Annotated in this window: 38 protein-coding genes, 1 tRNA gene and 3 rRNA genes (2 of these 42 cut by a window edge); 10 read left to right on the top strand and 32 right to left on the bottom strand. The window is 72.2% G+C overall.

Annotated elements, in window-relative coordinates; genetic code table 11:
* On the top strand, nt 1–916 hold the 3' portion of the coding sequence (locus tag AC0VX0_RS07095) for a tyrosine-type recombinase/integrase (RefSeq protein WP_308302086.1). The gene continues 251 nt to the left of window position 1, outside the view; the window shows 916 of its 1,167 coding nt (coding positions 252–1,167); its start codon lies off the left edge, out of view; the stop codon is at nt 914–916.
* 209 nt (nt 917–1,125) lie between these two features.
* Here the strand turns inward: AC0VX0_RS07095 and AC0VX0_RS07100 are convergent.
* The 8 genes from AC0VX0_RS07100 to AC0VX0_RS07135 all read right to left on the bottom strand — a co-directional run bounded on the left by AC0VX0_RS07100 (nt 1,126) and on the right by AC0VX0_RS07135 (nt 9,373).
* Nucleotides 1,126–1,199: transfer RNA gene (locus tag AC0VX0_RS07100), tRNA-Pro, on the bottom strand.
* Nucleotides 1,200–1,668: 469 nt separating this feature from the next.
* Entirely contained in the window at nt 1,669–2,148 is a 480-nt protein-coding gene (locus AC0VX0_RS07105) for a hypothetical protein (protein ID WP_357012990.1), read from the bottom strand.
* A 104-nt stretch (nt 2,149–2,252) separates the two neighbouring features.
* Complete coding sequence (der, locus tag AC0VX0_RS07110) at nt 2,253–3,791, bottom strand: ribosome biogenesis GTPase Der (RefSeq protein ID WP_020628099.1); 1,539 nt, start codon at nt 3,789–3,791, stop codon at nt 2,253–2,255.
* Nucleotides 3,788–4,519, bottom strand: a complete 732-nt coding sequence (gene cmk, locus AC0VX0_RS07115) for a (d)CMP kinase (RefSeq protein WP_002857424.1) — start codon at nt 4,517–4,519, stop codon at nt 3,788–3,790. Before cmk ends, der begins: the two co-directional genes overlap by 4 nt.
* 1 nt (nt 4,520) lies before the next feature.
* Nucleotides 4,521–5,681 carry a prephenate dehydrogenase gene (locus AC0VX0_RS07120; protein WP_020628100.1) on the bottom strand — a complete coding sequence of 387 codons (1,161 nt, stop codon included), beginning with the start codon at nt 5,679–5,681 and terminating at the stop codon, nt 4,521–4,523.
* On the bottom strand, nt 5,678–6,634 hold the full coding sequence (locus AC0VX0_RS07125) for a pseudouridine synthase (RefSeq protein WP_036315713.1): 957 nt from the start codon (nt 6,632–6,634) through the stop codon (nt 5,678–5,680). Before AC0VX0_RS07125 ends, AC0VX0_RS07120 begins: the two co-directional genes overlap by 4 nt.
* 221 nt (nt 6,635–6,855) lie before the next feature.
* A complete protein-coding gene (locus tag AC0VX0_RS07130) occupies nt 6,856–7,716 on the bottom strand; it encodes a ParA family protein (RefSeq protein ID WP_036315755.1) in 861 nt (286 codons plus the stop codon).
* Nucleotides 7,717–7,957: 241 nt separating this feature from the next.
* Nucleotides 7,958–9,373, bottom strand: coding sequence for a cation:dicarboxylate symporter family transporter (locus AC0VX0_RS07135; RefSeq protein WP_073117433.1), 1,416 nt, complete (start codon nt 9,371–9,373; stop codon nt 7,958–7,960).
* A gap of 187 nt (nt 9,374–9,560) precedes the next feature.
* Here AC0VX0_RS07135 and AC0VX0_RS07140 point away from each other — a divergent pair, with 187 nt between their 5' ends.
* The gene (locus AC0VX0_RS07140) at nt 9,561–11,801 is read left to right on the top strand and encodes a response regulator (RefSeq protein ID WP_435818474.1); all 2,241 of its coding nucleotides are present in this window, start codon (nt 9,561–9,563) and stop codon (nt 11,799–11,801) included.
* A gap of 7 nt (nt 11,802–11,808) precedes the next feature.
* On the opposite strand, the gene AC0VX0_RS07145 is transcribed toward AC0VX0_RS07140, so the two are convergent.
* The gene (locus tag AC0VX0_RS07145; protein ID WP_073117430.1) at nt 11,809–13,764 is read right to left on the bottom strand and encodes an AMP-binding protein; all 1,956 of its coding nucleotides are present in this window, start codon (nt 13,762–13,764) and stop codon (nt 11,809–11,811) included.
* 216 nt (nt 13,765–13,980) lie between these two features.
* On the opposite strand from AC0VX0_RS07145, the gene AC0VX0_RS07150 reads away from it, so the two are divergent.
* Genes AC0VX0_RS07150 through AC0VX0_RS07165 form a run of 4 tightly spaced genes read left to right on the top strand, consistent with a single transcriptional unit; the run spans nt 13,981 to nt 18,333 of the window.
* Nucleotides 13,981–14,670: a GntR family transcriptional regulator gene (locus AC0VX0_RS07150; RefSeq protein ID WP_070708642.1), complete on the top strand. Its 690-nt coding sequence runs from the start codon at nt 13,981–13,983 to the stop codon at nt 14,668–14,670.
* Nucleotides 14,667–16,193: an MmgE/PrpD family protein gene (locus tag AC0VX0_RS07155; protein WP_070708643.1), complete on the top strand. Its 1,527-nt coding sequence runs from the start codon at nt 14,667–14,669 to the stop codon at nt 16,191–16,193. The genes AC0VX0_RS07150 and AC0VX0_RS07155 overlap by 4 nt, the downstream gene beginning before the upstream one ends.
* Nucleotides 16,193–17,131: a methylisocitrate lyase gene (gene prpB, locus AC0VX0_RS07160; RefSeq protein WP_063189203.1), complete on the top strand. Its 939-nt coding sequence runs from the start codon at nt 16,193–16,195 to the stop codon at nt 17,129–17,131. The genes AC0VX0_RS07155 and prpB overlap by 1 nt, the downstream gene beginning before the upstream one ends.
* A 56-nt stretch (nt 17,132–17,187) precedes the next feature.
* On the top strand, nt 17,188–18,333 hold the full coding sequence (locus AC0VX0_RS07165) for a bifunctional 2-methylcitrate synthase/citrate synthase (protein WP_063189202.1): 1,146 nt from the start codon (nt 17,188–17,190) through the stop codon (nt 18,331–18,333).
* A 245-nt stretch (nt 18,334–18,578) separates the two neighbouring features.
* Here the strand turns inward: AC0VX0_RS07165 and AC0VX0_RS07170 are convergent, their stop codons facing one another.
* The 15 genes from AC0VX0_RS07170 to AC0VX0_RS07240 form a co-directional block, all read right to left on the bottom strand.
* Nucleotides 18,579–20,288, bottom strand: a complete 1,710-nt coding sequence (locus tag AC0VX0_RS07170; RefSeq protein WP_113914473.1) for a CTP synthase — start codon at nt 20,286–20,288, stop codon at nt 18,579–18,581.
* A gap of 9 nt (nt 20,289–20,297) precedes the next feature.
* Complete coding sequence (gene xerD, locus AC0VX0_RS07175; RefSeq protein WP_063189197.1) at nt 20,298–21,263, bottom strand: site-specific tyrosine recombinase XerD; 966 nt, start codon at nt 21,261–21,263, stop codon at nt 20,298–20,300.
* Nucleotides 21,260–21,967, bottom strand: a complete 708-nt coding sequence (locus AC0VX0_RS07180) for an NUDIX hydrolase (protein ID WP_336638783.1) — start codon at nt 21,965–21,967, stop codon at nt 21,260–21,262. The genes xerD and AC0VX0_RS07180 overlap by 4 nt, the downstream gene beginning before the upstream one ends.
* A gap of 41 nt (nt 21,968–22,008) precedes the next feature.
* On the bottom strand, nt 22,009–23,751 hold the full coding sequence (gene recN, locus AC0VX0_RS07185) for a DNA repair protein RecN (RefSeq protein ID WP_036338142.1): 1,743 nt from the start codon (nt 23,749–23,751) through the stop codon (nt 22,009–22,011).
* Complete coding sequence (locus AC0VX0_RS07190) at nt 23,748–24,836, bottom strand: NAD kinase (RefSeq protein WP_078025590.1); 1,089 nt, start codon at nt 24,834–24,836, stop codon at nt 23,748–23,750. The genes recN and AC0VX0_RS07190 overlap by 4 nt, the downstream gene beginning before the upstream one ends.
* A 113-nt stretch (nt 24,837–24,949) precedes the next feature.
* Complete coding sequence (locus AC0VX0_RS07195; protein ID WP_475451455.1) at nt 24,950–25,792, bottom strand: TlyA family RNA methyltransferase; 843 nt, start codon at nt 25,790–25,792, stop codon at nt 24,950–24,952.
* A complete protein-coding gene (locus tag AC0VX0_RS07200; RefSeq protein WP_078025588.1) occupies nt 25,785–26,615 on the bottom strand; it encodes an HAD-IIA family hydrolase in 831 nt (276 codons plus the stop codon). Before AC0VX0_RS07200 ends, AC0VX0_RS07195 begins: the two co-directional genes overlap by 8 nt.
* Nucleotides 26,612–27,835 (bottom strand): hypothetical protein, encoded by a 1,224-nt coding sequence (locus AC0VX0_RS07205; RefSeq protein WP_136940160.1) that lies wholly within the window; start codon nt 27,833–27,835, stop codon nt 26,612–26,614. The genes AC0VX0_RS07200 and AC0VX0_RS07205 overlap by 4 nt, the downstream gene beginning before the upstream one ends.
* 196 nt (nt 27,836–28,031) lie before the next feature.
* A 5S ribosomal RNA gene (gene rrf, locus AC0VX0_RS07210) occupies nt 28,032–28,148 on the bottom strand.
* 191 nt (nt 28,149–28,339) lie between these two features.
* Nucleotides 28,340–31,431: ribosomal RNA gene (locus AC0VX0_RS07215) — 23S ribosomal RNA — on the bottom strand.
* 439 nt (nt 31,432–31,870) lie between these two features.
* Nucleotides 31,871–33,393: ribosomal RNA gene (locus tag AC0VX0_RS07220) — 16S ribosomal RNA — on the bottom strand.
* Together the 16S, 23S and 5S rRNA genes form the textbook arrangement of a ribosomal RNA operon.
* A gap of 782 nt (nt 33,394–34,175) precedes the next feature.
* Nucleotides 34,176–35,519: a tyrosine--tRNA ligase gene (gene tyrS / locus AC0VX0_RS07225; RefSeq protein WP_078025586.1), complete on the bottom strand. Its 1,344-nt coding sequence runs from the start codon at nt 35,517–35,519 to the stop codon at nt 34,176–34,178.
* 69 nt (nt 35,520–35,588) lie between these two features.
* Nucleotides 35,589–37,877, bottom strand: a complete 2,289-nt coding sequence (locus tag AC0VX0_RS07230) for a HelD family protein (protein WP_063190211.1) — start codon at nt 37,875–37,877, stop codon at nt 35,589–35,591.
* A gap of 168 nt (nt 37,878–38,045) precedes the next feature.
* On the bottom strand, nt 38,046–39,506 hold the full coding sequence (gene argH / locus AC0VX0_RS07235) for an argininosuccinate lyase (RefSeq protein WP_063190210.1): 1,461 nt from the start codon (nt 39,504–39,506) through the stop codon (nt 38,046–38,048).
* 85 nt (nt 39,507–39,591) lie between these two features.
* Nucleotides 39,592–40,833: an argininosuccinate synthase gene (locus tag AC0VX0_RS07240; protein WP_063190209.1), complete on the bottom strand. Its 1,242-nt coding sequence runs from the start codon at nt 40,831–40,833 to the stop codon at nt 39,592–39,594.
* Between the two features lie 623 nt (nt 40,834–41,456).
* On the opposite strand from AC0VX0_RS07240, the gene rpf reads away from it, so the two are divergent.
* Complete coding sequence (rpf, locus tag AC0VX0_RS07245; protein ID WP_078025584.1) at nt 41,457–42,416, top strand: resuscitation-promoting factor Rpf; 960 nt, start codon at nt 41,457–41,459, stop codon at nt 42,414–42,416.
* 114 nt (nt 42,417–42,530) lie between these two features.
* Here the strand turns inward: rpf and argR are convergent, their stop codons facing one another.
* From argR to argC, 6 genes are read right to left on the bottom strand one after another with little or no spacing between them, the layout of a single operon-like run.
* The gene (gene argR, locus AC0VX0_RS07250) at nt 42,531–43,019 is read right to left on the bottom strand and encodes an arginine repressor (protein WP_049147960.1); all 489 of its coding nucleotides are present in this window, start codon (nt 43,017–43,019) and stop codon (nt 42,531–42,533) included.
* A complete protein-coding gene (argF, locus tag AC0VX0_RS07255; RefSeq protein WP_049147959.1) occupies nt 43,019–43,978 on the bottom strand; it encodes an ornithine carbamoyltransferase in 960 nt (319 codons plus the stop codon). Before argF ends, argR begins: the two co-directional genes overlap by 1 nt.
* Entirely contained in the window at nt 43,975–45,261 is a 1,287-nt protein-coding gene (locus AC0VX0_RS07260; RefSeq protein ID WP_257746789.1) for an acetylornithine transaminase, read from the bottom strand. Before AC0VX0_RS07260 ends, argF begins: the two co-directional genes overlap by 4 nt.
* Nucleotides 45,258–46,244 carry an acetylglutamate kinase gene (argB, locus tag AC0VX0_RS07265; RefSeq protein ID WP_169577793.1) on the bottom strand — a complete coding sequence of 329 codons (987 nt, stop codon included), beginning with the start codon at nt 46,242–46,244 and terminating at the stop codon, nt 45,258–45,260. The genes AC0VX0_RS07260 and argB overlap by 4 nt, the downstream gene beginning before the upstream one ends.
* Before the next feature lie 11 nt (nt 46,245–46,255).
* A complete protein-coding gene (argJ, locus tag AC0VX0_RS07270) occupies nt 46,256–47,416 on the bottom strand; it encodes a bifunctional glutamate N-acetyltransferase/amino-acid acetyltransferase ArgJ (RefSeq protein WP_036337499.1) in 1,161 nt (386 codons plus the stop codon).
* Complete coding sequence (gene argC / locus AC0VX0_RS07275) at nt 47,413–48,453, bottom strand: N-acetyl-gamma-glutamyl-phosphate reductase (protein ID WP_036337497.1); 1,041 nt, start codon at nt 48,451–48,453, stop codon at nt 47,413–47,415. The genes argJ and argC overlap by 4 nt, the downstream gene beginning before the upstream one ends.
* A gap of 101 nt (nt 48,454–48,554) precedes the next feature.
* Here argC and AC0VX0_RS07280 point away from each other — a divergent pair, with 101 nt between their 5' ends.
* From AC0VX0_RS07280 to AC0VX0_RS07290, 3 genes are all read left to right on the top strand, one after another.
* Nucleotides 48,555–49,556 (top strand): quinone oxidoreductase family protein, encoded by a 1,002-nt coding sequence (locus tag AC0VX0_RS07280; RefSeq protein ID WP_036337495.1) that lies wholly within the window; start codon nt 48,555–48,557, stop codon nt 49,554–49,556.
* Between the two features lie 121 nt (nt 49,557–49,677).
* A complete protein-coding gene (locus tag AC0VX0_RS07285; protein ID WP_041104187.1) occupies nt 49,678–53,685 on the top strand; it encodes a Pls/PosA family non-ribosomal peptide synthetase in 4,008 nt (1,335 codons plus the stop codon).
* Nucleotides 53,682–55,022, top strand: coding sequence for a M1 family metallopeptidase (locus tag AC0VX0_RS07290; protein WP_036337490.1), 1,341 nt, complete (start codon nt 53,682–53,684; stop codon nt 55,020–55,022). Before AC0VX0_RS07285 ends, AC0VX0_RS07290 begins: the two co-directional genes overlap by 4 nt.
* A gap of 18 nt (nt 55,023–55,040) precedes the next feature.
* Here AC0VX0_RS07290 and AC0VX0_RS07295 read toward each other — a convergent pair whose 3' ends face one another.
* The gene (locus AC0VX0_RS07295; protein ID WP_036337488.1) at nt 55,041–55,661 is read right to left on the bottom strand and encodes a 4'-phosphopantetheinyl transferase family protein; all 621 of its coding nucleotides are present in this window, start codon (nt 55,659–55,661) and stop codon (nt 55,041–55,043) included.
* A 2-nt stretch (nt 55,662–55,663) separates the two neighbouring features.
* Nucleotides 55,664–57,671 carry the 3' portion of a phenylalanine--tRNA ligase subunit beta gene (gene pheT, locus AC0VX0_RS07300; protein ID WP_036315647.1) on the bottom strand. 572 nt of this gene lie beyond the right edge of the window, so 2,008 of the gene's 2,580 nt are visible here — the last part of the coding sequence; its start codon lies beyond the right edge, outside the window; its stop codon occupies nt 55,664–55,666.

The following is a 57,671-nucleotide window of genomic DNA, read 5'->3' on the forward strand; positions in this document are numbered from 1 at the left end:
GACCTACGGGTACGGTCTCAAGCTCCGGGTGCTACCTGCCCTCGGGCACCTGCCGGTCGCGCAGATCACCGCCGGGATCATCGACCGCACCATCGATGCCTGGGAGAAACGGCACGGGGCGTCAACGATCAAGAACTCCATCGCCCCGCTCGTGCGGGTCCTCGATGAAGCGGTGCGCGACGGGCTCATCCCGATCAACCCCGCGAAGAACCGTGCCAAGCGCAGCCTGAACCGCAATGCCTTCCGTCTCCAGCCTGCGGAGGATGCTTCCCCGCGCGCGCATGCGATCCCCGACATGGCAACGCTGACGACGCTCGCTGAAGCCTGCGGGAACATTCACCAGTCCTACTCCGACTTCGTCATGCTCGCCGCCCTCCTCGCAGCGCGCTCATCCGAGGTCTCGGGCCTTCAGGCCGGTGACGTCCGGTTCGACAAGAACATCGTGATGATCGCACGGCAGACCTACCCCGGCAAAGGCGGGCTCATCACGAAACAGACGAAAGGCCGGAGAGAACGCCGCGTCCCGATCCTCGACCCGCTCCGCCCGATCCTCGAGCGGCTCGCGGAAGGCAAGGAGCCCGAGGACCGGCTGCTGATCGGCCCGAAGGGCGGCGCTCTCACGACCGCGACCGTGCGGGACGCCACGAACTGGGACCAGATCGTCAGCGATCTCGGCCTGCCCGACCTCACCCGGCACGGCCTCCGGCACACCGGAGCCACCTGGATGGCAGACGCAGGCATCCCGCTGCACGTCCTCCAGGACATCCTCGGCCACGCCTCCGTCGAGACCACACGCGGATACCTGCACCCCGACGACCGCCACCTCGCATCCGCCGCAGAGCAGGCCAACGCCTTCCTCGCCCGATCCGCCAAGGCCAGCAGACCGAGCCGGCGTGAGGCCTCGAGGCCACTGTGACGGGGAGCCGGAAGCCACGACCGGGGGCTCTGGTCCCCTTTTGGTCCCCTTATCCACAGGCGGCGTTTTCCAGAGAGCCAGATATGCCCTCCGACGTCTGTGATGCGGCATCGATGCCTTGGCGAGGGGACCAGAGGGGGACCAACAAAAACCCGTCGTCAGACATGACGAAGCCCCGATGAAAATGGCTTCTCATCGGGGCTTTTCTGTCGGGATGACAGGATTTGAACCTGCGACCCCCTGACCCCCAGTCAGGTGCGCTACCAAGCTGCGCCACATCCCGTGGCATCGATTTTCAGTTGTTCGGGCCGATCAGAGCGGGGTAAACCCCTTGACCCCCAGTCAAGCGCGCTACCAAGCTGCGCCATAGCCCGTGGCGAATCGCGGTCATCCGCGCTTCGGCACCCGATGAGCATACCCCACCGGCACCGCCGGGCGCGAATCGGAAGCGGGCCTGCCAGGTCGTCGTTGTCAGGGGCAAACCGCGCGACACCCCCGAAACGTGAACAAGGGGCCCACGTCCTCTTCACAGACGTGAACCCCTCATCCCTTGACCGAGGGCCACCCGACCGAGAGTCCCCCAGCGACCGCGGCCCCGGCGTACCGGTGGGCCTGGCGGTCTGCACGAACCCTCTCATGACTGAGGGTGCAGTCGCGCACGTGAGAAGTGTAACACGCTGAGCCGCTCCGATCCGCCGTTCCGGGCGCGTCGCAGGGGCGTGTCGGGGGCCTCACGGAGCCCCGTCGCAGGCTCAGAACGTGAAGGTCCGGTCTCCCACGCGGAATTCGACGTCCTCCAGGTCCGGGATGGCGTCGCGCGCCCGGTCCGCCGCCTCCCGCATCGTGTCCTCGAGAACCTGGGGATCGGCCTCGAGCAGGGACCGGCCGTACTCGATGACCACCTTCCCGTCCTCCCGAAGGGCCTCGACGTCGACGATGTCCGAACCGGAGGGCAAGGATCGCGTCAGGCCCTCGACGACCTCGGCGGCGCGCTGGTCCGCCTCCTCGAGGGCGCCCTCGGCCTCCTGACGCAGCTGCCCCAGGTCCACACGGTCCGAGGCGTCCGCCTCCAGCTCGCTGATCCGGTCCTCGGCCTGGGCGAGCCGGTCCTCCGCGCTCTGCAGCGCGGCCCGGGTCTCGCCGTCGTCGACGGCGCAGCCCGATGCGGCCAGCGCGAGCGCGGCCAGGGTGGCCAGGGACAGGGCGGCGGGGCGACGTCGGATGAGGCTCATGCCCTCAGGCTACGAGACGAAGGTGGACGAACGGTGGGAGCCGGCCGGGACGACGACGTCCCCCGGCGCGGGTGGCCGAGGGACGTCGTCGGGGCAGAGCCGGATCAGCGGCGGCGACCGCGCTTCTCGCGCACGCGCATCCCGATCTCGAGCGGCGTGCCCTCGAACCCGAACGTCTCGCGCAGGCGGCGCACGATGAACCGGCGGTAACCGGGGTCCAGGAACCCGGTGGTGAACAGCACGAACTTGGGCGGCCGGCTCGAGACCTGGGTCGCGAACAGGATGCGGGGCTGCTTGCCGCCGCGCAGCGGGTGCGGGTGGGCCGCCACGAGCTCGCCGAGGAACGCGTTGAGCTTGCCCGTGGGGATACGGGTGTCCCACGAGTCCAGGGCGAGGTCCAGCGCGGGGACGAGACGGTCCTTGTGCCAGCCGGTCTTCGCGGAGATGTTCACGCGCGGCGCCCACGCGACGTGCGCCAGGTCCCGCTCGATCTCCTTGGCCAGCTGGAGCCGCCGATCCTCATCCACCTGGTCCCACTTGTTGAACGCGATCACGAGGGCGCGACCGGAGTCCAGCACCATCTGGAGGATGCGCACGTCCTGCTCCGAGATCACCTGCGGCGCCTCGAGCAGCACCACGGCCACCTCCGCGCGGTCCAGGGCGGAGGCCGTACGCAGCGACGCGTAGTAGTCGGCGCCGTGGGCCATGTGCTGCCGTCGACGGATGCCGGCGGTGTCCACGAAGCGCCACAGCCGTCCGCCGAGCTCCACGAGCTCGTCCACGGGGTCGCGCGTGGTGCCGGCCAGGTCGTCCACCACCACGCGGTCCGAGCCGGCCAGCTTGTTCAGCAGCGAGGACTTGCCCACGTTCGGCCGGCCCACGAGGGCGATCCGGCGCGGGCCGCCGCGCGGCACGAGACCGCCGTGGGCGGACTCCTCCGGCAGCGCCTCGAGCGCGGCGTCCAACAGGTCCGCGACGCCGCGGCCGTGCACCGCGGACACCGGGTACGGGTAGCCGAAGCCGAGCGACCACAGGGTGGCGGCGTCGGCCTCCTGGACCATGTCGTCCACCTTGTTGGCGGCCACGATCACCGGGCGGTCCTTGCGACGCAGCATCGAGACCACGGCCTCGTCCGTGGCCGTCATGCCGACGGTGGCGTCCACCACGAACACGACGGCGTCCGCCACGTCCACGGCCAGCTCGGCCTGCTCGGCCACGCGACGGTGGATGCCCTTGGCGTCGTGCTCCCAGCCGCCGGTGTCCACCACGGTGAACTCGCGGCCGTTCCACTCGGCGTCGTAGGAGACGCGGTCGCGCGTCACGCCGGGCACGTCCTCCACCACGGCCTCACGGCGGCCGATGATGCGGTTGACGAGCGTGGACTTGCCGACGTTCGGCCGGCCCACGATGGCCAGCACGGGCGGCACGGGCGCGTCGACGTCCTCGTCGGGCCCGAGCTGCCACGCGTCGAGGAGGGCGGCGTCGTCCTCCTCGAGCTCGTAGTCCTCGAGGCCGGCGCGCAGCGACGCGGCGCGCGCCTCGGCCTCCTCCTCGGTCATGGCGGCGAGCCGCTCGGCCACCTGATCGTCGCCGGCGGGGACGAACTCGTCCTCACCGGAGCGGTGCTGGGGGTTCTCGGTCATCGTCGGCCTCCCTTCACGGCCGGAATGCCGGCCTGGTCCTCGACGGCGGCCAGGACGGCCGCCACGGTCTGCTCGAAGTCGAGCTCGGTGGAGTCCACGAGCGCCACCCCGTCGGCGGGGCGGTCGAACGTGGACACGGTGGCGTCGCGGGCGTCGCGCCCGGCCACCTGACGGTGCAGCGTGCCGGCATCGACGCCGGTCTCCCCCGCCGCGGCCAGCTGGCCCGAGCGGCGGGCGGTGCGCACGGCCTCGGAGGCCGTGAGCAGCACGCGCGCGTGGGCGTCCGGGGCCACCACCGTGGTGATGTCACGGCCCTCGGCGACCATCCGGCCCGCGGCGGCGATCGCCGCCCGCTGGCGACGATGCAGCTCCTCGCGCACCGGGATGACCACGGCGACGGTGGAGACCGTGTCCGTGACCTCGGGGCCGCGGATCGCCTCGGTGACGTCCGTGCCGCCGACCCGCACGGCCTCGACGTCCGGGTCGGTGGACTGGTCCAGGTCCATGGCGACGGCGGCCGCCGCCACGGCCTCCGCATCGGCCAGGTCGACGCCCTCGTGCAGGCAGTGCCACGCCACGGCGCGGTACATGGCGCCGGTGTCCAGGTACGCGGCGCCGAGACGCCGGGCCACGGCCTTGGACACGGACGACTTGCCCGAGCCCGAGGGGCCGTCCACCGCCACCACGAGCGGCGCGGGTGCGACGTCGTCGCGGGTGTGCTCGGTCATCTCAGACCACCTTCCATCCGGCGGCGGTCAGCGCCGCCACGAGTTCGTCCCTGCGGCCGGGCAGCACGGAGATCTCCACCATGCCGACCCGGTGGCCCGAGGCGTGCTCGAGCCGCAGGTCCTCCACGTTCACGTCCGTGCGGCCGACCTCGTCGAGGAGGGCCGCGATCTGCCCGGGGGCGTCGTCCACGATCACCGTGACCACCGCGAACGCCTGCGGCGGCGCCCCGTGCTTGCCGGGCACCCGTGCCCGACCGGCGTTGCCCTCGGCGATCAGCTGCGCCATGTCCAGCCGCGCCCCGGGGGCGGAGGGGTCCTCCAGGGTGCGGATCAGCCGGTCCAGGTCCGCCCGCAGCCCGTGCAGCGCCGGCACGATCCGCCCGGCGTTGCCGGAGAGGATCTGCACCCACAGCTGCGGGTCCGACGCTGCGATCCGGGTGGTGTCCCGCAGCCCGTTGCCGGCCAGGGCGAGCGCCTGGTCCGGGGTGTCCTGCAGGCGGGAGGCCACGAGCGAGGCGGCGATCTGCGGCAGGTGCGAGATCAGCGCGACCGACTCGTCGTGGGCGCGGGCCGCCATCCGGTACGGGGTGGCCTGCAGCGTCCGCGCGAGCGCCCGACCGGCCGCGAGGGCGCCCGGGTGCGTCGTGTCCGTCGGGCACAGCACCCACGGCGCCTGCGTGAACAGGGTGCCGCGGGCCGCCACGGGACCGGACCGCTCGGAGCCGGCCATCGGGTGCGTCCCGAGGTACCGGTCGGCGTCCTGCGGGGCCAGGCGGCCGTCGTCGACGGCAGCGCGCACGCCCGCGGCGACCGCCTCCTTCACCGAGGCGATGTCCACCACCACGGCCGCGGGCCAGCGGCGCAGCGAGTCGACCACGACGTCGGCGGTCACGTCCGGCGGCGCGGCCACGACGACGAGTCCCGGGGCGACGTCGAGGTCGTCGCCCTCGGCGTCCAGGCGGGCGGGGCGTCCGGCGCGGATGTCCGCGGCCACGGCCAGGGCGGCGGGCGAGGGGTCGTGCAGGCGCACGTCCACACCGGCCGCGCTCAGCCCGATGCCGATCGAGGCGCCCAGCAGACCGGTCCCCCGGACGAGCACGGGCTGCGGGATCCCGGCCGGGCCGTCACCGAGCTTGGCGGCGGACTCGGCGGGCGCGCTCACAGGCCGACCAGGGCCTTGAGGTGGCCCAGCTCCTGCGCGTTGAGTGCGCGGACGGTGCCCTGCTTCTGGTCGCCCAGCAGGATGGGGCCCACCTTGACGCGGACGAGCCGCTCGACCGGGTGGCCGATCTCCTGGAACATGCGACGCACGATGCGGTTCTTGCCCGAGTGCAGCACGACCTCGACGAGCACGTGGCCCGGCGTCGAGTCGACGAGCTTGAACGAGTCGACCTGCGCCACGCCGTCCTCCAGTTCCACGCCCTCGCGCAGCCGGTTCGAGACGCCCTTGGCCAGCGGGCCGCGGGTCTGCACCACGTAGGTCTTGGGGACCTCGTAGCTGGGGTGGGTGAGGCGGTTGGCCAGCTCGCCGTCGTTGGTGAGGATGAGCAGGCCCTCGGTCTCGTTGTCCAGACGGCCCACGTGGAACAGGTGCTCCTGCCCGGGCTTGAGGTAGGTGGCGATCGAGGGCCGGCCCTCCGGGTCCACCATCGTGGAGATCACGCCGCGGGGCTTGTTGAAGACGAAGTACTGCTTGGTCACGTCCGTCTGCACGGAGATGCCGTCCACCCGGATCACGGCCGTGGCCGGGTCCACGCGCACGCCGGGCTCGGTGACGACGACGCCGTCCACCTCCACGCGGCCCTCGGCGATGAGGTCCTCGCTCACGCGCCGGGACGCCACACCCGCCGCGGCCAGCACCTTCTGCAGGCGCTCGCCCGACTCGTCGTGGATGCGGTCGAGGTGGGCGGCCTTGGCCCGGGCGGCGCCGGCGCCGCGGCCGCGGCGACCGCGGGTGCGCGGCACGGCGTCCTCGTCGAAGGGGGCCTCCTCACGGGGGGCGGCGGCGCCGCGGCGGGCACCGATCTGTCGCTGGAAGTCGCGCTCCTGGAACGGGCCGCCCCGTCGACCGACGGCGGGGGTGCGTCCGGAGCCTCGCGGCTTGCGGGAGTTCATGGGGAGGGCGTCCTTTCGGGTGCGCGTCAACGGCGCCGGTCGGGCCGGCGGCGGACGGGTCAGGGGGTGAGGGACGGCCCGGAGACGGACACGCCCGGCTCCATTCTCGCAGATCAGCGGCGTCGCGTCTCCCGGCCACCGCTCCCCCGCCGCGAGCGCGCAGCGAACCGGCCCGGTCCCGAGACGGGACCGGGCCGGCGTCGTCGGCGCTCAGCGGACGGTCACGGCGCGCCGCCGCGGCAGATCAGCTCGCGGGCGAGCTGCCGGTAGGCCTTGGCACCGTCGTGGTTCTCGGCGAACAGGGTGATGGGCGTGGCCGCCACCGTGGCGTCGGCGAACTTGATGGACCGCTTGATGACGGTCTCGAACACGCGGTCCCCGAAGCCGGCCACCAGCGAGCCCACGACCTCCTTGGAGTGCAGGGTCCGCTGGTCGAACATCGTGGCCAGCACGCCGTCGATCTCCAGGTCCGGGTTGAGCCGGTCCTGCACCTTCTCGATCGTCTCGACGAGCAGGGCGACCGCGCGCAGCGCGAAGAACTCGGCGGTCAGCGGGATGATCACGCCGTGCGAGGCGGTCAGCGCGTTGACGGTCAGCAGGCCCAGCGAGGGCTGGCAGTCGATGAGGACCACGTCGTAGTCGTCGCGGACCTGGCGCAGCGCGCGCTCGAGGACCTGCTCGCGGGCCACCTCGTTGACGAGCTGCACCTCGGCCGCGGACAGGTCGATGTTGGCCGGCAGCAGGTCCATGTTCTCGAAGTCCGTGGACAGGATCGCGTCCTTCGCGGTCACGGACCGCTCCATGAGCACGTTGTACACCGTGGTGTCGAGCTCGTGCGGGTTCGCGCCCAGGCCGGCCGAGAGGGCGCCCTGCGGGTCGAAGTCCACCATGAGCACCCTGCGGCCGTAGCCCGCGAGCGCGGCGCCCAGGTTGATGGTGGAGGTCGTCTTCCCGACGCCGCCCTTCTGGTTCACCATCGAGATGATCCGCGCCGGGCCGTGCGAGGTCAGGGGCGCGGGCTCGGGGAAGTCGTGCTTGGGCCGGCCGGTGGGCCCGAGCACGGGCTCGCCGTGGATGGTCATCACGGGGATCGGTTCTCTCGAGGTCACGGCGGCGCCGGCTCCTTCCACGGTGGTCTGCACGCCCGGCCGCGGGCCGCGGCGCGCCGCGGCCGCCGTCGTCGGCGTGTCCGGATCTTCCCCCACCCTAGTGCCTGGCGTTCCCGGGACGACGGCGACGCCGGGGACGGGCCGGTGTCCAGGCTCATCCCCGGCGTCGCCGGTGGTCGACGGTGCGGCGTGCCGCGCGGGCCCGCCGCCTCCGTCAGCGGGTGGGGTTCCGGTCGCCGTCGGCGGCCATGGTGAAGTTCAGGCTGGAGTCGGGGTGGCCCTCGTAGGCCTGCTCGGCGATCGTCGGGGACTGCTGCGGGTCGTGCGCGGCGCCGTCGTGGCCGGCCACGGTGGCCTCGTCGAACTTCAACTCGCCACTGAGGACGCGCCGGGCACGCTCGCCGTCGAGCTCGCCCACCCAGCGGCCGATGAGGAGCGTGGCCACGGCGTTGCCGGTGAAGTTGGTCAGGGCGCGGGCCTCGGACATGAACTTGTCGATGCCCACGATCACGCCCATGCCGCCGAGCAGCTCGGGTCGGTGCGCCTGCAGGCCGGCGGCGAGCGTGGCCATGCCCGCGCCGGTGACGCCGGCCGCGCCCTTCGAGGCGATGATCATGAATACCAGCAGGCCGATCTGCTCGCCGAGGTTCATCTCCGCGCCCATCGCGTTGGAGACGAAGAGCGCGGCCATGGTCAGGTAGATGGCGGTGCCGTCCAGGTTGAAGGAGTAGCCGGTGGGCACGGTCACGCCCACGACGGACTTGTCCACGCCGGCGTGCTCCATCTTGGCGATCAGGCGGGGCAGGGCGGTCTCGGAGGAGCTGGTGGCGAAGATGAGCAGGTACTCCCGGCCCAGGTACTTCATGAGGGACAGGATGCTCAGGCCGGTCACGACCTTCAGGACGGTGCCGAGCACCACCACGATGAAGGCGATGCAGGTCAGGTAGAAGGCGCCCATGAGCAGCGCCATGGCGCCGATCGCGGACCAGCCCGTGGAGCCGACGACGGCGGCGATCGCACCGAACGCGCCGATCGGGGCGACCCACATCACCATCATGAGGATGCGGAACACGACGCCCTGGATCAGGGTGAGACCCCGCAGCAGCGGGGCGCCGGCCGGGCCCATCTGCTGCAGGGCGAAGCCCACGAGCAGGGCGATGAACAGGGTGGGCAGCACCGGCAGGGAGCCGGGGATGATGTCCAGCAGGAACTGGACGGTGCCGTCCGCCGCGGCCTGGGGCTTGTTCGGGTCGTAGGGCGTCAGCTTGAGGCCCTCGCCGGGGTGGATGAGGTTGCCGACGACGAGGCCGACGGCCAGCGCGAACGTGGACATCGTCATGAAGTAGGCCAGGGCGATGCCGCCCACGCGGCCGACGGTCGCGGCCTTGGCGATCGAGCCGACGCCGAGGACGATCGTGCAGAAGATGACCGGGCCGATCATCATCTTGATGAGGGAGACGAAGCCGTCGCCCAGCGGCTTGAGGGACTTGCCGAACTCGGGGAAGAGCAGGCCGACGGCGGCGCCCAGCACCACCGAGGCGATCACGGCGATGTACAGCCAGTGGGTGCGGTCCTTCTTCGTCGCCGGGGCCGGCGGGGCCGAGGTCTCGGCCGGTGGGGTGTGCGCCATCGGGCGTTCCGTTCTGTGCGGTGGTGGGGCGCCGCCGAGCGGTCCGCAGCGGCGCGGGAGGGATGTGACCACTCTCGCGGCCCCGGGTGGTGTCGGTCACGATTGCGGTCATAGTGGTCACGGCGGCCGACGGACTGCAGGATCGTGGGGGTGGACCGGCGCGTCGCCGGCCCGAGGGAGGAGAGGCATGCGCCACCCGTGGTCGATCGCCCGGCGGATCGCCGTGGTCCACGTGGCGCTCGTGGCGGCCATCGCCCTGTTCAGCGTGTGGAGCGCCTACCTCCAGGCCCGCGAGGTGGCCCAGCGCGTCGAGGAGCGCCATGTGCAGGGCGTCACCACCCTCGTGGCGCGCGACCCCGCGCTCGTCTCGGCCCTGCGGGCCGGCGACGCCCCCGCCCTGCAGGCCGGGATCGACGGCTGGATCGCCGAGGCGCAGGTCTCGTGGTTGACCGTGATGGACCCGGACGGGATGCGGTTGGCGAGCTGGCGCCCCGAGCAGGTCGGCGTCCGCTACCCGAGGCCGGTGGACGCCGTCGTCGCCGGGGACACCGTCGTGGAGCTCTCGAGCACCGGTGCGGCGGGCCGTTCGGTGCGCGCGCTCGCGCCGGTCGTGGACCCGGAGGACGGCACCGTCCTGGGCGTGGTCACGACGGGCGTGCAGATCTCCGATGTCGCCATCATGGCCCAGGCCCAGATCCCCGGCATCCTGCTCGGCTCGGCCGCCGTGGCCGCCGTCGGCCTGCTCGTCGCCTGGCTCGTGGGCCGGTATCTGAACCGGGTGACGCTCGGACGCGGCCCCGAGCAGATCGCCGAGCAGTTCCTGCTGGCGGAGACGGCCATGGACTCGCTCGAGGCCGGCGTCGTGGTCCTCGCCCCGGACGGGCGGGTCCGCCTGCACAACGACGCCGCCGCGCGCCTGCTCGGCTGGGAGGGCGCGGGCGAGCCTCGACTGCCCACCGAGCTCTCGGCGGCCCTGCCGGGCGCGGTCGGCGGTGAGGCGAGCCTCGCCGTCGGCGGTCGGGTCCTCGTGGTGCAGGAGCGTGTCGTGCGGGCGCCCGGCCGCTCCGACCCCGGCGGGTCGGTCCCGCCGACGGCCCTCGCCGCGGCCGCCCGCGAGGGCGTGACCACCGCCCCGGCGGGATCGCGCGTGCTCGTCCTGCACGACCGCACCGACCTGCAGCGGCTCGGCGACGAGCTCACCGTGGCCCACACCCTGACCACGGCGCTGCGCGCCCAGACGCATGAGCACGCCAACCAGCTGCACACCGCCCTCGCCCTCGTCGAGTCGGGCCGGTTGGAGGCGGCCCGCGCCGTGCTGTCCCGACGCGCCGCGGACGAGGAGGCCTCCGACGACGTCCTCGCCGCCCTGCTGACCGCGCTGGGCAACCTGGTGGACAACGCCCTCGACGCGGCCGCCGCACCCGACCTGTCCGCGGCAGACCGGTGGGTCGACGTCGAGGTGGTCTCGGACGCCGCGGGCCTGCTCGTGCAAGGTGGCCGACGGCGGCCCCGGACCCTCCGACGCGGACCGCGGCCGACTCTTCGACCGGGGCTGGTCGACGAAGCCCGTCGGCGCCGCCGGACGCGGCATGGGGCTGTGGCTGACGCGGCGGATCGCGGAGGAGGCCGGCGGGGTCGCGGACGTCGCGACCGACTCGGGCACCGTGTTCACCGTCGAGGTGCCCCGCACCCCCCGACCCCAGGAGGAGATATGACCGCCCGCCCGTACCGGGTGCTCGTCGTCGAGGACGAGCAGCTGACGGCCGAGACCTACGTGGCGCACCTGGACCGGCTGCCGGGCTTCGAGGTGGCCGCGGTGGCCGGTTCCCTGCTGGCCGCGCGGCAGGTCGCCGCGGCGGGCCTGCACGCCAACGGGCGCTTCCCGTTCGACGTCGTCCTGCTGGACATGAACCTGCCGGACGGGCACGGCCTGGACTTCCTGCGCCAACTGCGCGCGGCCGGCTTCCACGGCGGGGTGCTGGCGCTCACCGCGGCCACCGACCTGCCGGTGGTGCGCCGGGCCGTCGCGTACGGGGTGACGCAGTACCTCGTGAAGCCGTTCGGGTTCGACGAGTTCGCGGACCGACTGGGCGGGTTCCGCGCCGCCTCGGCGATGCTGGCCGGCGACGGCGCCCTCGACGGCCAGGAGCAGGTGGACGCCGTCTTCCGCGTCTCCCGCGAGCGGCGCGCCGAGGCCCTGCCCAAGGGGCTGACCGAGGGCACCCTGCGCGAGGTGGTGGAGCTGCTGGGGGCGGACCCGGAGACCGCCCTGAGCGCGGCCGAGGTGGGCGAGCGCCTGGGCATCTCCCGCGTGACGGCCCGGCGCTACCTCGAGCACCTCGAGCGGATCCGCCGGGTGCGGCGCTCGGCCCGGCACGGCGGCCGCGGCCGGCCCGAGCAGGAGTACCGCTGGGCCGGCCGCACGTGAGCGGGGCTCAGCGGGCCGGGCGCAGCACCCCGGCCAGGGCCTCGAGCACGGCGGGGTCCTCGATGGTCGAGGGCACCGCGTACTCCTCGCCGTCGGCCATCTGCCGCATGGTCTTGCGCAGGATCTTGCCCGAGCGGGTCTTGGGCAGCGCGTCCACCACGACGACGTCGCGGAAGTCCGCCACCGGACCCACCTCGCGGCGCACCGCCTGACGCAGCTCGTCCATGAGCGCGGCCTCGGCCTCCGAGCCGGCCTCGGGCGTCTCGACGCCGGACTTGAGGACCACGTAGCCCGAGGGTCGCTGGCCCTTGAGCTGGTCTGCGACGCCGATCACGGCGCACTCGGCCACCGCCGGGTGCGCGGCCAGGGCGGCCTCGAGGACGCCCGTGGACAGCCGGTGCCCGGAGACGTTGATGACGTCGTCGGTGCGCCCGAGCACGAACACGTAGCCGTCCTCGTCCACGAGGCCGGAGTCACCGGTCGCGTAATGGCCGGGGAACGCGCTGAGGTAGGAGTCGATGTAGCGCTGGTCGTCGCGCCACAGGGTGGGCAGGGTGCCCGGGGGCAGCGGCAGCCGCAGGGCGATGTTGCCCTCGGTCCCGGCGGGCACGGGCTCGCCCAGGCCGTCCAGGACCACGAGGTCCACGCCCGGCGAGGGCACCGAGGACGACCCGATCTTCACCGGCAGCTGTTCCAGGCCCACCGGGTTCGCCGCGATGGCCCAGCCGGTCTCGGTCTGCCACCAGTGGTCGATCACCGGCATGCCCAGCAGGCCCTCGATCCACCGCTGCGTCTCCGGGTCCAGGCGCTCGCCCGCGGCGAAGAAGTGCCGCAGGGAGGACAGGTCGTGGGCCTGGAGCAGCTCGCCCTCGGGGTCGGCGCGGCGGATCGCGCGCAGCGCCGTGGGGGCCGTGAAGAAGGACCGGACCCCGTGGTCCTCGATGAGCCGCCAGAACGCGCCGGCGTCGGGCGTGCCCACGGGCTTGCCCTCGTACATCACCGTGGTGGCCCCGGCCAGCAGCGGTCCGTAGACGATGTAGGAGTGCCCCACGACCCAGCCCACGTCCGAGGCGGTGCACATCGCCTGCCCCGGGCCGACGTCGTAGATGTGCTCCATGGTCCAGCGCAGGGCGACGGCGTGGCCTCCGTTGTCCCGGACGACGCCCTTGGGCTTGCCCGTGGTGCCCGAGGTGTAGAGCACGTACAGCGGGTCGGTGGCCCGCACCGGGACGCAGTCGGCCGGCTCGGCGGCCGCGACGGCCTCGCCCCAGTCCTCCCAGCTCGCGCCCCCGCGCCCGTCGGCGTCCGCGAGCGCGGTCTCGAAGCCCTCGCGGTGGTGGACCAGCACCGTGCGCACGGGGTGCGCGGCGGTCTCGAGCGCCTCGGCCACGGCGGGCAGGTATTCGACCCGGCGCTTGGGCTCGATGCCGCCGGAGCAGGTGAGCACGACGTCGGGGGCGGCGTCGTCGATGCGGGAGGCGAGCTCGCGCGGGGCGAAGCCGCCGAAGACCACGGAGTGCACCGCGCCGAGCCGCGCGCACGCCAGCATCGCGATGTGGGCCTGCGGGATCATCGGCAGGTACACGAGGACGCGGTCGCCCTTGCCGACGCCGCGCGCGGCCAGGGCGCCGGCCAGGCGGGCCACCGCGTCCGTGAGCTCGGCGTACGTGTAGCGGGTGACCTCGCCGGTCATCGCGGAGTCGTGGATCAGCGCGACGGCGTCCCCGCGGCCCGCCTCGACGTGCCGGTCCAGGCAGTTGAAGGCGGTGTTCAGCTCGCCGTCCGGGAACCAGCGGTACAGGGGCGCGGCGGAGTCGTCGAGGGCGCGCGTGGGCGCGACGGTCCAGTCGATGGCGCGCGCCGCGTCGAGCCAGAACCCCTCGGGGTCGCGGAGGGACCGGGCGTGGGCGTCGGCGTACGCGCCGGAGGGGCGGTCTTCGGTGGGGGCATCGTGGGTCGCCATGCGCCCAGGGTAGTGCCGTGGATCACAGGGGGCAAGGAATCTGTATACATTTCTTGCCCCGTCAGTGAGGCGTGGCGGCACGCGCGAGTCCCGCGCCGGGGACGCACCACCCAGCCCCCGCACGCCGGACGGCACTCCCCGTGGGCGGCGTCGCCCGGCACGCGCATCGGACACACCCCCTGCCCTCGGCGGGACTGTTGTGTATACACTGGCGGCATGCGAGCGAGTGAGCGGGCGTACCAGGCCCTGAGGGCGGAGATCCTCGACTGGTCCCTCCCTCCGGGCGCGGGCCTGGGCGAGGTGGAGCAGGCCGAGCGCCTGGGCATCTCGCGCACCCCTCTGCGCGAGGCGCTCTCCCGCCTGGTGGCCGACGGCCTGGCCGAGCAGGCCCCGGGCCGGGGCATCGTCGTCGCCGACCTGTCCCTCGAACAGGCGGACCAGCTGTTCGACCTGCGCATCGCCCTCGAGTCCCTCCTGGCGCGCCGGGCCGCGCAGCGGGCCACCCCGGAGGCGGCCGAGCGGTTCACGGTCCTCGCGGGCCGTTTCCAGGAGGCCGAGGTGGCCCTGCGCGGCGGGACCGACCCGGCGGACTACTACGCGATGACGGCCGAGCTGGACAGCCGGCTGGACGAGGCCGCCGCGAACCCCTACCTCGTCTCCACCCTGCGCACCCTGCGCCTGCACCTGGCGCGCCTGCGCCGCCTGGCCGCGGACGACCCGGCCCGCCTCGCGGCCTCCGCCGCGGAGCACGCGGACATCGCCGACGCCGTCGGCTCGGGCGCCGCGGACCTCGCGGAGGCGACCACGCGGGTCCACCTGCACCACGCCTTCCACCATCTGACCCGGCGCGGCCGCGCCGAGGAGACCCCGACCCTGCTGACCCCCACCGAAGGAGACCGACCATGAAGAACCATCACGTGCGCGTCCACCGCTCCGAGGAGAACCTCGAGCGCAAGGACCAGCTGGCCTGGAAGCTGGCCGAGGTGGCCGTCGACGACGTCGAGGTGCTGCCCGAGGTCGAGGAGATGATCATCAACCGGATCATCGACAACGCCTCCGTCGCCGTCGCCTCGCTGAAGCGCGGCCCGATCGTCGCCGCCCGCGCCCAGGCCCTGTCCCACCCGGTCTCCACCGGCGGCGAGGGCGCCTCCGTGTTCGGTGTGGCGCAGAAGGTCTCCCCCGAGTGGGCCGCGTGGGCCAACGGCGTGGCCGTCCGCGAGCTGGACTACCACGACACGTTCCTGGCCGCCGAGTACTCCCACCCGGGCGACAACATCCCGCCGATCCTCGCCGTCGCCCAGCACGCCGGCCGCTCCGGCAAGGACCTGATCCGCGGCATCGCCACCGGCTACGAGATCCAGGTGGACCTCGTGAAGTCCATCAACCTGTACGGCCACAAGATCGACCACGTGGCCCACATCGGCCCCTCCGCCTCCGCCGGCATCGGCACCCTGCTCGGCCTGGACACCGAGACCATCTTCCAGGCCATCGGCCAGGGCCTGCACACCACCACCGCCACCCGCCAGTCCCGCAAGGGCGAGATCTCCACGTGGAAGGCCCACGCCCCGGCGTTCGCCGGCAAGATGGCCGTCGAGGCCGTGGACCGCGCCATGCGCGGCCAGACCTCCCCCGTCCCGATCTACGAGGGCGAGGACGGCGTGATCGCCTGGCTGCTGGACGGCCCGGACGCCTCCTACGAGGTGCCGCTGCCCGAGCAGGGCGAGCCCAAGCGCGGCATCCTGGACACCTACACCAAGGAGCACTCGGCCGAGTACCAGGCCCAGGCCTGGATCGACCTGGCCCGCAAGCTCCACAGGGAGCACCCGGAGGCCACCGACCCGGCGAACGTCGAGTCGGTGCTGATCAAGACCTCGCACCACACCCACTACGTGATCGGCTCGGGCGCCAACGACCCGCAGAAGTACGATCCGACGGCCTCGCGCGAGACCCTCGACCACTCCATCCCCTACATCTTCACCGTGGCCCTGCAGGACGGCTCCTGGCACCACGTGGACTCCTACGCCCCCGAGCGCGCCCAGCGCGAGGACACCGTGGCCCTGTGGCACAAGGTGACCACCGTGGAGGACCCGGAGTGGACCCGCCGGTACCACTCGCTGGACCTCGCGGAGAAGGCGTTCGGCGGCGCGGTGGAGATCACCCTCAAGGACGGCGCCGTCATCACCGACGAGATCGCCGTGGCCGACGCCCACCCGCTCGGCGCCCGGCCGTTCGCCCGCGAGCAGTACATCCAGAAGTTCCGCACCCTGGCCGAGGGCATCGTCTCGAAGGAGGAGCAGGACCGCTTCCTGGCCGCCGCCGAGCGCGTGGCCGAGCTGCAGCCCGGCGAGCTGGACCAGCTGAACATCCTGGCGGACCCGGCGTTCCTGTCCGAGGCCGACCTCGCCGCCGCCCCGAAGGGCCTGTTCTGATGCTGTACTCGACGAAGACGGCCGAACAGAAGCGGATCGACCTGCGGCAGACCCTGAAGCAGGGCGGCGCCCAGCAGTTCCCGGGCGCGTTCACGCCGCTGACCGCCAAGCTGATCCAGGAGAAGGGCTTCCCCGGGGTGTACATCTCCGGTGGCGTGCTCGCGAACGAGCTGGGCCTGCCCGACGTCGGGCTGACCACGCTCACCGAGGTGGCCGTGCGCGGCGGGCAGATCGCCCGCCTCACGGACCTGCCGTGCCTCATCGACGCGGACACGGGCTTCGGCGAGCCGATGAACGTGGCCCGCACGGTGCAGGAGTTCGAGAACGCCGGCCTGGCCGGCTGCCACATCGAGGACCAGTTCAACCCCAAGCGGTGCGGCCACCTCGACGGCAAGAACATGGTGGACCTCGACACCGCGGTCAAGCGCATCGCCGCCGCCGTCGACGCCCGCCGGGACCCGAACTTCCTCATCATGGCGCGCACCGACCTGCGGGCCGTGGAAGGCCTGGACGCCGCGATCGCCCGCATGAAGGCGCTCGTGGAGGCCGGTGCGGACGCGATCTTCCCGGAGGCCCTGAAGGACATCGGCGAGTTCGAGACCGTGTGTCGCGAGCTGGAGCCCCTCGGGGTCCCGGTCCTGGCGAACATGACCGAGTTCGGCAAGTCCGAGCTGTTCACCCGCCAGCAGCTGGCCGACGCCGGCGTCGCGATGGTGATCTACCCGGTCACCCTGCTGCGCTCCGCGATGGGCGCCGCCGAGCGCGTGCTCGACGCCATCAAGGAGGAGGGCACCCAGCAGTCGCAGGTGGAGCAGATGCTCACCCGCGCCCGCCTCTACGAGCTGGTGGACTACGAGGGCTACAACGCCTTCGACACGGGCATCTTCAACTTCGACGTGCCCACGCTCGACATCGGCGCCAACCACGCCGACCTCTGACCCGTCACCGGGCCCGCCCGTGCGCGGGCGGGCCCCACTCCCCGAGGAGGGACACCATGACCGAGACCGAGATCAAGAAGGGCCTGGCCGGCGTCGTCGTGGACACCACGGCGATCTCCAAGGTCAACCCGGAGACGAACTCCCTGCTGTATCGCGGCTACCCCGTGCAGGACCTGGCCGCGCAGCTTTCGTTCGAGGCCGTCGCGCTGCTGCTCTGGACGGGCGAGCTGCCCACGGACGAGGAGCTGGCCGCGTTCGAGCGCTTCGAGCGCGCCCACCGTGCCCTCGACCCGAAGGTGAAGCAGGCCATCGACCTGCTGCCCACCGACTGCCACCCCATGGACGTCGGCCGCACCGCCGTGTCCGTGCTCGGCGCGAACCACCCGAAGGCGGAGGACTCCTCCCCCGAGGCCGAGCTGGAGAAGGCCCAGGCCCTGTTCGCGGCGTTCCCGGCCGTCGTCGCCTACGACCAGCGCCGCCGCCGCGGCCAGGACGTGGTGGAGCCGCGCGAGGACCTGGACTACTCGCAGAACTTCCTCTGGATGACGTTCGGCGAGGAGGCCGCCCCGGAGGTCGTGGACGCGTTCCGCGTCTCGATGGTGCTGTACGCCGAGCACTCGTTCAACGCCTCGACCTTCACCGCGCGCGTGATCACCTCGACGCTCTCCGACCTGCACTCGGCCGTGACCGGTGCGATCGGCGCGCTCAAGGGCCCGCTGCACGGCGGCGCCAACGAGGCCGTGATGCACACCTTCGACGAGATCGGCATCCGGAAGGAGGAGTCCCGTGAGGACGCCGCCGCCCGAGCGAAGGCGTGGATGGAGGACGCCCTGGCCCAGAAGAAGAAGGTCATGGGCTTCGGCCACCGCGTCTACAAGAACGGGGACTCCCGCGTGCCCACCATGAAGGCCGCACTGGACCGGATGATCGAGCACTACGGCCGCGAGGAGATGCTCGGCCTGTACGACGGTCTGGAGCAGGCCATGGACGAGGCCAAGCAGATCAAGCCGAACCTCGACTACCCCGCCGGCCCGACGTATCACCTCATGGGCTTCGACACCGAGCTGTTCACGCCGATCTTCATCGCCTCGCGCATCACCGGCTGGACCGCCCACATCATGGAGCAGCGCGCCGCGAACGCGCTGATCCGCCCGCTCTCGGCCTACGACGGCCCCGAGCAGCGGGAGCTGCCGGCGGGCTGAGCCTCGTGAGGGGCGGTCGGGGCGACTTGTCGGAGGTGTAGACGCAGATCACCTCCGACACGTCGCCCCATTCGCTCGCGGCGCGGTGCCGCGTGCACGACGACGGCGGGTCGCCCCGGGTGGGGCGGCCCGCCGTCGTCGTGTCGTCATCGGTGCGACGCCCTCGCAGAGTGGTCACGACACGCCGCGTGCCGGGCGCGGCGACGGCGTGTCGTGACCACTGTGTCGGGCCGGTCGTCGGCCCCTCAGCGCCGGGCCGCCGCGTCGGCGCGGCGGGCCAGGCCGGCGGCGACGAGGCCGGCGAACAGCGGGTGCGGGCGGGTCGGCCGGGAGGAGAACTCCGGGTGGGCCTGCGTGGACACGTAGTACGGGTGCACGTCCCGGGGCAGCTCCACGAACTCCACGAGGGCGCCGTCCGGGGAGGTGCCGCAGATCGCGAGACCGGCCTCCTCGAGGCGGTCGCGGTAGGCGTTGTTCACCTCGTAGCGGTGGCGGTGGCGCTCGGTCACCTCGGTGGTGCCGTAGGCCTCGGCCACCACGGAGCCCGGGCGCAGGGTCGCGGGGAAGGCGCCCAGGCGCATGGTGCCGCCGAGGTCCCCCTCGCCGGCCACGATCTGCTCCTGCTCGGCCATGGTGGCGATCACGGGCGAGGCGGTCTCCGGGTCGAACTCGGTGGAGTCCGCGTCCTCCAGGCCGAGGACGTTGCGGGCGTACTCGATGACCATGGACTGCAGGCCCAGGCACAGACCCAGCGTCGGGATCCGCTGCTCGCGGGCGTGCCGCAGCGCGCCGAGCTTGCCCTCGAGCCCGCGCACGCCGAAGCCGCCGGGCACACACACGGCGTCGACGTCCGCGAGCGCCACCGCCGCGCCCTCGGGGGTGGCGCACTCGTCCGCGGCCACCCAGCGGATGCCCACCTTGGCCCGGTGGGCGAAGCCACCGGCGCGCAGCGCCTCGGTGACGGACAGGTAGGCGTCCGGCAGGTCCACGTACTTGCCCACGAGCGCCACCGTGAGCTCGTGCTCCGGGTGGTGCACGGCGTCCATGAGGGCATCCCACGCGGTCCAGTCCACGTCCTTGAACTTCAGGTCCAGGGACTGCACCACGTGGGCGTCGAGGCCCTGGTCGTGGATGACGCGGGGGATGTCGTAGATGGAGGGGGCGTCGGCGCAGTTGACGACGGCGTCCTGCGGGACGTCGCACATGCGGGCGATCTTGCCGCGGACATCGTCGGGGACGGCCCGGTCCGAGCGCAGCACGATCGCGTCCGGCTGGATGCCGATCGAGCGCAGGGCGGCCACGGAGTGCTGTGTGGGCTTGGTCTTGAGCTCCTGCGAGGGGCCGATGTACGGCACGAGGGAGACGTGCAGGAAGAAGACGTCGTCGCGGCCGACGTCCTGGCGGACCTGGCGGGCGGCCTCGAGGAAGGGCTGCGACTCGATGTCGCCGACGGTGCCGCCGATCTCCGTGATGATCACGTCCGGGGCGGGGCGGTCGCCGCGGGGCTCCGCGGGCAGGCGCATCCGGCGGCAGATCTCGTCGGTGATGTGCGGGATGACCTGGACGGTGTCCCCGAGGTACTCGCCGCGGCGCTCGCGGGCGATCACGGTGGAGTACACCTGGCCGGTGGTCACGTTGTCCAGGCCGTCGAGGTCCTCGTCGAGGAAGCGCTCGTAGTGGCCGATGTCCAGGTCCGTCTCGGCGCCGTCCTCGGTGACGAACACCTCGCCGTGCTGGAACGGGTTCATGGTGCCCGGGTCCACGTTGAGGTAGGGGTCGAGCTTCTGCATCACCACCCTGAGCCCGCGCGCCTTGAGCAGGTGGCCGAGCGAGGAGGCCGTGAGCCCCTTGCCGAGGGAGGAGGCGACACCGCCGGTCACGAACACGTGACGGGTGACGCGCGTGGACGTCTGAGTACGAGTAGTTCGTTTCACCACGGATTTTGAGCGTATCAGGTGCGGGGCTCAGCGCGCGCGCGGATGCGCGGCGGAGTAGACCTCGCGCAGGGAGTCCACGGTGACGAGGGTGTACACCTGCGTGGTGGTCACGGACGCGTGCCCGAGCAGCTCCTGGACCACGCGGACGTCCGCGCCGCCGGCCAGCAGGTGCGTGGCGAAGCAGTGGCGCAGGGTGTGGGGCGAGACGTCCGCCTCGAGGCCGGCGCGCTCGGCCGCCCGCTTCAGCACGGCCCACGCGGACTGCCGGGAGAGCCGGCCCCCGCGGGCGTTGACGAACAGGGCGGGCGTGGAGCGTGTGACTCCCGTCATGATCGTGGGCCGTCCCCGCACCAGCCATGCGTCGAGCGCGGCGGCCGCGTAGGAGCCGATCGGCACCACGCGCTCCTTGGACCCCTTGCCGAACAGGCGGACCACGGGCTGGCCGCCGTCGTCCCCGGTCTGCGCGAGCCCCACCACGTCGTCGACGTCGAGGCCGACCACCTCGGAGATGCGGGCGCCGGTGCCGTAGAGGAACTCGAGCAGCGCGCGGTCCCGCAGTCCGGCGGGGGTGTCGACGGGCACGGCCTCCAGCAGCGCCGTCACCTGCTCCACGGGGAGCGCCTTCGGCAGGCGGTCGCCCGGCTTCGGCGGGTGGACGTCGCGGGCGGGGTCGGCGGGCGTGAGTCCCTCGAGGGCCCAGAACCGGTGCAGCCCGCGCACCGCGGCGAGCACGCGGGCGGCCGAGCGGACGGCGAGCGGGCGGCCGCCGTCGTCGCCCGTGGCGAGGGCCTGCAGGAAGCCGGCCACGTGGCCGGGGTCGACGTCCCCGGGGGCGCGCACCCCGGCCGCCTCGAGCCAGCGACGGTAGCGGGCCAGGTCGCGCCGATAGGCGGCCAGGGTGTTCTCGGCCAGGCCCCGCTCGACGGCGAGATGGTCCAGGTGCCGGCGGAAGGGTGCCGCGAGCGCCGAGGTCTGCGGCGCGTGCGGGCTCACGCGGACCAGTCCGCCCCCGGGGCCTGCCGGTCGGGGACGAACGGCGCGTCCACGGGACGCAGGCGTCGCCAGCCCTGGGCCCGGTGGGCGCCCAGGGCCAGCACGGCGACGACGGTGGATGGGTTGTGCACCCGGCCGTCCAGGACGGCGTCGGTCACCTCGTCGACGCCGACCCACACGAGCGGCATGGCGGCCTCCTCGTCCTGCCGGGTGTGCCGCTCGCCGTCGGGGATCTCTTCGATCTGACGGGCCAGGAACACGCGGATCGCCTCGCTGGAGCCGCCCGGGGTCGTGTAGTAGTCGACGAGGGTGTGCCACTCGCGGGCGCGCAGGTCGGCCTCCTCGGCCAGCTCACGGACGGCGACCTGGTGGAGGTCCTCCCCGTCCACGTCCCGCAGGCCCGCCGGGATCTCCCACAGCTCCATGCCCACGGGGTGGCGGTACTGGCGGACGAGGGCCACCTGCTCGCGGGGGCCGGTGGTGGTGAGCTTGGTGCGGACCGCGAGGATCGCCACGGCGCCCGGATGCACCATCAGCTCTCGGGTCAGCGGTTCCCGGGACTTGTCCGCCGGGTCCAGGCGGAACGACTCGCGGGCGATGTCCCACACGCGGCCCTCGTACACGGTCTTCGACTTCTTCACCGGGCGGGGGACGTGCAGGTCGCGCAGGGGCGAGCGTCCCGCGGACGCGGAAATCTCAGGCATGGGGCGATCCTCTCATGTCGGGGCGGCGTCCGCGGACCGGGTCAGCCGCGTTCGCGGGCGGAGGACTCGAGCAGTTCCCGGGCGTGCTCGCGGGCCGCCGCGGAGTCCCCGTGGCCGGCGAGCATGCGGGCGAGCTCCTCGACCCGCTCGTCGGCCGTCAGCGTCACGACGTCGGAGGTGGTCACACCCGCGGCCGGGTCCGAGTTCTTCTCCACCCGCACGTGCCGGTCCGCGTAGGCGGCGACCTGGGGCAGGTGGGTCACGGCGATGACCTGCACGTGGCGGGCGAGCCGGGCCAGGCGGGCCCCGATCCGCACGGCGGCCTCACCGCCCACGCCGGCGTCGACCTCGTCGAACACGAAGGTGGGCACCGGGTCCGTGGCGGCCAGGACCACCTCGAGGGCGAGCATCACGCGGGAGAGCTCGCCGCCGGAGGCGCCGCGGCCCAGGGGCCGGGGCTCGACGCCCGCGTGGGGGCGCAGGGCGAGCGTGACGTCCTCAGCGCCGTACGGGCCGAGACCGTCCCCGGCGACCGGCGTCAGTCCCACGTGGAACGAGGCGTCCGGCATGAACAGGGCGTGCAGTTCCTCGGTCACCGCGGTCTCGAGCCGCTCGGCGGCCGCGGTGCGCAGGGCGGTGAGGGTCGCGGCCCGCTCGCGCAGCGCGGCGTCCAGCCGGTCGACCTCCGCCTCGAGCTCCTCGAGGCGGCCGGAGTCGCCCTGCAGCTCGTCCAGGCGCGGACGTTGGGTCCGGGCCCAGTCGATCACGTCGGCGAGCTCCGGCCCGTAGAGCCGCTGCAGTCGCGTGAGCTCGGCCAGCCGCGACTGGGCCGCGTCGAGGTCGGAGGCCGCGTCGGCGTCCAGGTCGGCGGTGTAGCGGGCCAGGTCGCCGGCGATGTCCGTGAGCACGACGGCGGCCTCGGCCAGGCGTGCGGCCGCGGCGGCGAGGTCGGGGTCGTCGCCGGGGGCGGCGAGCACGGCCTGCCGCGCCGCCTCCACAAGGCTGACGGCGCCGGGGGTCTCGTCCATCGCGTCCACGTCGGGGCCGGCCAGTCGGGCGTGCGCCTCCCCCGAGGCGGCGCGCAGCTCCTCGACGTCCTCGAGCCGACGGATGAGAGCCCGCAGCTCCTCGTCCTCCCCCTCCTGCGGCTCGGCGAGGTCGATCTCCTCGAGCGAGCGCTGCAGTGCCTCGGCCTCGCGGGCCCGCTCCTGGCGGTGGGCGGTGAGCTCCTCGCGCTCCCGACGCGCGGCGGTCCAGGCGGCGTGGTCCGCGCGGTAGGCGCGCAGGGCCGCGGCGAGCTCGGCGCCGCCGAACGCATCGAGGGCGTGCCGCTGGGCGTCGGCGCCCTGGAGGCGGACCTGGTCGTTCTGCCCGTGCACGGCCACGAGCGTGGCCCCGATCTCGGAGAGCAGGCCCACGGGCACGGAACGGCCGCCGGCCGTGGCACGGGAGCGTGTGCCGTCCCCCGACGCCGTGACGCTGCGGCTGAGGACCAGGTCGTGGGTGCCGTTGTCGCCCTCGTCCACGACCGCGCCGGCCTCCTGAGCCAGGCGGAGCGCCGCGTGGTCCGCGGTCACGCGCACGCCGGCGTCCACGACGGCTCGGGACGAGCCCCGGCGGACCGCGCCCGCGTCGGCGCGAGCACCGAGCAGCAGGCCCAGGGCGGTGACCACCATGGTCTTGCCGGCGCCGGTCTCACCGGTGACGACGGTGAAGCCGGGGTCCAGGTCCACGGTGGCCTCGCCGATCACGCCGAGCCCCGAGATCCTCAGATGGTCGATCATGCGTCCTCCCCGGGGTGACGCGCCCCGCGGTCGCGGTGGCGTTGGATGTCCGCGGGCGAGGGCACCGACAGCGGCATGGTGGCCGGTTCGACGACGTCGGGACGCGGCCCCGCGTGCCGCGGCTCGACGGTCTCCACCTCGTGGAGCACGCCCGCCCGCTCTTGGGCGGTGACGGGGCCGCGCCAGCCGTCCGTGGGCAGCCGGAACTTGCGCACCAGCCGTTCCGCGAAGGGAGTCGGGTTAAGACGGGCCAGGCGCACCGGCTCTGCCGACCGGGACACCTCGACCCGGGCCTGCGGTGGCAGTTCGACGGTGCGCCGGCCGTCACACCACAGCACACCGGTCTCGCGGGTGCGGGTGAGCACGTCCACACCGATCGTGGAGCGCGGACCCACCACGAGGGGGCGGGTGAACAGTGCGTGGGCGCTGATGGGCACGCACAGCAGGGCCTCCACGGAGGGCCACACCACGGGGCCCCCGGCGGAGAAGGCGTAGGCCGTGGAGCCGGTGGGGGTGGCCAGCACGACGCCGTCGCAGCCGAAGGACGTCAGCGGCGAGTTGTCCACGGAGACGACCACCTCGAGCATCCGCTCCCGGTGGGACTTCTCCACGGAGGCCTCGTTGAGGGCCCACGTGCGGGCCACCTCGCGGCCCTCCACGTGCACGACGACGTCCAGGGCCATGCGCTCGATCACCACGTAGGACTCCGAGGCGATCGCCTGGACGGTGCGGTGCAGGTCGGTGCGCTCGGACTCGGCGAGGAAGCCGACGTGGCCCAGGTTCACCGCCAGCAGCGGCACGTTGTAGCCGCGGACGAAGTCGGCCGCCCGCAGCACCGAGCCGTCGCCGCCGAGGACGAGGCCGAGGGTGATGTCCTCGAGCTCGCAGTCGACCCCGAGGGTCTCCGGCGCGAACTCCGGGGGGTCCCCCGCGGCCGCGCGGATGGCGGCCACGTCCTGTTCGAGCATGACGGTGACCAGGCCCTCCTCCGCGAACATGCGGGTGGCCTGCAGCGCCGCGCTGATGGCGTCCTCGCGGCCCGTGTGGGTCAGGACGAGGATGCGACGTCCGGGGGTGTAGGGCATGGTTCCTTCCGCGAGCCGGGGTGCCGGGCACTGCGCTCCAGGATAGCCACGAGACCGGACACGCGAACCGGTGGCCCCGCGCCCGTGGACGGGCGGTGTCCCCCGGTCGGGGGTCAGGACCAGTCGATGTGGGCGCCCCGGACCCACCCGGCGGCGCGCTCGCCGGCGGGCGGGGCCGGGCTCGTCCCGCCTGCCGGGTTGTCGGCCGCGGTGGCGTCGGGACGGCGGAGCCGCAGGAAGAACTCGGCGTTCCCGTCCTGTCCGGCCAGGCCGGATCGGGCGAGGCCGCGCGGTGCGAGGCCGGCGCCCAGCGCGGCCGCGGTCACACCCACGACGGCGTGGCGGCGGGCGTCGGGATCGGTCACGACACCGGAGCGCGGCAGGGCGCGCCGCCCGACCTCGAACTGGGGCTTGACCATGAGCAGTAGCTCGGCGCCGGGTCGGCACACGCTCGCGAGCGGGGCGAGGACGAGGCGCAGCGAGATGAAGGACAGGTCGGAGACCACCAGGTCCACCGGACCGTCGATGTCCTCGGCCGTGAGGTCGCGGATGTTGAGCCCCTCGCGCACGAGGACGCGGGGGTTGGCCCGGACGGGCGGGGCCAGCTGGTTGTGGCCCACGTCGACGGCGGCCACCCGTTCGGCGCCCCGCTCGAGGAGGACCTGGGTGAATCCGCCGGTGGAGGCCCCGGCGTCGAGCGCTCGGCGGCCGGCCACGCCCACGTCCGGGAATGCCTCGAGTGCGCTGACGAGCTTGTGGGCCGCACGGGAGACGTACCGCGGGCCCGGGTCGCGCAGGCGCAGGGTGGCGTCGGCGGCCACGCGGTCGGCGGGCCGGCGCACCGGGCGGCCGTCGAGGAGCACCTGTCCCGCGCGGATGAGCGCCGCGCCCTCCGTGCGGGAGCGTGCCAGGCCCCGAGCGGCCAGGGCGACGTCGGCGCGTGCGGTCTCAGCCACGCCGTGGGTCCGCGGAGGCCTCGGCCCCGCCGGCGAGCAGAGCGGGCAGGTGCGCACGGACCCACGTCGGCCGGTCTGGCCCGGGGGCGGCGGCCGCGGTCTCGCGCGTGTCGATGCCGGTCAGGACGAGCACCGTGTCGAACCCCGCCGCGTTGCCGCCGCGGATGTCCGTGTCCAGGCGGTCGCCGACCACGAGGGGACGGGCCAGGCCGAGGGCGTCGGCCGCCGTCCGGAACAGTCGTGGCTCGGGCTTGCCCGCCGCGACGGGCGCGGTGCCGGTGGCCCGGCCCACCGCCTCGACGAGGGCCCCGTTGCCGGGGGCGATCCCCTCCGCGCGCGGGATCGAGGTGTCCAGGTTGGTGGCGACCCAGGTGGCCCCGGCGCGCACGGCGTACGCGGCCTCCGCCAGATCGGCCCAGCCGAGACCGGGGTCGAAGCCCTGGATCACCGCGTCGGGACACTGCGCCGCGGACGCGACCACCTCGTAGCCCCGCTCCTCGACCACGGCGCGCAGGTACGCCGAGCCGACCACGAGCACCCGGCCGGTCCGGCGGCCGAGCGTCTCCTCGAGCAGGTCGACGCCCGCCGGTGCGGAGCCGAAGACCTGCCCCGCCTCCGCGGGCACCCCGAGCGTGCGGAGATGCTCGGCCACGGACTCCGGCGCGCGAGAGGCGTTGTTCGTCACGAACCCGACCGGCACGCCGCGTTCCTGCAGCGTCGACAGCGTCTCGACCGCCCCGGCGATCGCACCGTCTCCGGCGTACACGACGCCGTCCAGGTCGCACAGCAGCCCGTCGTGACCGTCGAAGAACGTGGTGCTCACCGCTCGTCTGCCTCCGGGGCCTCGAGGTCGTCGAACAGCGACAGCTGGTTCGGGTCGACCTCGTCCGGCGTGTCGACGGCGGCCGGCGGCTCCGCGACGGCCTCTTGTCGGGGCACCAAGGTCGGCTCCGCGGCGGCCTCCGGCTCCTCGGCCGGGGATCCGTCCGCCGTCGGCTCCGCACCGGCCTCGGCCGCATACCGCTCGTGGCGCCGTTCGCGGGGGGACGGGCGGCGGTTCCGGGGGTCCTCGACCGGCTCGGTGTCCACGTCGATGATCTCTGGGTCCGCGAACCCGCCCACGCCGAGGGCCTTCTCCGCGACGCGCACGGCACGCGCCCACAGCCGAGCCTCGTCGCGGCGCCCCAGGGCGAGCAGCACGTCGGCCTGGCGCTGGAACAGCCGGGGAGAGAAGGGGTAGCCGCGCCGACGGTCCAGTTCCGGGATCTGCAGGGCCTCATGGGCACCCTGGAGGTCGCCGGCGTCCTCGCGGATGCCGGAGACGACCATGGCCAGCTCGGCCCGCGCCGCGCGGTCCAGACGCGAGGCATCCACCTCGGCGGCCAGCTGCAGGGCCTTCTCCGTGCGGCCGAGGGCACGCTCGCTGTCCACCTGCGCGGCGATGTGGGTGTCGTCGCCCGTCATGCGCCGGTAGGTGCGGAACTCGCGCAACGCGTCGGCGTACTCCCCCGCCGCGTAGGCGGTGAGCGCGACGGCCTCGCGCACGCGTGACAGGCGGCCGCCCTTGCGGGACGCGGCGAGGGCGTGCTGGAACGCCAGCGTCGGGTCGACGTCCAGGTAGCGACCGGCCATCACCAGGTGCTTGGCGACCCAGCTGGCAGCACGCTCGTCAAGGCCGTTGATCTCCTTGAGCGTGCCGCGGTCGAGCTCCTTGCCCGTCACGTCCGGGTCGATGTCCGGGGAGCGCTCCTGGTCCGCACGATTCGCCGCTCGGAGGTCACCGGGATTGTGCGCGGGTCGTTCGGCGCGGTCCTCGCGACGAGGGCCCGTCGGCGCACCGCGGCGCTCGGGCCGCCCGCCATCCTGGCCCGGGCCGCGCCGCCGGTCCTCGTGAGGCCCGCCGGAGCGGCGCCGGTCACCGGCACCGCTGCGAGGACGTCCGTCGCGGTCACCGCCACGACGCCGGCCATCACCGCCACCACGGGGCCCGCGGCCCTCGGATCCGCGGTCCTCGCGGCGCTCTCGGGGGGTGTCCTCAGCCATGGTGTCCTTCCTGGGCGTCACGCCGCGATGATCCGCGGGAACGCAGTCTCTGTTCCTCATGCGCCGGCCTCACGGCCGGGTCCTCAGGAGACCAGGCTAGTGCCCGGAGCCTGTGGCGGACCGTCCTCTCGGAGAAACAGTCCAGAAATGCGGGAAGGGCCTCGCACCAACAGTGCGAGGCCCTCCCTCAAAAAATGTCCGGCGGCGACCTACTCTCCCACAACCTCCCGGTTGCAGTACCATCGGCGCTGTGGGCCTTAGCTTCCGGGTTCGGAATGGAACCGGGCGTTTCCCCCACGCTATGACCGCCGTAACCCTAACCCCACACCACCACCCTCAACACGGGCAACAGCAGGGAAACCTACGGGTCACACAACAGTGACACTATTCAACTGAAACACCCCAACCATCCACCAACACATGGACAGCCGGTTGCAATCAGACAACCGCACAGTGGACGCGAACACCAACCCATCACCTTGAAGCAAGCAATGGAATAAGAGTGTGTGTAAGTCATCGGCCTATTAGTACTGGTCAGCTTCACGAGTCTTCAGTCCTCGCTTCCACATCCAGCCTATCAACCCAGTGTTCTAGCTGGGGGCCTCACACCCTCAAAGGGGCAAGGAAATCTCATCTCGAAGCCGGCTTCCCGCTTAGATGCTTTCAGCGGTTATCCATCCCGAACGTAGCTAATCAGCCATGCACCTGGCGGTACAACTGACATACCAGAGGTTCGTCCGTCCCGGTCCTCTCGTACTAAGGACAGACCTTCTCAAATTTCCAACGCGCGCAGAGGATAGGGACCGAACTGTCTCACGACGTTCTGAACCCAGCTCGCGTACCGCTTTAATGGGCGAACAGCCCAACCCTTGGGACCTACTCCAGCCCCAGGATGCGACGAGCCGACATCGAGGTGCCAAACCATGCCGTCGATATGGACTCTTGGGCAAGATCAGCCTGTTATCCCCGAGGTACCTTTTATCCGTTGAGCGACGGCCGTTCCACAACGAGCCGCCGGATCACTAGTCCCGACTTTCGTCCCTGCTCGAGCTGCCACTCTCACAGTCAAGCTCCCTTGTGCACTTGCACTCGACACCTGATTGCCAACCAGGCTGAGGGAACCTTTGGGCGCCTCCGTTACATTTTAGGAGGCAACCGCCCCAGTTAAACTACCCATCAGGCACTGTCCCTGACCCGGATCACGGGCCGAAGTTAGATATCCAGAGTGACCAGAGTGGTATTTCAACGGCGACTCCACGAACACTGGCGTGCCCGCTTCACAGTCTCCCACCTATCCTACACAAGTCACACCGAATACCAATACCAAACTATAGTAAAGGTCACGGGGTCTTTCCGTCCTTCTGCGCGTAACGAGCATCTTTACTCGTAATGCAATTTCGCCGAGTTCATGGTTGAGACAGCGGGGAAGTCGTTACTCCATTCGTGCAGGTCGGAACTTACCCGACAAGGAATTTCGCTACCTTAGGATGGTTATAGTTACCACCGCCGTTTACTGGGGCTTAAGTTCTCCGCTTCGCCGAAGCTAACGGGTCCCCTTAACCTTCCAGCACCGGGCAGGAGTCAGTCCATATACATCGTCTTACGACTTCGCATGGACCTGTGTTTTTGATAAACAGTCGCTTCCCCCTGGTCTCTGCGGCCCCGATCCCCTCACACCAGCACGTGGTGCTCAAGGTTGGGGCCCCCCTTCTCCCGAAGTTACGGGGGCATTTTGCCGAGTTCCTTAACCATGATTCTCTCGATCGCCTTAGTATTCTCTACCTGACCACCTGTGTCGGTTTAGGGTACGGGCAGTTTGAACCTCGCGCCGATGCTTTTCTAGGCAGCATAGGATCACCGGATCACCCACCATGTGGGCGCCCATCAGGTCTCAGGCATACAGCCGGCGGATTTACCTACCGGCAGCCCTACACCCTTAGACCAGGTCATTTCCATTGCCCGGCCCGGCTACCTTCCTGCGTCACACCTGTTAATGCGCTTGCCTCCCCGGTTCAGGTCCCGCGCTCCCCATCACCGACCCCGTCAAAGACGGGGTTCGGGATGGTTCGGGCGGTTAGTATCACCGGCTCAACATGGACGGTTCTTCACTGGTACGGGAATATCAACCCGTTGTCCATCGACTACGCCTGTCGGCCTCGCCTTAGGTCCCGACTTACCCAGGGCAGATTAGCTTGACCCTGGAACCCTTAGTCATCCGGCGGACGGGTTTCTCACCCGTCTTTCGCTACTCATGCCTGCATTCTCACTCGTCCACAATCCACCAGAAGTTACCCGCTGGCTTCACCTCGTGAACGACGCTCCCCTACCCATCCAGCAAAACTGAATGCCACGGTTTCGGCGGTGTACTTGAGCCCCGCTACATTGTCGGCGCGGAATCACTTGACCAGTGAGCTATTACGCACTCTTTCAAGGGTGGCTGCTTCTAAGCCAACCTCCTGGTTGTCTCAGCAACTCCACATCCTTTCCCACTTAGCACACGCTTAGGGGCCTTAACCGGTGGTCTGGGCTGTTTCCCTCTCGACTATGAAGCTTATCCCCCACAGTCTCACTGCCACGCTCTCACTTCCCGGCATTCGGAGTTTGGCTGAAGTCAGTAACCTTGTAGGGCCCATCGTCCATCCAGTAGCTCTACCTCCGGGAAGAAACACGTGACGCTGCACCTAAATGCATTTCGGGGAGAACCAGCTATCACGGAGTTTGATTGGCCTTTCACCCCTACCCACAGCTCATCCCCTCCATTTTCAACTGAAGTGGGTTCGGTCCTCCACGCGCTCTTACACGCGCTTCAACCTGGCCATGGGTAGATCACTCCGCTTCGGGTCTAGGACACGCGACTCAATCGCCCTATTCAGACTCGCTTTCGCTACGGCTTCCCCACACGGGTTAACCTCGCCACGTATCACTAACTCGCAGGCTCATTCTTCAAAAGGCACGCTGTCACCCCACAAGAAGGCTCCAACGGTTTGTAGGCACATGGTTTCAGGTACTATTTCACTCCCCTCCCGGGGTACTTTTCACCATTCCCTCACGGTACTGATCCGCTATCGGTCAACAGGTAGTATTCAGGCTTACCAGGTGGTCCTGGCAGATTCACACGGGATTCCTCGGGCCCCGTGCTACTCGGGCAACCCTCCAACAGCGGCGGAACACATTTCGACTACGGGACTCTCACCCTCTACGGTCCAGCATCCACACTGGTTCGTCTATATGCCCGCACCTCACTGCGCCATGCCGGCAGACATGACAAGGAGGGGCCCACAACACCGCACATGCAACCCCTGCCGGGTATCACACACATACGGTTTAGCCCCATCCGCGTTCGCTCGCCACTACTAACGGAATCACTTTTGTTTTCTCTTCCTGTGGGTACTGAGATGTTTCACTTCCCCACGTTCCCTCCACCCGGTCTATGTGTTCAACCGGGGGTCACACGACACGTCGTGCGGGGTTTCCCCATTCGGAAATCCTGGTCTCAACGTCCGGTTATCGACTCCACCAGGCTTATCGCAGATTCCCACGTCCTTCTTCGGCTCCTGTTGCCAAGGCATCCACCATGCGCCCTTGGAAACTTTCACACACAATGAAAGTCCTCAAATGAGCAATATCTAACTAAGATGTCATTCTCGGCATCACCACACCTCTCACACCACCCCAGGGGGAACAGTGCGATCAACGATGCAGCAACAAAAAAAATAAGATGCTCGCGTCCACTATGCAGTTCTCAAACAACAACCCACACCCCATCCACCAACCCACAAGGCCAGCTTCACAAGATACGGAGACCAGAAACAACAACCCCAACCCTCACAGATCAGGGTGCCTGCTGTTCCAGGACCCAACAGTGTGCCAACACCAGCTCGCAGCCACCAACACCACCCATTCCAACCACACCCGCAAAGGCATGACGTACTCGAGCACTGCCGGCACCACCACTGGCACCATTCATTGATGTTCCACCCATGAGCAACCCGCCATCACACACGCGGTGATGCAACGGGCACTAATGCTCCTTAGAAAGGAGGTGATCCAGCCGCACCTTCCGGTACGGCTACCTTGTTACGACTTAGTCCCAATCGCTGGTCCCACCTTCGACGGCTCCCCCCACAAGGGTTAGGCCACCGGCTTCGGGTGTTACCAACTTTCGTGACTTGACGGGCGGTGTGTACAAGGCCCGGGAACGTATTCACCGCAGCGTTGCTGATCTGCGATTACTAGCGACTCCGACTTCATGGGGTCGAGTTGCAGACCCCAATCCGAACTGAGACCGGCTTTTTGGGATTAGCTCCACCTCACAGTATCGCAACCCATTGTACCGGCCATTGTAGCATGCGTGAAGCCCAAGACATAAGGGGCATGATGATTTGACGTCGTCCTCACCTTCCTCCGAGTTGACCCCGGCAGTCTCCCATGAGTCCCCACCATTACGTGCTGGCAACATGGAACGAGGGTTGCGCTCGTTGCGGGACTTAACCCAACATCTCACGACACGAGCTGACGACAACCATGCACCACCTGTGAACCCGCCCCAAAGGGGAAACCGTATCTCTACGGCGATCGAGAACATGTCAAGCCTTGGTAAGGTTCTTCGCGTTGCATCGAATTAATCCGCATGCTCCGCCGCTTGTGCGGGCCCCCGTCAATTCCTTTGAGTTTTAGCCTTGCGGCCGTACTCCCCAGGCGGGGCACTTAATGCGTTAGCTGCGGCGCGGAAACCGTGGAATGGTCCCCACACCTAGTGCCCAACGTTTACGGCATGGACTACCAGGGTATCTAATCCTGTTCGCTCCCCATGCTTTCGCTCCTCAGCGTCAGTTACAGCCCAGAGACCTGCCTTCGCCATCGGTGTTCCTCCTGATATCTGCGCATTCCACCGCTACACCAGGAATTCCAGTCTCCCCTACTGCACTCTAGTCTGCCCGTACCCACCGCAGATCCGGGGTTAAGCCCCGGACTTTCACGACAGACGCGACAAACCGCCTACGAGCTCTTTACGCCCAATAATTCCGGATAACGCTCGCACCCTACGTATTACCGCGGCTGCTGGCACGTAGTTAGCCGGTGCTTCTTCTGCAGGTACCGTCACTTTCGCTTCTTCCCTACTGAAAGAGGTTTACAACCCGAAGGCCGTCATCCCTCACGCGGCGTCGCTGCATCAGGCTTTCGCCCATTGTGCAATATTCCCCACTGCTGCCTCCCGTAGGAGTCTGGGCCGTGTCTCAGTCCCAGTGTGGCCGGTCACCCTCTCAGGCCGGCTACCCGTCGTCGCCTTGGTGAGCCATTACCTCACCAACAAGCTGATAGGCCGCGAGTCCATCCAAAACCGATAAATCTTTCCAACACCCACCATGCGGTAGGCGCTCCTATCCGGTATTAGACCTAGTTTCCCAGGCTTATCCCAGAGTTAAGGGCAGGTTACTCACGTGTTACTCACCCGTTCGCCACTAATCCACCCAGCAAGCTGAGCTTCATCGTTCGACTTGCATGTGTTAAGCACGCCGCCAGCGTTCATCCTGAGCCAGGATCAAACTCTCCGTAAAAAAATTACAGAACAACACCGTGGCAGCCGGAAATAACCACCACGACATCCATTCAATACCTAGCAGACCATCACCACACCACGGGGGTGGCAGGCGATGATCAACCAATATGTGTTAAAACAATTGGCATCAACAAACTTGGCACACTATTGAGTTCTCAAACAACAGGCGCTTCCAGCTTCAGCGACCCGCTCCGCGGGCCGTTTCGCTCTGGAGCAACTTCTCCATCCTAGACCATCCGTTTCGACCGTGTCAACTCCGTGTCCGAAGCATTCACCGTCCGTTCACATGGTCGGGCTAGAAAACCTTACCACATGATCCGACCATGTCAACTCCGCTCAACGCGGTGTCAGACACTCACCGGACCATCCACGTGGAAGGCCTTGAAAAGCTTACCACATGATTCCCGGCTGTCAAACCAGATCATCTTCTTCAGGAATCCCGACCCGCATCACTGCCGGCCGCGCACCCGGTGAGCACCACCCGCCCTGGACCTGCCATTCTCAGCATGAATCCGCGGATTCTGTGTTCTTCACCCCGCCTCCCGGTCACCCGGTCGGCGTCTTGAGCACGAGATGGAACTCTACACACGAATCCCACCGAACACAAAATCAGGGGTGACACCCGGCGTCCGGGCACGAAGGAGGGCCCCGTTCTCCGCAGAATCCTGCGGAGAACGGGGCCCGGTGCTCCTCCCGTGGGCGGTTCCTCCGCCGTCGCCGCCCGTCGTGTCCTCGGTCACTTCTGGCGACCCGGTGGACACCGGTGGTCTGCGGCCGTGGTCAGGCCTCCCCCAGGTCCGCACCCGCCATGTTCTTCTTGCCCCGGCGCACCAGCAGGTGCCGGCCGGCGAGGGCGTCGTCTCGGGTGAACACCTGGTCGGCATCCGTCACCCGCACGTTGTTCACCGACGCGCCGCCGTCGCGCACCGTCCGACGCGCCTCGGAGCGCGAGGCGACCAGCCCGGTGGAGACCAGCAGCTCGACCGCGGTCACGGTGCCCGGCTCCCCCTCCCACTGGGTCCGGTCGGCCTGCGGCAGCTCGGCCAGCACGGCGGTCAGCGTGTCCGGGTCCACCGTGGTGAGGTCGCCGCCTCCGAACACCGCCTGGGAGGCCTCGATGACCTTCGTCGTCGTCTCCTCTCCGTGGGCCAGCGCCGTGACCTCCCACGCCAGGCGCCTCTGGGCTTCCCGGCGGAACGGCTCGTCGGCCACCTTCTGCGCGTACTCCTCGATCTCCGCGCGGGTCAGGAACGTGAAGACCTTGAGCCGGTCGACGACGTCCGCGTCCGCCGTGTTGAGCCAGAACTGGTAGAAGGCGTACGGGGAGCACATCTCCGCGTCGAGCCAGACGGCGTTGCCCTCGGACTTGCCGAACTTGGTGCCGTCCGCGTTCGTGATCAGCGGCGTGCCCAGCGCATGGGCGTGGGTCCCCTCCACCTTGCGGATCAGCTCGGTGCCGGCGGTGAGGTTGCCCCACTGGTCGGAGCCGCCGGTCTGGAGGGTCACGCCGTGCCGGCGGTGCAGCTCGAGGAAGTCGTTGCCCTGCAGCACCTGGTAGGAGAACTCCGTGTAGGAGATGCCCTCATCAGAGTTCAGGCGCTTGGCCACGATCTCCTTCTTCACCATCGTGCCGACGCGGAAGTTCTTGCCGACGTCCCGCAGGAAGTCCAGCGCGCTCATGCCCGCGGTCCAGTCCAGGTTGTTGACCATGGTCGCCGCGTTCTCCCCCTCGAAGGAGAGGTACGGCTCGATCTGCGCGCGCAGCGACTCCACCCACGCCGCCACGGTCTCCTGCGAGTTCAGGACGCGCTCCGAGGTCTGCCGCGGGTCGCCGATGAGGCCGGTGGCGCCGCCCACGAGGGCATACGGGCGGTGGCCGGCGAGCTGCAGGCGGCGCAGTGTGAGCAGCTGGACCAGGTGTCCCAGGTGGAGAGACGGAGCGGTCGGGTCGAAGCCGCAGTAATACGAGACGGGCTCCCCGGCCAGCGCCTGTTCCAGCGCGGCCTCGTCCGTCGAGACGTGCACGAGCCCGCGCCAGCGCAGCTCCTGCCAGACGTTCTCGAAGCTCGGGTCGTTCGCCTGTGCGCGCAGTCGGGCCGCGCGCTCCTCGTTCTGGGGTGCCATAGCCCCCAGCCTAGCGACGCGCCCGCGCGCCTCCGCGACGCCGTGCACGTGCGACGTCGCCCGCGGGGCTCACTCCGGGACGTCCGCCAGCCCGGCCGGCAGCGCGGCCGCGTCCGTCCCGGCGACGACGGACAGCGACTGGGTGGCGCGGGTCATCGCCACGTACAGATCGCCCACCACGCCGCGCGCGTCGGCCACGATCCGCTCGGGCGAGACGAGCACGACGGTGTCGAACTCCAGCCCCTTGGTCTCCCACGGGGTGGCGACGACGATCTCGACGCCGGGCAGCGGCGCGGTGTCCACGGCCGCCTCCCCCCACCGCTCCCGGAGGGCCGTGAGCAGCTCCCCCGTCCGCTCGGCGGGGGCGATCACGGCGGTCAGGGCCTCGGGCACGCGGTCCCGCTCGACCTCGACCGCGTCGAGGGCCAGGGCCGCGACGTCCCCGCCCGGCTCCGTCACCAGGCGCGGGCGGTGGTCGCCCTCGCGCACGGCGCGCGGATGGGAGACCTCGAGCCCGGCCGCCCGTGCGACCTGCGCGGCCCAGCGCATCACGCGCGCGGGCGAGCGGTAGTTCACGGTCAGCTCTTCCAGGCGCCAGCGGTCCCCGAACTCCGGGGCGAGGACGGACGCCCACGAGCCGGCCGCGTCACGACGGGAGGACTGCGCGATGTCCCCCACGATGGTGAACGACTTCATCGGGCAGCGGCGCGCCAGCAGGCGCCACTGCATCGGAGAGAGCTCCTGAGCCTCGTCCACCACCACGTGCCCGTACGTCCAGGTGCGGTCGTGGGCGGCGGTCTCAGCGGTGGTCCGTCGCACCCCGCGTGCCTCATTGGCCGCGGCCAGCTGCTCGGCGTCCACGACGCCGTCGACGCCCAGGTCCGCGAGCGTCTGGTGCATGTTCTCCAGGGACGCCCTGGCGTTCTCGAGGTTGCGCTCGTGCTGGGCCGCGAACTCACCGCCCCGGCCCGGGGTCTCGAGGCGTCCGAGCAGCTCGGCCGCCTCGTCCAGCAGGGGCACGTCGGCCTCGGTCCAGGGGGCGTCGGCCGGCCGCAGGAGCGTGCCGACCTCGGCGTCGGAGAGCCACGGGGCCGCCGCCCGGAGCAGGTCCTCCCGGGTGAGGAGGTCGCCGATGAGCTTCTCCGGCGTCAGCGGCATCCAGCAGAGGTTGAGCGCGATGCGCACGTCGCGCGAGGTGCGCACGTCCTCCAGCAGGAGGTCACGCTGCACCGGGGCGCCCGAGGACTTCTCCAGCTTCTTGCGCAGCTTCTCCGCGAGCTCGCGGACGAGGATCTTCACGAACGTCACCCGGGCCTCGTTGTGGGGCTTGCGGGTGGCCCGTGCCTTGTCCCGGGCGCGCCGGACCATGGCCGGCTTGAGCTTGACGGCCGTGCCGTCGATCATCAGGCGCCGCGGCTCGACGAGCAGGCGCTGGCGCTGCGCGACCGCGTGGGCGACGGCGTCCACCATGTCCAGCCGGCCCTTCACCGCCGCCGCGTCGAGGTCCCGCTCCGGGACGGCCCGCACGCCCGGCATCAGCGTCCCCAGCGAGGACATCACGACACCCGTCTCGCCCAGCGAGGGCAGCACCCGCTCGATGTACCGCATGAACGCGGTCGAGGGGCCGACGATCAGCACGCCCGAGCGGGCGAGGCGCTCCCGGTGGGTGTACAGCAGGTAGGCGGCGCGGTGCAGGGCGACGGCGGTCTTCCCCGTGCCGGGCCCGCCCTGCACCACGACCGCCCCGGGCAGGGGCGCGCGGATCACCTCGTCCTGCTCCGCCTGGATCGTGGCGACGATGTCCCCCATCCGTCCCGTGCGTCGGGCGGTGACGGCGGCCAGCAGCGCACCCTGGGCATCGGCGCGCACGCCGTCCTCGCCCAGCAGCGTCGGGTCCAGGATGTCGTCCTCGAGGTCGCGCACCTCGCGCCCCCGCAGCATCAGGTGACGACGACGGCGCACGCGGCCCCGGTGGGCCGCCGTCGCCTGGTAGAAGGCGCCGGCCTCGGCCGCGCGCCAGTCGACGAGGAGGCGCTCGTGGTCCTCGGTGGTGAGGCCGATGCGCCCGATGTACCGCTGCTCGTCGGCCCCACCCTCCCGCTCGGCGTCGAGGTCGAGCCGGCCGAAGACGAGGCGGTCGTCCACGGCGTAGAGCTGGGCGAGTCGGTCCTCGTAGAGGCTGGCGAAGGCGTCGCGCTCGGAGTGGTTCTGCAGCGACCCCTGCGGGCCGGTCCGGCGCACGGCCGCGAGCTGGCGCTCCTTCTCCTCACGCAGGGCGTCGAGGCGGGCGTACCGCTCGGCGACCCGACCCCGCTCGAGGTCGAGCTCGGACTGGCGGACGGACACGGTATCGGTCATCGGGGGCCCTCGCGGTGCGGTGAGAGGCGGACCACGCTGCGGCCCGCCCGGCGGAAAAGTGACCACCCATGCTACGCCGACCGCGGTGAACGGCGGGTGACGCGGCGGTGCCCTGCCGGGCACCGCCGCGTCCGGCCCGGCCGACGCCGACTCGACCGGGCGACCGCGTCAGCGGGCGTCGACGACGGAGCCCGGCGTGTCGGCCCAGCGGCGCAGCGGTTCCAGGGCGTCCTCGAGCGCCCCGATCTGCGCCGCGACGGCCGTCGGCGCGGTCCCGCCCTGGGCGTCGCGAGAGGCGAGCGAGCCCTCCGTGCTGAGCACCTCGCGGACCTGCGGGGTCAGCGCCGGCGAGATGGCCGCGTACTCATCGTCCGTGAGGTCCCACAGCTCCACGCCCCGGGCCTCGGCCGCCTTCACGGCCTCGCCGGACAGCTCGTGGGCCTCGCGGAACGGGACCCCCTGGCGGACGAGCCACTCGGCGACGTCGGTGGCCAGCGCGAAGCCCTGCGGGGCCAGCTCCGCCATGCGCTCCGTCTGGAACTCGAGGGTGGCGATCATCCCGGAGACGGCGGGCAGCAGCAGCTCGAGGGTGTCCGCGGCGTCGAAGACGGGCTCCTTGTCCTCCTGCAGGTCGCGGTTGTAGGCCAGCGGCATGCCCTTGAGCGTGGCCAGCAGCCCCGTGAGGTCGCCGATGAGGCGGCCGGACTTGCCGCGGGCCAGCTCGGCGACGTCCGGGTTCTTCTTCTGCGGCATGATCGAGGACCCTGTGGAGTACGCGTCGTGCAGCGTCACGAAGCCCGCCTCCTTGGTGGCCCAGAAGATGACCTCCTCCGAGATGCGGGACAGGTCGACGCCGACCATCGCGGCGACCCACGCGAACTCCGCGTACACGTCGCGGGCGGCGGTGCCGTCGATCGAGTTCCACACGGCCGACTCGAAGCCGAGCTCGGTGGCCACGGCGTTCGGGTCCAGACCCAGGGAGGAGCCTGCCAGGGCCCCGGAGCCGTACGGCGAGACGGCCGCGCGCGCGTCCCAGTCCACGAGCCGCTGCAGGTCCCGCGCGAACGCCCAGGCGTGCGCGAGCAGGTGGTGCGAGAGCAGGACGGGCTGCGCGTGCTGCAGGTGGGTGCGGCCCGGCATCGGCGCGTGCGGGTGCGCCCGCGCCTGATCGAGCAGCGCGTCCACCGTGGCGATCACGCCCCGCGCGATGATGCGGGCGTGGTCGCGCAGGAACATCCGGCCGAGGGTGGCGACCTGGTCGTTGCGGGATCGGCCGGCCCGCAGGCGGCCGCCGAGCTCGGGACCGGCCCGCTCGATGAGGCCGCGCTCGAGCGAGCCGTGCACGTCCTCATCGGACGCCGCCGGGGTGTAGGCACCGGAACGCACGTCCGCCTCGAGACGGTCGAGGGCCGCGATCATCCCGTCCAGGTCGTCCGCACTGAGCAGACCGGCGGTGTGCAGCACCCGGGCGTGGGCACGGGAACCCGCGATGTCATAGGGCGCCAGGCGCCAGTCGAAGTGCGTTGACTTGCTGAGCGCGGCGAGCGCCTCGGAAGGGCCGCCGGCGAAGCGGCCGCCCCACAGGGCGCCCTCGTTGGTCCCGTGGCGGGCATCGGTGTTCTCGGTCATCGAAGGTCTCCTCGAGGTCGGTGACAGGCCGACGGCGGCCGGCCCGGTCGCGGGCGGGCCGCCGTCGTGCACGGGGCGTGCGGGGTCAGTCGTTGGACAGGCGGGCGACGTCCTGGAGGTCGTCGCTGCCGCGCAGGCGCTGCTCGCGCTCGGAGGCCGTCTTCGCGGACAGGCCGAAGATGTCGATGAACCCGCGGGCCGAGGACTGGTCGAACGAGTCGCCCTCGTCGTACGTGGCGAGGTTGAAGTCGTACAGGCCGGTCTCGGACCGGCGACCCTGCACCGTGGCGCGGCCGCCGTGGAGCTCCAGGCGGATCTCACCGTTGACGTGCTCCTGGGTCGCGTCGATGAACGTGTCCAGGTTCCGCTTCAGCGGGGAGTACCACTGGCCGTCGTAGACCAGCTCGGTCCACCGCTGGTCCACATGCTTCTTGAAGCGCGCCTGTTCACGCTCCAGGGTGACGTTCTCGAGCTCACGGTGGGCCGCGATCAGCGCCATGGCCCCCGGTGCCTCGTAGATCTCGCGGGACTTGATGCCCACGAGGCGGTCCTCGACGATGTCGATCCGGCCCACGCCCTGGGCACCGGCCCGGCGGTTGAGCTCCTCGATGATCTCCAGCGGGCTCAGCGCGCGGCCGTCGAGGGCCGTGGGGACGCCGCGCTCGAAGGCGATCGTGACCACGTCCGGCGCCGGCGGGAAGGCGGGGTCGTCCGTGTAGTCGTAGACGTCCTTCGTGGGGCCGTTCCAGATGTCCTCGAGGAAGCCGGTCTCGACGGCGCGGCCCCACACGTTCTGGTCGATCGAGAACGGGTTCTTCTTGGTGGTGACGATCGGCAGGTCGTTGCGCTGGGCGTACTCGATGGCCTTCTCACGGGTCAGGGCGAGGTCGCGCACCGGGGCGATGCACTTCAGGTCGGGCCCGAGGGTCTGAATGGAGACCTCGAAGCGGACCTGGTCGTTGCCCTTGCCGGTGCAGCCGTGCGCCACCGTCGAGGCGCCGAACTGGCGGGCCGCCGCGACCAGGTGGCGGGAGATCACCGGGCGCGAGATCGCGGAGACCAGCGGGTAGGCGTCCATGTAGAGGGCGTTGGCCTTGAGCGTGGGCATGCAGTACTGCTCGGCGAACTCGTCACGCGCGTCGGCGACGTAGGCCTCGACGGCGCCGCAGTCCAGGGCGCGCTGGCGGATCGTCTCGAGGGACTCGCCCCCCTGGCCCACGTCGACCGCGACGGCGACGACCTCGGCGCCCGTGGCCTCGGCGATCCAGCCGATGGCCACCGAGGTGTCCAGGCCGCCCGAGTAGGCAAGGATGATGCGTTCCTTCACGTTTTCTCCTCTTTATATAGGGGGGGTCTCCCAGCGCGGCACGTGGCCGTCGGAGGCGTGCTCGGTGGCGATCCTACCCGGATCTTGAATAAATATGCAACTGACGGAATATCAGCTCCCGATGGCCCCTGTGCAGCCCCTCTGCGCCGACAGCGACGGCCACGGGCGACCATCGCTCCGCCCTCGAATCCCGGGTCGAACGCGACTCAGGTCACGGCCTCGGCCGTCGATCGTGACCTTCGCCCATGCCCCTGTGACGGAGGTTGTCCACACCGGCGGATCAGACACCATGACAGCAAATCCGACCAGTAGCGTGCATTTCATCCACGCGCCCACGACTCTAGGGATCGATTCGTCACCCGTTCTCAAATTTCAGACAGACGGGCAAGAATCCGTCGACCCATGATTTGACGCGAGGGGGGCTCCCGTCGTTGACTCTTCCGTAGCCGATTCGTGATCGAACCGTGATCTGACCGAGAGGTCGGGGACGGGGAGGCCACGACATCGAACCCCCTCCGACGGTCGCCCGCTGCTGGGTCGTCTCGAACCGACGGAGGGCATGACCCGACCAAGGAGAAGGACGACCCCGGTGCGCCTCGGCCGCCGATCAGCGAGGACTCGCCATGGACACCATGACTCTCTTCACCACTTCCGCCACCCGCTCCCGCCGTGCCACCGCCTCGATCGTCGCGGGCATGACCCTCGCCGGCGCCGCCGCCGTGGGCTTCTCCGCCCCGGCCCAGGCCGCCACCGTGGACACCTGGGACCGCCTCGCCGAGTGCGAGTCCAGCGGCACCTGGGACATCAACACCGGCAACGGCTTCTACGGCGGCGTGCAGTTCACCCTGTCCTCCTGGCAGGCCGTCGGCGGCGAGGGCTACCCGCATCAGGCCTCGAAGGCCGAGCAGATCAAGCGCGCCGAGATCCTCCAGGACCTGCAGGGCTGGGGCGCCTGGCCGCTGTGCTCGCAGAAGCTGGGCCTGACCCAGGCTGACGCGGACGCCGGCGACGTGGACGCCGCCCCGGTCGCCGTGGAGCGCACCGCCACCGTGCAGCGCCAGTCCGCCGCGGACGAGACTGCTGCCGACCAGGCTGCGGCTGAGCAGGCTGCTGCCGACCAGGCCGCGGCTGAGCAGGCTGCTGCCGACCAGGCCGCGGCCGAGCGCTGGGCCGCCAAGCAGGCTGCTGCCGACCAGGCCGCCGCCGAGCGCTGGGCCGCCAAGCAGGCTGCTGCCGAGCAGGCCGCCGCCGACAAGGCTGCCGCCCAGCGTGCCGCCGCCGCGGAGAAGGCTGCCGCTCAGAAGGCCGCTGCCGCTGAGAAGGCCGCCGCTCAGAAGGCTGCCGCCGCGGAGAAGGCCGCCGCTCAGAAGGCTGCCGCCGCGGAGCAGGCCGCTGCCGCGGAGCAGGCCGTCGTCGCCGAGGCCGAGACCATCGTCGTCAAGTCCGGTGACTCCCTCTGGAAGCTCGCCAACGAGTACGAGGTGGAGGGTGGCTGGACCGCCCTCTACGAGGCCAACAAGGGCGCCGTCTCCGACGCCGCCGTGATCTACGTCGGCCAGGAGCTCGTCCTGCCGCAGGCCTGAGACGCCTGACCGGTCCCCCGGACCGGTACCACACGAGGAAGGCCCCCGCCGTCGGCGGGGGCCTTCCTCGTGCCTGGTGCCCGTCACCCGCGCGGGCGGGGCCGGACGGGTCGGTTAGCCCGCCAGACCCAGCAGGTGGGCCGCGACGGCCGGGGCGGACGTGGTCCCCGTGGTGATGAGGAGGATGGTGTCGTCGCCGGCGATCGTGCCCATCACGTGCTCCACGCGCGCCTGGTCGATCACGCTGGCCAGGAACTGCGCCGCACCCGGGGGCGTGCGCAGGACCACGAGGTTCGCCGTGGGCTCGGCGGAGACGAGCAGCTCGCGGGCCATGCTCGCCAGCCGGTTCAGCTGCGCGTCCGAACCGCGGCCCGGCACGGCGCCGTCGTCGCCCTCCGCCGGCAGGGCGTAGACCATGCCGGCCGGCCCGCGCGTCCGCACCGCGCCGAGGTCCACCAGGTCCCGCGAGAGCGTGCCCTGGGTGACGGACAGCCCGCGATCGCCCAGGGCGTCCGAGAGTTCGGCCTGGGAGCGGATGCCCCGGGTGGCCAGGATTTCCCGGATCGCGGCCTGACGGGCGATCTTCGTCGTGGGGGCGGCCATCAGCGCGGCTCCTCGGCCAGGCCGGAGCGGTACAGCAGCCAGGCGATGAGCGCCTTCTGCGCGTGCAGGCGGTTCTCGGCCTCGTCGAACACCACGGACCGCGGCCCGTCGATCACCTCGGCCGTGACTTCGTAGCCCCGGTACGCGGGCAGGCAGTGCAGGAAGATCGCATCGTCGGCCGCCCGCGCCATCGCGGCGGCGTCCACCTGGTAGTCGCGGAACAGCGCCAGGCGGGCCTCCTTCTCCTCCTCCTGGCCCATGGACACCCACGTGTCGGTCACGACGACGTCCGCGCCCGCCAGGGCCTCCACCGCGTCCGTCGTGACGAGGACGGAACCGCCCGTCTCCGCCGCCCGCTGTCGGGCAGCGGCCACGACGTCCTCGGCAGGCAGGTGCCCCTCGGGTCCGGCGACCCGCACGTGCATGCCGGCCGTCGCGCAGCCGAGCAGGTACGAGTGGGCCATGTTGTTCGCCGCGTCCCCCAGATACGCCAGAGTGCGGCCCGCCGTGCCGTCGAGGTGCTCGCGCACCGTCAGCAGGTCGGCGAGGATCTGACAGGGGTGGTAGTCGTCGCTGAGCGCATTGACCACGGGCACCGAGGAATGGGCGGCCATCTCCTCGAGGCCGGCCTGGGCGAACGTGCGCCAGACGATGACGCCGACCATCCGCTCCAGCACGCGGGCCGTGTCGGCCACGGACTCCTTGTGGCCCAGCTGCGACTCCCCCGGGTTCACGATCAGCGGCGTCCCGCCGAGCTCGGCGATGCCGGCCGCGAACGAGACGCGGGTGCGCGTGGAGGTCTTGTCGAAGAACACGATGCCGGTCCGGGGCCCGGCCAGCGGGCGGTGCCGGAACCGGTCGGCCTTCATCTGCGCGGCGAGGTCGAGCACCTCGGCCTGCTCGGCCGGGGTGAGGTCCGTGTCCACCAGGAAGTGGCGGACGGCGGCAGCGGGGGTCATGGGCGGTCTCCTTCGGCGGGGGTCAGGGCGGCGGCCACGAGCCCGGGCAGGGCCGCGGCGAAGCGCTCGAGCTCGGCCACGGGCACGGTCAGCGGCGGGGCCAGGCGCAGGGTGGAGGGGCCGGTGGCGTTGAGGATCCAGCCCGCCTCGAGGCCGGCGGCGACGACGGCGGGGGCCAGCCCGCCGGCCGGGGCCGGTCCCGCGGGGTCGGCCAGGTCGACGCCGATCCACAGGCCGTGACCGCGGACCGCGGCCACCTCGGGCAGGTCCTCCAGCAGGGCGGCCACGGCCTCGCCCGCGGCGCGGACGTGGCCGAGCAGGCCCTCGTCCTCGACGGTCTGGAGCACGGCCAGGCCCGCGGCGGTGGCCAGGGGGTTGCCGCCGAACGTGGTGCCGTGCTGGCCGGCGGTGAGCAGCCCGGAGACGGCGGGGCCGACGCACACGAGCGCCCCGATCGGCACGCCGCCGCCCAGTCCCTTCGCCAGGGTGAAGGCGTCGGGCACCACCGGCTCTGCCGCACCGGTGACGGCCGGGTTCTGGAAGCCGAACCACGTGCCGGTGCGGCCCACGCCGGACTGCACCTCGTCGAGGATCATCAGGGCGCCGGCCTCGCGGGTCGCGGCCCGCACCTCGGCCAGGTAGCCGGCCGGCCAGCCGTGCACGCCGGCCTCGCCCTGGACCGGCTCGAGGATGACGGCGGCGACGGTGGCGCCGTCGTCGTCCGGGGCCAGGGCCGCCCGCAGGGCTGCGGCGTCCCCGCCCGGCACGTGCTCCACGCCGCCGGGCAGCGGCTCGAAGGGCGCCCGGTAGGCCTCCTTGTGCGTGAGCGCGAGGGCGCCCATCGTGCGGCCGTGGAAGGCCCGCTCGAGCGCGATCACCCGCGTCCGGCGGCCGGACGGGTCGTCCGCACCGTGGCGGCGGGCGAGCTTGAACGCGGCCTCGTTGGCCTCCGTGCCGGAGTTCGCGAAGAACACGGTGGAGCCCGCGGGCGCGCCGGCCAGCTCCAGCAGGCGCTCGGCCAGGCGGATCTGCGGCTCGGAGGTGAAGAGGTTGGACACGTGGCCGAGCGTGGCGACCTGCTCGGACACCGCCCGCACCAGCGCCGGGTGGCCGTGGCCGAGCGCGTTCACGGCGATGCCGGCCAGCAGGTCCGTGTAGCGCCGGCCGTCGGTGTCCCACACGTGGACCCCCTCGCCGCGCACGAGCACGCGGGCGGGGCGGCCGAAGACTCCGGTCAGGGCGGCGTGGTAGCGCTCCAGCAGCGCGGACTGGTCGGTGCTCATGCGTCCTCCTCGGGGGTGGTCGGGGCGGTGGGTTCGGCGTCGGGCACCACCTGGGTGCCGACGCCCGCGGAGGTGAAGACCTCCAGCAGCATCGAGTGGGGGCGGCGGCCGTCCACGACGTGGGCGCGCTGCACGCCGGCGTCGACGGCCGCCAGGCACGCGGCCATCTTCGGGATCATCCCGGAGGCCAGGGAGGGCAGCAGCGCACGCAGCTGGGCGGCGGTGAGCGAGCTGATGAGGGAGTCCCGGTCCGGCCAGTCCGCGTAGAGGCCCTCGACGTCGGTGAGCAGCACGAGCTTCGCGGCGCCGAGGGCGGCGGCCAGGGCCGCGGCGGCGGTGTCCGCATTGACGTTGAGGACCTGCCCGGTGGGCTCGCCGTCGTCGTCGATCTCGGGGGCGACCGACGAGACCACGGGGATCCGCCCGGACTCGATCACGTCGAGGATCGCGGTCGGGTCGACGCCGGTGACCTCCCCCACGAGGCCGAGGTCCACCTCCTGCCCGTCCACGACGGCGCCCGTGCGGCGGGCGCGCAGCAGCCCCGCGTCCTCGCCGGAGAAGCCGACGGCGTACGGGCCGTGGGAGTTCACGAGGCCGACCAGCTCGCGGCCCACCTGTCCCGTGAGCACCATGCGGACCACGTCCATGGCCTCCTCGGTGGTCACGCGCAGGCCGCCGCGGAACTCGGACGCGATGCCGAGGCGGTCGAGCATCGCGTTGATCTGCGGGCCGCCGCCGTGCACCACCACGGGGTGGACCCCCACGTGGTGCAGGAACACGATGTCCTCGGCGAACGCCCGGCGCAGCTCCTCCGACACCATGGCGTTGCCGCCGTACTTGACGACCATGACGGTTCCGGCGAACCGCCGGATCCAGGGCAGGGCCTCGACGAGGACCTCCGCCTTGGACTCGGCGCGGTCGAGCCGGTCCGCGGTGGACAGGACGGGTGCGGCCGCCGTGGCCGGGTCGGTGTGCGGGCTCATGCGGGGGGTCCTCACGTGGAGTAGGCGGAGTTCTCGTGGACGTAGTCGTGCGTCAGGTCGTTGGTCCAGACCGTGGCCTCGGCGTCGCCGGCGTGCAGGTCGACCTCGACGAGCACCTCGCGGGCCGTCAGGTCCACGCGGGAGCGGTCCTCCCCCACACCGGAGGCACGGCACACCTGGACGCCGTTGAAGCGCACGTCGAGGGCGTACGGGTCGAAGGCGGCGACCGACTCCGGGACCGTGCCGACGGCGGCGATCACGCGTCCCCAGTTCGGGTCCTGGCCGAAGATCGCGGTCTTGAACAGGTTGGAGCGGCCGACGGCGCGCGCGACGGCCTCGGCCGCCTCCTCGGTCTCGGCGTGGACCACGCGCACGGCGATGTCGTGCCGGGCGCCCTCGGCGTCGGCGACGAGCTGGCGGGACAGGTCCGCGCAGACCTCGTGGAGGGCCGCGGCGAACGCCGCGGGCTCGGGCGCGGTCCCGGACGCGCCCGAGGCCAGCAGGATCACGGTGTCGTTGGTGGACATGCACCCGTCCGAGTCGACCCGGTTGAAGGTGGCGCGCACGGCCTCGCGCAGGGCCGCGTCGAGGGCGGGTGCGGGGACGTCGGCGTCCGTGGTGATGACGCTGAGCATGGTGGCCATGCCGGGCGCCAGCATGCCCGCACCCTTGGCCATGCCGCCCACGATGAAGCCCTCGCCGCGGGCCACGGCGGTCTTGGCCACGGTGTCCGTGGTCTTGATCGCGACGGCGGCGTCCTCGCCGCCGTCCGGACTGAGGGCGGCGACCGCCTCGGACACGCCCGCGGTGAGCGTGTCCATCGGCAGGCGTTCGCCGATGAGGCCGGTCGAGCAGACGAGCACGTCGTCGGCGGAGGTCCCGAGGGCCGCGGCCGCGTGCTCGGCGGTGCGACGGGCGTCCTCGAGGCCCTCGGCGCCGGTGGCCGCGTTGGCCCCGCCGGAGTTCAGGACGACCGCGGTCGCGCGACCGTCCCGCACGGCGCGGCGGGTCCAGACCACGGGGGCGGCCGCCACCCGGTTCTCGGTGAGGACGGCGGCGGCCGCGTCGCGCGGGCCCTCGTTGACGACGACGGCGACGTCGGGCGTGCCCGAGGCCTTCAGCCCCGCGGTGACGCCGGCCGCCCGGAACCCCTGTGCTGCGGTGACGCTCACGGCGCGACCCCCTGCTGCTCGAGCCCCGCCTGCTCCGGCAGGCCCAGGGCGATGTTCATGGACTGCACGGCGCCGCCGGCCGTGCCCTTGGTGAGGTTGTCGAGCGCCGCGCAGACGATCACGCGGCCGGCCCGCTCATCCACGGCGAGCTGCAGCTGCACGTGGTTGGAGCCGAGGACCGCCTTCGTGGTGGGCCACTGCCCCTCGGGGAGCAGGTGCACGAAGGGTTCACGGCCGTAGACCGAGGCCCATGCGGCGCGCACGTCCGCGGCGGCGACGCCGGGGCGCAGCCGCGCCGTGGCCGTCGCGAGGATGCCGCGCGACATCGGCGCGAGCGTGGGCGTGAAGGAGACGCGGACCGGCTCGCCGGCCGCCTGGGCCAGACCCTGCTCGATCTCCGGGGTGTGCCGGTGCCCGCCGCCGACGCCGTACGGGCGCATCCCGCCCATGACCTCGGCGCCGAGCAGATGCGGCTTCAGCGCCTTGCCCGCCCCGGAGGTGCCCGAGGCGGCGACGATCACCACGTCCCGCGGCTCGAGCAGCCCCGCGGCGAAGCCGGGCGCGAGGGCGAGGATCGAGGTGGTCGGGTAGCACCCGGGGACGGCGATGCGGCGGGTGCCGGCGAGTCGCTCGCGCTGACCGGGCAGCTCGGGCAGGCCGTAGGGCCAGGTCCCGGCGTGCGCGGTGCCGTAGAAGGCCTCCCAGTCCGCGGCGGACTCGAGGCGGTGGTCGGCGCCCGCGTCGATCACCAGGGTGTCCGGGGAGCGCTCGGCGATCTCAGCCGCGAGCGCCCCGGAGGCCCCGTGGGGCAACGCGAGGATCACGACGTCGTGGTCGGCGAGGACGTCCGCGGTGGTCTCGGCGAGGACGCGGTCCGCCAGGGCGTGCAGGTGCGGCTGAAGGGCGCCGAGGCGCTCCCCCGCGTTGGAGTGGGCCGTGATGGCTCCGACGGTGACGGACGGGTGGCCGGCGAGCAGGCGCAGGGCCTCTCCCCCGGCGTAGCCGCTGGCTCCGGAGACGGCGACGGTGTGGGTCATGGCCCCATCCTAGCGTAGATATGCGTTGCACGGAATATCTATGCGGCGCCTTGGGTCCCCGGGCCGGGCCGGATGTCCGGGCCCGCTCCTAGAGTGGGGCCATGACCACTGCGAACACCCCCGCCGTCCCCCGCACCCACCACGCCGTCGTCGTGTCCGCCACGGGCGGCCCCGAGGTCCTGCAGTGGACCGAGACGGAGGTGCCCTCCCCCGCACCGGGGCACGTGCTGGTGCGGACCGCGGCGGCGGGCCTGAACTTCATCGAGACGTACCAGCGCTCCGGGGTCTACGCGATGGACCTGCCCTTCACCCCCGGCACGGAGGGCTCCGGCGAGGTCGTCGCGCTCGGCGAGGGCGTGGACGCCGCGCTCCTGGGGGCCCGTGTCGCCACCGCGACGGCCACCGGTGCGTACGCCGAGCACTTCACCGCCCCCGCGGATCGTCTCCTCGCCGTCCCGGAGGGCATCGACCTGGCCGAGGCCGCCGCCCTTCCGCTGCAGGGCATGACGGCCCACTACCTCTGCCGGTCCACCTTCCCGGTGGAGGAGGGCCACACGGTGGTCGTGACGGCCGGTGCCGGCGGCGTGGGGCTCCTGCTCACCCAGCTCGCGACGGCCCGCGGCGCCCGCGTGGTCACCACGGCGTCCACGGAGGAGAAGCGGGAGCTGTCCCGGGGCGCGGGCGCCGTCGCCGCGGTGGACTATCCGGACCTCGCCGCCACGGTGGCGGAGCTGACCGACGGGGAGGGCGCGCACGCCGTGTTCGACGGCGTGGGGAAGGACACCTTCGACACCTCGCTCGAGGTGCTGCGCGTGCGCGGCACACTCGTGCTCTTCGGCGGGGCCTCCGGGCAGGTGCCCCCCTTCGACCTGCAGCGGCTCAACGCGGCCGGCGCGCTGTACGTCACCCGGCCCTCGCTGGTGCACTACACGCGCACGGGCGAGGAGACCCGCTGGCGTGGTGGAGAGGTGTTCGGGGCGTGGGCCTCCGGCGAGCTCGACGTACGGATCGGCGAGCGCTTCCCGCTGGCGGACGCGGCCGCCGCGCACGCCGCCCTCGAGTCCCGGTCGACGACGGGCAAGGTGCTGCTCACCCTGTCCTGAGCCGGACCCGCCCGGTGCCTTCCAGGCGCCCCGCGCGGCCGCGGGCGGGGCATAGAATGTCCCGCTGCGGCCTGGTCCGCGTCCGACCCTCGGTTTGCCGCTCACACCCCCGGAGGCCCCTGTGTCCCTTTCGTCCGCCGCGCCCACCCCGCCCTCCGTCCCCCTCGACCCCGCGGGCGCGCCGCATCGGCCGCAGCTGCCCGGCTCCGAGCGCACCCCGCCCGCCCGGACGCTCGTGGAGCTCTTCGACGCCACGGCGCGCGAGCACCCGGACGCGACCGCCCTGGACGACGGCGTCGAGCCGCTGACGTACGCGGAGCTGCGGGAGCGCGTCGACGAGACCGCCCGCCACCTGTGGGCCGCCGGCGTGCGGGCGGGAGACCGGGTCGGCGTGCGGATCGCCTCGGGCACGGCCGCGCTGTACGTCTCGATCCTCGGCGTGCTCGCCGCCGGCGCGGCCTACGTCCCCGTGGACGCGGACGATCCGGAGGAGCGCGCCCGCCTCGTGTTCGGCGAGGCGAAGGTGGCCGGCGTCCTCACCGACGAGCGGGTCTACGCCCCGCACCCCGAGCACACCGCGGACCCGGCCGCGGAGGCCCGCGCCCCCGGGCTCGAGGACGACGCGTGGATCATCTTCACCTCTGGCTCGACGGGCACCCCCAAGGGCGTGGCGGTGAGCCACCGCTCGGCCGCGGCCTTCGTGGACGCCGAGGCGCGGATCTTCCTGGCGGACGATCCGCTCGCCCCGGGCGACCGCGTGCTGGCGGGACTGTCCGTCGCGTTCGACGCCTCGTGCGAGGAGATGTGGCTCGCCTGGCGTCACGGTGCGTGCCTGGTCCCGGCCCCCCGCTCGCTCGTGCGCTCCGGCATGGACCTCGGCCCGTGGCTCGCCGAGCGGCGCATCACCGCCGTGTCCACCGTGCCGACCCTCGCCGCGATGTGGCCCACCGAGGCCATGGACAACGTCCGGCTGCTGATCTTCGGCGGCGAGGCCTGCCCGCCCGAGCTCGCCGCGCGCCTGGCGGAGGACGGCCGCGAGGTCTGGAACACCTACGGCCCCACGGAGGCCACCGTCGTCGCGTGCGCGGCCCCGCTCACGGGTCTCGGCCCGGTCCGCATCGGCCTGCCCCTGGACGGCTGGGACCTGGCCGTCGTCGACCCGCAGACCACGCTGCCCGTGGCCGAGGGCGAGACGGGCGAGCTGATCATCGGCGGCGTCGGCCTGGCCCGCTACCTCGACCCGGCCAAGGACGCCGAGAAGTACGCCCCCATGCCCTCCCTCGGCTGGGAGCGTGCCTACCGCTCCGGTGACCTCGTGGTCTTCGAGCCGGAGGGCCTGCTGTTCGTCGGCCGCGCCGACGACCAGGTGAAGCTCGGCGGCCGCCGCATCGAGCTCGGCGAGGTGGACGCGGCGCTCCAGGCCCTGCCCGGCGTCCACGGCGGCGCCGCGGCCGTGCAGACCACCCCGGCGGGCCACCAGATCCTCGTCGGCTACCTCGTCCCCGCGGACCCCGAGGCCGAGCTCGACCTGCACATGGCCCGCGAGCACCTCGCGGCGGAGCTGCCGGCCGCACTCGTGCCCCGGCTGGCCGTCGTGGACTCCCTGCCCACGAAGACCTCCGGCAAGGTGGACCGCCACGCGCTGCCGTGGCCCCTGCCCGGCGCCGAGGTGGACGAGGACGCGCCCCAGCCGAACGAGGACACCGCCGACGGCTGGGTGCTGCGCCAGTGGGCGGACGTGCTCGGCGCGCCCCCCAAGGACGCCGACACCGACTTCTTCGAGGCCGGCGGCGGCTCGCTCGCCGCTGCCCAGCTCGTGGCCCGCCTGCGCCTGCGCCACCCGGCCGTGACCGTCCAGGACGTCTACCGCAACCCCACCGCCGGGGCCCTCGTGGCCGCCGTCGTGGGCGACGACGGCCCCCGCGGCATCGAGGTGCACGACCGGCACGTCGACCGCACCCGCCACCGCACCCAGTGGGTCCAGACCCTCGTGGGACTGCCCGTGTTCGTCCTGCCCGCCCTGCGCCTGGGCGTGTGGACCGGCCTGGCCCTGAACCTGCTGACGCTCTCCGGGCTCGCGCCCGGGCTGCCCACCGTGCCGTGGTGGGTGCTGATCGTGGCCGGTCTGCTGGTGGTGACCGTGCCCGGCCGCATGCTGCTCACCGCCGCGACGGCCCGGCTGCTGCTGCGCGGCGTGAGCCCCGGGTCCTACCCGCGCGGTGGCCGCGTCCACCTGCGCCTGTGGCTCGCCCAGCAGATCAGCGACCTCGTGGACCCCTACTCGCTGGCCGGCGCCACGTGGGTGCCCGCCTACGCGCGACTGCTGGGCAACCGGATCGGCAAGGACGTGGACATGCACACCGTGCCACCGGTCACCGGCATGCTCACGGTCGAGGAGGGCGCCGCGATCGAGCCTGAGGTGGACCTGTCCGGCTACTGGGTCGACGGCGACGTCGTCCGGCTCGGCGAGGTGCGCATCGGCGCGGACGCCGTCGTGGGCGCCCGCTCCACGCTCCTGCCGGGCGCCCAGGTCGGCGCCGGGGCGCACGTCGAGGCCGGGTCCACCGTCGCCGGGCGGGTGCGCGGCGGCCAGCGCCACGCCGGCTCCCCCGCCGTCAAGGTGGGCAAGGTGAAGTCCCGCGGCCCCGCCGAGGCGCCGCGGGAGACCCCGGGCTGGCGCCTGATGGCGACCGTCCTCTCGACCCTCATCTCCCTCCTTCCGCTCGTCTCCGCCGCCGCGGCGGCCGCGGTGGCCGCGTGGTCGCTGACCTGGTGGCCGCCGGCCCCGGAGGCGGGGCCGCTGGCCGCCGTCGGGACCACCGCGGCGCGCCTGCTGGCCGCAAGCCCCCTGGTGGCCGGCGTCTGGTTCCTGACCCAGATGCTGCTCGTGCTCGTCACCGTGCGCCTGCTCGCGCTCGGCATCACGGAGGGGCACCACCCCGTGCGCTCCCGGGTCGGCTGGCAGGTGTGGGCCACCGAGCGCGTCCTCGACGCCGCCCGCGACCAGCTGTTCCCGATCTACGCCTCCCGCTTCACGCCGACGTGGCTGCGCCTGCTGGGCGCCGAGGTGGGCCGCGGCGTCGAGGCCTCCACCGTGGTGCTCCTGCCCTGCATGACCCGCGTGGGCGACGGCGCGTTCCTCGCCGACGACACGATGGTCTCCTCCTACTCCCTCGACGGCGGGTGGATGCACGTGGCCCCCGCGAAGGTCGGCAAGCGCTCGTTCGTGGGCAACTCCGGCATGGTGCCCGGCGGCCGCACCCTGCGCCGCGACTCGCTCGTGGCGGTGCTGTCCACCACCCCGGCCAAGACCAAGGCGGGCACGTCCTGGATGGGCTCCCCGCCCGTGCGCCTGCGCCGCAACGAGGTCACCGCAGACGCCGCCCTCACCTACGACCCGCCGGCCCGACTCAAGGCCGCCCGCACCGCCTGGGAGCTGCTGCGCGCGATCCCGGTGTGGCTGCACGTGGCCCTGTCCCTCGCCGTCGGCGCGACGCTGGCCGCCCTCATCGCGGTCGGCACGTGGGCGCTGGCCTTCGTCCTGGGCGGCGTCGTCCTGCTCGCGGCCGGCGCGGTCGCGGCGAGCCTGACCGTGCTCGCCAAGCGGGTCTTCGTCGGCCGGATCCGCGCGGGCGAGCACCCGCTGTGGTCCTCGTTCATCTGGCGCAACGAGGTCGCGGACACCTTCACCGAGTTCCTCGCCGCCCCGTGGTTCAGCCGGGCCGCGGCCGGCACCCCCGCCCTGGTCTGGTTCCTGCGCGCGATGGGCGCCCGCATCGGCCACGGCGCCTGGGTCGAGTCCTACTGGCTGCCCGAGGCCGACCTCGTGGAGCTCGGCGACGGCGCCACCGTGAACCGCGGCTGCGTCGTCCAGACCCACCTGTTCCACGACCGCGTGATGTCCCTGGACGCCGTCGTCCTGGAGGACGGCGCCACCCTCGGCCCCCACTCCGTGGTGCTGCCCGCCGCCCGCCTGGGCCGCGGCACCACCGTCGGTGCCGGGTCCCTCGTGATGCGCGGCGAGGAGCTGCCCGCCGGCACGTGGTGGCTCGGCAACCCGGTCTCCCCGTGGCGTCGTCCCGACGGCGACCCCGCCGCCGCGGCCACCCCCTCCCGAGAGGAAGCATGAGCACCGATCCCTACGTCCCGGGCGTCGGCACCGACGCCGCCACCGTCGAGCACATCGCACTGGACCTCGACGTGCGCCTGGCCGCGAACCGGGTCTCCGGCACCGCCGTCCTGCGCGTGCGCCTGACGAAGCAGAGCCGCCGCATCGAGCTGGACCTGTACCGGCTGCGCGTGTCCCGGGTGGACGCCGTCGTCGACGGCCGCGCCGTCGCCTCCTCGTTCACCCAGCCGGGCCGCGCCCCGAGCCGCCTCGTCGTCGACCTGGACGAGAGCCGGCCGGAGGGCACGCTCGTGGAGCTGACCGTGGTCTACGCGGGCACGCCCACGCTGCGGCGCAGCCCGTGGGGCACGATCGGCTGGGAGGAGCTCACGGACGGCGTGCTCGTGGCCGGGCAGCCCCACGGCGCCTCCACGTGGCTGCCGTGCGTGGACTCCCCCACCTCCCGCTCGACGGCGGAGATCACCCTCACCTGCGACGCGGGCTACCTGCCCGTCGCCAACGGCGTGGGCGCGCCCGTGCGCACGCGCGGCTCGCGGGTCACGTGGCGGTGGCGGCTCGACCAGCCCGTGCCCGCCTACCTGCTCAGCGTGCAGATCGGCCGCTACCGGCTCGTGGACGCCGCCCCTCCCGCCGAGGGCCTGCCGCCGCTGCGCCTCGTGGTCTCCCCGCGGACCGAGCAGCGGGCCCTCCGGGCCCTTGCCCCCCAGCCGGCCATGATGGCCACGTTCATCGACGCCTACGGGCCATACCCATTCGAGGACTACACCGCGGTCGTGGCCGACGAGGAGCTCGAGATCCCGCTCGAGGCCGCGAGCATGTCGCTGTTCGGCACCAACCACCTGGACGGCTCGTGGGAGTCCGAGCGGCTGATCGCCCACGAGATGTCCCACCAGTGGTTCGGCAACGCCGTGACCCTGGGCCGCTGGTCCGACCTGTGGCTGCACGAGGGCTTCGCCTGCTGGTCCGAGTGGCTGTGGGCCGAGGCCTCGGGGCGGTCCAGCATCACCTCGATGGCGCGGCGGGCCTGGCAGAAGCTGGCCGCGCACCCGGTGGAGCAGGCGCTGGCCGAGCCCGGGCCGGAGGAGATGTTCGAGGACTGGGTGTACAAGCGCGGCGCGCTCACCGTGGAGGCGCTGCGGCACCTGCTGGGCACGGACCTCTTCGGCTCCATGCTGCGCGCCTGGGTGCGGGAGCACCGGTTCGGCACCGTCGACTCCCTGGGGCTGCGCACGCACGTGCACGCGTGGGCCCCGCACGCCGGGGTGAGCCGAGCGCAGGTGGACGAGCTCTTCGACGCGTGGACGCTGCGGCCCGAGCTGCCGCCGTTCCCGGGCTGAGGCGCCCGCGCGGTCGACTCAGCGGCCCCGCAGCGCCAGCGCCCCGAGGAGACCGCCCGGCAGCCGGTCGGTGAGGTCCACCAGCACGACGTCGGCCGGCACGGTCAGTGCGTCGACGGCGGCGGGGTCGCCCGTGAAGCCGGTGCCGGCGGCCTTCACGAGCGCCTCCTTCCGCGTCCACAGCCGGGCCCGCGCGGCGGGCCTCTCGGGGGCGGGAAGCTCCCGCACCCGGGCGCGCTCCGCCGTCGAGAAGCCCACCCCGCCCAGGCCGTCCTCGTCCGCGAAGGCCGCGGCGTCCGCCCGCTCGACGTCCACCCCGAGGCCGAGCCCGTCGGCGGGCCGTGCCGGCGCCCACCACGCCCCGATCCGAGCCCGGTCCTCAGTGCCGGGCATCCGGACGCGCGTGAACGAGACGAGGGCGACCCGGCCGGGGGGCAGGCCGGTCAGCGCGGGGACGCCGTGCGCGGCCGAGCCGCAGCGCGGGCAGGCGTGCCGGAGCCCGAGCGGCCCCACCGGCACGCCCCAGGCCGCCGTCAGGGCGGTGCGCACCTGACCGAGCAGCGCGGAGACGGCGTCGGCCGCCCCCGCCGAGGCGGGGACGGCCGAGGTCAGGCCCCACGGGCCGGTCGCGACGGACACGGTCAGCGCTGGACCGCCCCGTGCCGCTGCGCCGCGAGCGCGGTGGCCGCGGCGCGGGCCTCGGAGACCTCCTCCGCGGTGAGCGTGCGGTCAGGGGCGCGGAAGCGCAGGGAGAACGCGAGGGACTTCCGCCCCTCCGGCACGCCCGCGCCCCGGTAGACGTCGAACAGCTCGACGGCCTCGAGCAGCTCCCCGGCACCCTCGGCGAGGGTCGCGCGCACGTCCCCGGCCACGACGGCCTCGTCCACCACGAGCGCCACGTCCTGCGTGCTCACGGGGAACGTGGACAGCGGTGCGGCGACCACGATCTCGGGGGCCGCGGCGCACAGCGCGTCCAGGTCCAGCTCCCACACGCTCGTGCGGGCGGGCAGGTCCTCGGCCTCGAGCCACTGCGGGTGCAGCTCGCCGGCGACGCCCACCACCCGGTCCCCGTGCTCGGTCACGACGACGAGCTCGGCCACCCGGCCCGGGTGGAACGCGTGGTGCCGGCCCTGCCGGACGGTCAGCTCGACGCCGAGGACGTCGGCCACGTCGAGGGCCCCGGCGATCGCGTCCTGCCAGTCCACCGGGCGGGGGTCGTGGTCCGGCCCGGGCGCCGAGTCGTGCCCGGCGTACAGACCGGCCACGTGCCACGGCTGAGCGGGGATGCCGGCCTCGAGGTCGGCGAGGACCTCGGCGGAGGGGTGGACCGCGCGCGGGGGGATCGTCGCCGAGCCCAGCTGCGCGCCGGGCAGGAAGACCAGCCCCATCTCGTACAGCGCCAGATCGCGGAAGCCGCGTCCGAGGTTGCGGCGCGCGGTCTCGACGAGGCCCGGCAGCAGCGACAGGCGCAGGTACCGGTACTGGGAGGCGATCGGATTGGCCAGGGCCACCATCGCCAGGGCCTGGCCCTGCGCGTCCGAGTCCGCCCCGAAACGCCGGTTCTGCTCCTCGGAGACGAACGGGTAGGCCAGCACCTCGGTGAGTCCCGCGGCCGCGAGCGCGGCCGACACGCGGCGACGCTGGGCCTGGCGGCGGGTGAAGCCGCGGCCCGGCGGGGCCACGGGCACCACGGAGGGGATCGCGTCGTAGCCGCGCAGGCGCGCGACCTCCTCGGCGAGGTCCTCGGGGATGCGCAGGTCCGTGCGCCACGACGGGGCGGTCACGGTCAGCCGCGGGGCGACGTCGGCGGCGGCCTCGGCGACGGCCACCTCGGCGCCCAGGGCGCGCAGCGTCTCCACGACCTCGTCGGTCGTGTACGCCACGCCCACCAGGGCGGAGGGGAAGTCGGCGGCCATCTCGACGACGGCCGGCTGCGGCCGCGTCCCGACGTCGGTGACCCCGGGCTCGGCGGTGCCGCCGGCGAGCTCGACGAGCAGCTGCACGGCCCGCTCGGCCGCCTCGTCGGCGATCTCCCAGTCGACGCCGCGCTCGTTGCGCTTCGACGCCTCCGAGGGCAGGCGGTGCCGGCGCCGCGTACGGGCGATCGACACGGGGTCGAAGTTCGCGGACTCGACCACGATCGTGGTGGTGGCGTCCGTGACCTCGGTGGCGGCCCCGCCCATGACGCCCGCCAGGCCGATGGGGCCGGAGTCGTCCGTGATGAGCAGGTCCTCGGGGTCGAGCTCGCGCTCCTTGCCGTCGAGGGTGGTCAGGGTCTCTCCGGCCCGCGCGCGGCGCACCACGATCTCGCCGGAGAGCGTGTCCGCGTCGTAGAAGTGCAGGGGCTGGCCCAGCTCCCACATGACGTAGTTGGAGATGTCCACCGGCAGGGAGATGGTGCGGATGCCGGCCAGGCGCAGGCGCGCGGCCAGCCACGGCGGGGTCGGGCGGGTCGCGTCCACGCCGGAGACCGTGCGGGCCACGAACCGGGTGGCCCCGGGCTCGCCGTGGATCGGCGCGTCGTCGTCGATGCGGACGGCCGGGCCGGCGTCGTCGGCCGCGGGCGGGTGGACGGCGGCGGCCGGGTCCGTGAAGGGCACGCCGGTGGCGTGCGCGTACTCGCGCGCGACGCCGCGCATCGAGAACGCG

It is taken from the genome of Micrococcus sp. iso_26, assembly GCF_056172975.1.

Coding starts and splice junctions, on each gene's coding strand:
- AC0VX0_RS07105 (WP_357012990.1), bottom strand. CDS start 2,148: ATGAGCCTCATCCGACGTCGCCCCGCCGCCCTGTCCCTGGCCACCCTG.
- der (WP_020628099.1), bottom strand. CDS start 3,791: ATGACCGAGAACCCCCAGCACCGCTCCGGTGAGGACGAGTTCGTCCCC.
- cmk (WP_002857424.1), bottom strand. CDS start 4,519: ATGACCGAGCACACCCGCGACGACGTCGCACCCGCGCCGCTCGTGGTG.
- AC0VX0_RS07125 (WP_036315713.1), bottom strand. CDS start 6,634: ATGAACTCCCGCAAGCCGCGAGGCTCCGGACGCACCCCCGCCGTCGGT.
- AC0VX0_RS07130 (WP_036315755.1), bottom strand. CDS start 7,716: ATGACCATCCACGGCGAGCCCGTGCTCGGGCCCACCGGCCGGCCCAAG.
- AC0VX0_RS07135 (WP_073117433.1), bottom strand. CDS start 9,373: ATGGCGCACACCCCACCGGCCGAGACCTCGGCCCCGCCGGCCCCGGCG.
- AC0VX0_RS07140 (WP_435818474.1), top strand. CDS start 9,561: ATGCGCCACCCGTGGTCGATCGCCCGGCGGATCGCCGTGGTCCACGTG.
- AC0VX0_RS07145 (WP_073117430.1), bottom strand. CDS start 13,764: ATGGCGACCCACGATGCCCCCACCGAAGACCGCCCCTCCGGCGCGTAC.
- AC0VX0_RS07150 (WP_070708642.1), top strand. CDS start 13,981: ATGCGAGCGAGTGAGCGGGCGTACCAGGCCCTGAGGGCGGAGATCCTC.
- AC0VX0_RS07155 (WP_070708643.1), top strand. CDS start 14,667: ATGAAGAACCATCACGTGCGCGTCCACCGCTCCGAGGAGAACCTCGAG.
- prpB (WP_063189203.1), top strand. CDS start 16,193: ATGCTGTACTCGACGAAGACGGCCGAACAGAAGCGGATCGACCTGCGG.
- AC0VX0_RS07165 (WP_063189202.1), top strand. CDS start 17,188: ATGACCGAGACCGAGATCAAGAAGGGCCTGGCCGGCGTCGTCGTGGAC.
- AC0VX0_RS07180 (WP_336638783.1), bottom strand. CDS start 21,967: ATGCCTGAGATTTCCGCGTCCGCGGGACGCTCGCCCCTGCGCGACCTG.
- recN (WP_036338142.1), bottom strand. CDS start 23,751: ATGATCGACCATCTGAGGATCTCGGGGCTCGGCGTGATCGGCGAGGCC.
- AC0VX0_RS07190 (WP_078025590.1), bottom strand. CDS start 24,836: ATGCCCTACACCCCCGGACGTCGCATCCTCGTCCTGACCCACACGGGC.
- AC0VX0_RS07205 (WP_136940160.1), bottom strand. CDS start 27,835: ATGGCTGAGGACACCCCCCGAGAGCGCCGCGAGGACCGCGGATCCGAG.
- tyrS (WP_078025586.1), bottom strand. CDS start 35,519: ATGGCACCCCAGAACGAGGAGCGCGCGGCCCGACTGCGCGCACAGGCG.
- AC0VX0_RS07230 (WP_063190211.1), bottom strand. CDS start 37,877: ATGACCGATACCGTGTCCGTCCGCCAGTCCGAGCTCGACCTCGAGCGG.
- argH (WP_063190210.1), bottom strand. CDS start 39,506: ATGACCGAGAACACCGATGCCCGCCACGGGACCAACGAGGGCGCCCTG.
- rpf (WP_078025584.1), top strand. CDS start 41,457: ATGGACACCATGACTCTCTTCACCACTTCCGCCACCCGCTCCCGCCGT.
- argR (WP_049147960.1), bottom strand. CDS start 43,019: ATGGCCGCCCCCACGACGAAGATCGCCCGTCAGGCCGCGATCCGGGAA.
- argF (WP_049147959.1), bottom strand. CDS start 43,978: ATGACCCCCGCTGCCGCCGTCCGCCACTTCCTGGTGGACACGGACCTC.
- AC0VX0_RS07260 (WP_257746789.1), bottom strand. CDS start 45,261: ATGAGCACCGACCAGTCCGCGCTGCTGGAGCGCTACCACGCCGCCCTG.
- argB (WP_169577793.1), bottom strand. CDS start 46,244: ATGAGCCCGCACACCGACCCGGCCACGGCGGCCGCACCCGTCCTGTCC.
- argC (WP_036337497.1), bottom strand. CDS start 48,453: ATGACCCACACCGTCGCCGTCTCCGGAGCCAGCGGCTACGCCGGGGGA.
- AC0VX0_RS07280 (WP_036337495.1), top strand. CDS start 48,555: ATGACCACTGCGAACACCCCCGCCGTCCCCCGCACCCACCACGCCGTC.
- AC0VX0_RS07290 (WP_036337490.1), top strand. CDS start 53,682: ATGAGCACCGATCCCTACGTCCCGGGCGTCGGCACCGACGCCGCCACC.